This window comes from Pseudomonas sp. DWRC2-2 (assembly GCF_049897885.1).
GTDB lineage: Bacteria > Pseudomonadota > Gammaproteobacteria > Pseudomonadales > Pseudomonadaceae > Aquipseudomonas > Aquipseudomonas azotoformans_A.
Genome location: NZ_JAFCXD010000006.1, coordinates 173,015 through 228,218 on the forward strand (window position 1 = coordinate 173,015; position 55,204 = coordinate 228,218).

At 61.8% G+C, this 55,204-nt stretch carries 53 protein-coding genes and 2 pseudogenes (2 of these 55 cut by a window edge); 20 read left to right on the forward strand and 35 right to left on the reverse strand.

Annotated features, from left to right (window positions below):
- The 3 genes in view from ACP7EW_RS24610 to ACP7EW_RS24620 are tightly spaced (at most 37 nt apart) and all read right to left on the reverse strand, a layout consistent with a single transcriptional unit that may run on beyond the window.
- On the reverse strand, positions 1 to 359 hold the beginning of the coding sequence (locus tag ACP7EW_RS24610) for a FecR family protein (RefSeq protein ID WP_426220493.1). The gene continues 568 nt to the left of window position 1, outside the view; the window shows 359 of its 927 coding nt (coding positions 1-359); its start codon is at positions 357 to 359; its stop codon lies off the left edge, out of view.
- A 37-nt stretch (positions 360 to 396) separates the two neighbouring features.
- A complete protein-coding gene (locus ACP7EW_RS24615; protein WP_038841783.1) occupies positions 397 to 942 on the reverse strand; it encodes an RNA polymerase sigma factor in 546 nt (181 codons plus the stop codon).
- A complete protein-coding gene (locus ACP7EW_RS24620; RefSeq protein WP_426220495.1) occupies positions 939 to 1,598 on the reverse strand; it encodes a TonB family protein in 660 nt (219 codons plus the stop codon). Before ACP7EW_RS24620 ends, ACP7EW_RS24615 begins: the two co-directional genes overlap by 4 nt.
- 201 nt (positions 1,599 to 1,799) lie before the next feature.
- Here ACP7EW_RS24620 and ACP7EW_RS24625 point away from each other — a divergent pair, with 201 nt between their 5' ends.
- The 3 genes from ACP7EW_RS24625 to ACP7EW_RS24635 all read left to right on the forward strand — a co-directional run bounded on the left by ACP7EW_RS24625 (position 1,800) and on the right by ACP7EW_RS24635 (position 3,811).
- Entirely contained in the window at positions 1,800 to 2,111 is a 312-nt protein-coding gene (locus tag ACP7EW_RS24625; protein ID WP_426220497.1) for a hypothetical protein, read from the forward strand.
- Positions 2,112 to 2,332: 221 nt separating this feature from the next.
- Entirely contained in the window at positions 2,333 to 2,896 is a 564-nt protein-coding gene (gene mntP / locus ACP7EW_RS24630; protein WP_426220499.1) for a manganese efflux pump MntP, read from the forward strand.
- A gap of 96 nt (positions 2,897 to 2,992) precedes the next feature.
- Positions 2,993 to 3,811, forward strand: coding sequence for an alpha/beta fold hydrolase (locus tag ACP7EW_RS24635; protein WP_426220501.1), 819 nt, complete (start codon positions 2,993 to 2,995; stop codon positions 3,809 to 3,811).
- Between the two features lie 54 nt (positions 3,812 to 3,865).
- Here the strand turns inward: ACP7EW_RS24635 and ACP7EW_RS24640 are convergent, their stop codons facing one another.
- Together ACP7EW_RS24640 and ACP7EW_RS24645 are read right to left on the reverse strand one after the other, a co-directional pair.
- Positions 3,866 to 4,252 carry a DoxX family protein gene (locus ACP7EW_RS24640; RefSeq protein WP_426220504.1) on the reverse strand — a complete coding sequence of 129 codons (387 nt, stop codon included), beginning with the start codon at positions 4,250 to 4,252 and terminating at the stop codon, positions 3,866 to 3,868.
- A gap of 77 nt (positions 4,253 to 4,329) precedes the next feature.
- A complete protein-coding gene (locus ACP7EW_RS24645) occupies positions 4,330 to 5,205 on the reverse strand; it encodes a LysR family transcriptional regulator (RefSeq protein ID WP_426220506.1) in 876 nt (291 codons plus the stop codon).
- A gap of 186 nt (positions 5,206 to 5,391) precedes the next feature.
- Here ACP7EW_RS24645 and ACP7EW_RS24650 point away from each other — a divergent pair, with 186 nt between their 5' ends.
- Positions 5,392 to 6,378, forward strand: a complete 987-nt coding sequence (locus ACP7EW_RS24650; RefSeq protein WP_426220508.1) for an NAD(P)H-quinone oxidoreductase — start codon at positions 5,392 to 5,394, stop codon at positions 6,376 to 6,378.
- On the opposite strand, the gene ACP7EW_RS24655 is transcribed toward ACP7EW_RS24650, so the two are convergent.
- From ACP7EW_RS24655 to ACP7EW_RS24665, 3 genes are all read right to left on the reverse strand, one after another.
- Complete coding sequence (locus tag ACP7EW_RS24655) at positions 6,379 to 7,503, reverse strand: alkene reductase (RefSeq protein WP_426220510.1); 1,125 nt, start codon at positions 7,501 to 7,503, stop codon at positions 6,379 to 6,381.
- Between the two features lie 79 nt (positions 7,504 to 7,582).
- Positions 7,583 to 8,260, reverse strand: a complete 678-nt coding sequence (locus ACP7EW_RS24660) for a type 1 glutamine amidotransferase domain-containing protein (RefSeq protein WP_016980125.1) — start codon at positions 8,258 to 8,260, stop codon at positions 7,583 to 7,585.
- Positions 8,257 to 8,886 (reverse strand): TetR/AcrR family transcriptional regulator, encoded by a 630-nt coding sequence (locus tag ACP7EW_RS24665; protein WP_426220512.1) that lies wholly within the window; start codon positions 8,884 to 8,886, stop codon positions 8,257 to 8,259. The genes ACP7EW_RS24660 and ACP7EW_RS24665 overlap by 4 nt, the downstream gene beginning before the upstream one ends.
- Positions 8,887 to 9,045: 159 nt before the next feature.
- Here ACP7EW_RS24665 and ACP7EW_RS24670 point away from each other — a divergent pair, with 159 nt between their 5' ends.
- Positions 9,046 to 9,990: a GlxA family transcriptional regulator gene (locus ACP7EW_RS24670; protein ID WP_426220514.1), complete on the forward strand. Its 945-nt coding sequence runs from the start codon at positions 9,046 to 9,048 to the stop codon at positions 9,988 to 9,990.
- On the opposite strand, the gene ACP7EW_RS24675 is transcribed toward ACP7EW_RS24670, so the two are convergent.
- Complete coding sequence (locus tag ACP7EW_RS24675) at positions 9,968 to 10,474, reverse strand: GNAT family N-acetyltransferase (RefSeq protein WP_426220516.1); 507 nt, start codon at positions 10,472 to 10,474, stop codon at positions 9,968 to 9,970. The genes ACP7EW_RS24670 and ACP7EW_RS24675 overlap by 23 nt on opposite strands.
- 179 nt (positions 10,475 to 10,653) lie before the next feature.
- Here ACP7EW_RS24675 and ACP7EW_RS24680 point away from each other — a divergent pair, with 179 nt between their 5' ends.
- Positions 10,654 to 11,526, forward strand: a complete 873-nt coding sequence (locus ACP7EW_RS24680) for an undecaprenyl-diphosphate phosphatase (protein ID WP_426220518.1) — start codon at positions 10,654 to 10,656, stop codon at positions 11,524 to 11,526.
- Here ACP7EW_RS24680 and ACP7EW_RS24685 read toward each other — a convergent pair whose 3' ends face one another.
- From ACP7EW_RS24685 to ACP7EW_RS24700, 4 genes are read right to left on the reverse strand one after another with little or no spacing between them, the layout of a single operon-like run.
- Positions 11,527 to 12,345, reverse strand: a complete 819-nt coding sequence (locus ACP7EW_RS24685; RefSeq protein WP_426220520.1) for a sugar phosphate isomerase/epimerase family protein — start codon at positions 12,343 to 12,345, stop codon at positions 11,527 to 11,529.
- Position 12,346: 1 nt separating this feature from the next.
- Positions 12,347 to 13,546 carry an NAD(P)/FAD-dependent oxidoreductase gene (locus ACP7EW_RS24690; RefSeq protein WP_426220898.1) on the reverse strand — a complete coding sequence of 400 codons (1,200 nt, stop codon included), beginning with the start codon at positions 13,544 to 13,546 and terminating at the stop codon, positions 12,347 to 12,349.
- A 2-nt stretch (positions 13,547 to 13,548) separates the two neighbouring features.
- On the reverse strand, positions 13,549 to 13,869 hold the full coding sequence (locus tag ACP7EW_RS24695; RefSeq protein ID WP_028619741.1) for a MocE family 2Fe-2S type ferredoxin: 321 nt from the start codon (positions 13,867 to 13,869) through the stop codon (positions 13,549 to 13,551).
- A gap of 28 nt (positions 13,870 to 13,897) precedes the next feature.
- A complete protein-coding gene (locus tag ACP7EW_RS24700) occupies positions 13,898 to 14,992 on the reverse strand; it encodes a fatty acid desaturase family protein (RefSeq protein ID WP_426220522.1) in 1,095 nt (364 codons plus the stop codon).
- A 162-nt stretch (positions 14,993 to 15,154) separates the two neighbouring features.
- On the opposite strand from ACP7EW_RS24700, the gene ACP7EW_RS24705 reads away from it, so the two are divergent.
- Complete coding sequence (locus tag ACP7EW_RS24705) at positions 15,155 to 16,204, forward strand: LacI family DNA-binding transcriptional regulator (RefSeq protein WP_426220524.1); 1,050 nt, start codon at positions 15,155 to 15,157, stop codon at positions 16,202 to 16,204.
- A gap of 51 nt (positions 16,205 to 16,255) precedes the next feature.
- Here the strand turns inward: ACP7EW_RS24705 and ACP7EW_RS24710 are convergent, their stop codons facing one another.
- Complete coding sequence (locus tag ACP7EW_RS24710; RefSeq protein ID WP_426220526.1) at positions 16,256 to 18,217, reverse strand: sigma-54 interaction domain-containing protein; 1,962 nt, start codon at positions 18,215 to 18,217, stop codon at positions 16,256 to 16,258.
- 185 nt (positions 18,218 to 18,402) lie between these two features.
- On the opposite strand from ACP7EW_RS24710, the gene ACP7EW_RS24715 reads away from it, so the two are divergent.
- The 3 genes from ACP7EW_RS24715 to ACP7EW_RS24725 are packed head-to-tail and all read left to right on the forward strand — an operon-like array spanning position 18,403 to position 21,129.
- Complete coding sequence (locus ACP7EW_RS24715) at positions 18,403 to 19,407, forward strand: Gfo/Idh/MocA family oxidoreductase (RefSeq protein WP_426220528.1); 1,005 nt, start codon at positions 18,403 to 18,405, stop codon at positions 19,405 to 19,407.
- The gene (locus ACP7EW_RS24720) at positions 19,404 to 20,183 is read left to right on the forward strand and encodes a TIM barrel protein (protein ID WP_426220530.1); all 780 of its coding nucleotides are present in this window, start codon (positions 19,404 to 19,406) and stop codon (positions 20,181 to 20,183) included. The genes ACP7EW_RS24715 and ACP7EW_RS24720 overlap by 4 nt, the downstream gene beginning before the upstream one ends.
- Positions 20,184 to 20,202: 19 nt before the next feature.
- Positions 20,203 to 21,129, forward strand: coding sequence for a sugar ABC transporter substrate-binding protein (locus tag ACP7EW_RS24725; RefSeq protein ID WP_033903167.1), 927 nt, complete (start codon positions 20,203 to 20,205; stop codon positions 21,127 to 21,129).
- Positions 21,130 to 21,198: 69 nt separating this feature from the next.
- Here the strand turns inward: ACP7EW_RS24725 and yghU are convergent, their stop codons facing one another.
- The 5 genes from yghU to ACP7EW_RS24750 all read right to left on the reverse strand — a co-directional run bounded on the left by yghU (position 21,199) and on the right by ACP7EW_RS24750 (position 26,340).
- Positions 21,199 to 22,032, reverse strand: coding sequence for a glutathione-dependent disulfide-bond oxidoreductase (yghU, locus tag ACP7EW_RS24730; protein ID WP_426220533.1), 834 nt, complete (start codon positions 22,030 to 22,032; stop codon positions 21,199 to 21,201).
- Between the two features lie 44 nt (positions 22,033 to 22,076).
- Positions 22,077 to 23,177 (reverse strand): agmatine deiminase family protein, encoded by a 1,101-nt coding sequence (locus ACP7EW_RS24735; protein ID WP_426220535.1) that lies wholly within the window; start codon positions 23,175 to 23,177, stop codon positions 22,077 to 22,079.
- 165 nt (positions 23,178 to 23,342) lie between these two features.
- Positions 23,343 to 24,416 carry an extracellular solute-binding protein gene (locus ACP7EW_RS24740; protein WP_426220537.1) on the reverse strand — a complete coding sequence of 358 codons (1,074 nt, stop codon included), beginning with the start codon at positions 24,414 to 24,416 and terminating at the stop codon, positions 23,343 to 23,345.
- The gene (gene aguB / locus ACP7EW_RS24745; protein ID WP_426220539.1) at positions 24,413 to 25,294 is read right to left on the reverse strand and encodes an N-carbamoylputrescine amidase; all 882 of its coding nucleotides are present in this window, start codon (positions 25,292 to 25,294) and stop codon (positions 24,413 to 24,415) included. The genes ACP7EW_RS24740 and aguB overlap by 4 nt, the downstream gene beginning before the upstream one ends.
- Positions 25,291 to 26,340 carry an agmatine deiminase family protein gene (locus tag ACP7EW_RS24750; RefSeq protein ID WP_426220541.1) on the reverse strand — a complete coding sequence of 350 codons (1,050 nt, stop codon included), beginning with the start codon at positions 26,338 to 26,340 and terminating at the stop codon, positions 25,291 to 25,293. Before ACP7EW_RS24750 ends, aguB begins: the two co-directional genes overlap by 4 nt.
- A 134-nt stretch (positions 26,341 to 26,474) precedes the next feature.
- Between ACP7EW_RS24750 and ACP7EW_RS24755 the strand changes: the two genes are divergently transcribed.
- Entirely contained in the window at positions 26,475 to 27,332 is an 858-nt protein-coding gene (locus tag ACP7EW_RS24755) for a LysR substrate-binding domain-containing protein (protein WP_426220543.1), read from the forward strand.
- 1 nt (position 27,333) lies between these two features.
- Here ACP7EW_RS24755 and ACP7EW_RS24760 read toward each other — a convergent pair whose 3' ends face one another.
- Complete coding sequence (locus ACP7EW_RS24760; RefSeq protein WP_426220545.1) at positions 27,334 to 28,560, reverse strand: MFS transporter; 1,227 nt, start codon at positions 28,558 to 28,560, stop codon at positions 27,334 to 27,336.
- A gap of 65 nt (positions 28,561 to 28,625) precedes the next feature.
- On the opposite strand from ACP7EW_RS24760, the gene ACP7EW_RS24765 reads away from it, so the two are divergent.
- Both ACP7EW_RS24765 and ACP7EW_RS24770 read left to right on the forward strand, forming a co-directional pair.
- Positions 28,626 to 29,627 (forward strand): cupin domain-containing protein, encoded by a 1,002-nt coding sequence (locus ACP7EW_RS24765; protein WP_426220900.1) that lies wholly within the window; start codon positions 28,626 to 28,628, stop codon positions 29,625 to 29,627.
- A 130-nt stretch (positions 29,628 to 29,757) separates the two neighbouring features.
- Entirely contained in the window at positions 29,758 to 30,354 is a 597-nt protein-coding gene (locus tag ACP7EW_RS24770; RefSeq protein ID WP_426220547.1) for a glutathione S-transferase, read from the forward strand.
- Between the two features lie 6 nt (positions 30,355 to 30,360).
- Here the strand turns inward: ACP7EW_RS24770 and ACP7EW_RS24775 are convergent, their stop codons facing one another.
- Positions 30,361 to 31,128 (reverse strand): SDR family NAD(P)-dependent oxidoreductase, encoded by a 768-nt coding sequence (locus tag ACP7EW_RS24775; RefSeq protein ID WP_426220548.1) that lies wholly within the window; start codon positions 31,126 to 31,128, stop codon positions 30,361 to 30,363.
- Between the two features lie 137 nt (positions 31,129 to 31,265).
- Here ACP7EW_RS24775 and ACP7EW_RS24780 point away from each other — a divergent pair, with 137 nt between their 5' ends.
- Positions 31,266 to 32,414: an aldose epimerase family protein gene (locus ACP7EW_RS24780; RefSeq protein ID WP_426220550.1), complete on the forward strand. Its 1,149-nt coding sequence runs from the start codon at positions 31,266 to 31,268 to the stop codon at positions 32,412 to 32,414.
- 249 nt (positions 32,415 to 32,663) lie between these two features.
- Here the strand turns inward: ACP7EW_RS24780 and araH are convergent, their stop codons facing one another.
- The 7 genes from araH to ACP7EW_RS24815 are packed head-to-tail and all read right to left on the reverse strand — an operon-like array spanning position 32,664 to position 40,998.
- The gene (araH, locus tag ACP7EW_RS24785; protein WP_033903156.1) at positions 32,664 to 33,632 is read right to left on the reverse strand and encodes an L-arabinose ABC transporter permease AraH; all 969 of its coding nucleotides are present in this window, start codon (positions 33,630 to 33,632) and stop codon (positions 32,664 to 32,666) included.
- A 9-nt stretch (positions 33,633 to 33,641) separates the two neighbouring features.
- Positions 33,642 to 35,144, reverse strand: coding sequence for an L-arabinose ABC transporter ATP-binding protein AraG (gene araG / locus ACP7EW_RS24790; protein ID WP_426220553.1), 1,503 nt, complete (start codon positions 35,142 to 35,144; stop codon positions 33,642 to 33,644).
- Complete coding sequence (locus ACP7EW_RS24795; protein WP_426220555.1) at positions 35,141 to 36,145, reverse strand: substrate-binding domain-containing protein; 1,005 nt, start codon at positions 36,143 to 36,145, stop codon at positions 35,141 to 35,143. Before ACP7EW_RS24795 ends, araG begins: the two co-directional genes overlap by 4 nt.
- Before the next feature lie 34 nt (positions 36,146 to 36,179).
- A complete protein-coding gene (locus ACP7EW_RS24800) occupies positions 36,180 to 37,043 on the reverse strand; it encodes an SMP-30/gluconolactonase/LRE family protein (RefSeq protein ID WP_426220557.1) in 864 nt (287 codons plus the stop codon).
- Positions 37,044 to 37,079: 36 nt separating this feature from the next.
- Complete coding sequence (locus ACP7EW_RS24805) at positions 37,080 to 38,660, reverse strand: aldehyde dehydrogenase (NADP(+)) (protein WP_426220559.1); 1,581 nt, start codon at positions 38,658 to 38,660, stop codon at positions 37,080 to 37,082.
- A 10-nt stretch (positions 38,661 to 38,670) separates the two neighbouring features.
- Positions 38,671 to 39,660: an AraD1 family protein gene (gene araD1 / locus ACP7EW_RS24810; protein WP_426220561.1), complete on the reverse strand. Its 990-nt coding sequence runs from the start codon at positions 39,658 to 39,660 to the stop codon at positions 38,671 to 38,673.
- A 15-nt stretch (positions 39,661 to 39,675) separates the two neighbouring features.
- Positions 39,676 to 40,998, reverse strand: a complete 1,323-nt coding sequence (locus tag ACP7EW_RS24815) for an MFS transporter (RefSeq protein ID WP_426220563.1) — start codon at positions 40,996 to 40,998, stop codon at positions 39,676 to 39,678.
- Between the two features lie 192 nt (positions 40,999 to 41,190).
- On the opposite strand from ACP7EW_RS24815, the gene ACP7EW_RS24820 reads away from it, so the two are divergent.
- On the forward strand, positions 41,191 to 42,927 hold the full coding sequence (locus ACP7EW_RS24820) for an IlvD/Edd family dehydratase (RefSeq protein WP_426220565.1): 1,737 nt from the start codon (positions 41,191 to 41,193) through the stop codon (positions 42,925 to 42,927).
- 48 nt (positions 42,928 to 42,975) lie between these two features.
- The gene (locus ACP7EW_RS24825) at positions 42,976 to 43,698 is read left to right on the forward strand and encodes a FadR/GntR family transcriptional regulator (protein ID WP_016978830.1); all 723 of its coding nucleotides are present in this window, start codon (positions 42,976 to 42,978) and stop codon (positions 43,696 to 43,698) included.
- 110 nt (positions 43,699 to 43,808) lie between these two features.
- On the opposite strand, the gene ACP7EW_RS24830 is transcribed toward ACP7EW_RS24825, so the two are convergent.
- Both ACP7EW_RS24830 and ACP7EW_RS24835 read right to left on the reverse strand, forming a co-directional pair.
- Positions 43,809 to 45,932 (reverse strand): TonB-dependent siderophore receptor, encoded by a 2,124-nt coding sequence (locus ACP7EW_RS24830; protein ID WP_426220568.1) that lies wholly within the window; start codon positions 45,930 to 45,932, stop codon positions 43,809 to 43,811.
- A gap of 200 nt (positions 45,933 to 46,132) precedes the next feature.
- Positions 46,133 to 47,224, reverse strand: a complete 1,092-nt coding sequence (locus ACP7EW_RS24835; RefSeq protein ID WP_033903141.1) for an NADH:flavin oxidoreductase/NADH oxidase — start codon at positions 47,222 to 47,224, stop codon at positions 46,133 to 46,135.
- Between the two features lie 78 nt (positions 47,225 to 47,302).
- On the opposite strand from ACP7EW_RS24835, the gene ACP7EW_RS24840 reads away from it, so the two are divergent.
- Positions 47,303 to 47,614, forward strand: a complete 312-nt coding sequence (locus ACP7EW_RS24840) for an ArsR/SmtB family transcription factor (protein WP_061436242.1) — start codon at positions 47,303 to 47,305, stop codon at positions 47,612 to 47,614.
- Positions 47,615 to 47,621: 7 nt separating this feature from the next.
- On the opposite strand, the gene ACP7EW_RS24845 is transcribed toward ACP7EW_RS24840, so the two are convergent.
- The 3 genes from ACP7EW_RS24845 to ACP7EW_RS24855 are packed head-to-tail and all read right to left on the reverse strand — an operon-like array spanning position 47,622 to position 49,757.
- Positions 47,622 to 47,816, reverse strand: coding sequence for a hypothetical protein (locus ACP7EW_RS24845; RefSeq protein ID WP_426220571.1), 195 nt, complete (start codon positions 47,814 to 47,816; stop codon positions 47,622 to 47,624).
- A 10-nt stretch (positions 47,817 to 47,826) separates the two neighbouring features.
- Complete coding sequence (locus ACP7EW_RS24850; RefSeq protein ID WP_426220573.1) at positions 47,827 to 48,867, reverse strand: GGDEF domain-containing protein; 1,041 nt, start codon at positions 48,865 to 48,867, stop codon at positions 47,827 to 47,829.
- A gap of 26 nt (positions 48,868 to 48,893) precedes the next feature.
- Positions 48,894 to 49,757 carry a hypothetical protein gene (locus ACP7EW_RS24855; RefSeq protein ID WP_426220575.1) on the reverse strand — a complete coding sequence of 288 codons (864 nt, stop codon included), beginning with the start codon at positions 49,755 to 49,757 and terminating at the stop codon, positions 48,894 to 48,896.
- 370 nt (positions 49,758 to 50,127) lie between these two features.
- On the opposite strand from ACP7EW_RS24855, the gene ACP7EW_RS24860 reads away from it, so the two are divergent.
- The 3 genes and pseudogenes from ACP7EW_RS24860 to ACP7EW_RS24870 all read left to right on the forward strand — a co-directional run.
- On the forward strand, positions 50,128 to 51,018 hold the full coding sequence (locus tag ACP7EW_RS24860; protein ID WP_016978827.1) for a bestrophin family protein: 891 nt from the start codon (positions 50,128 to 50,130) through the stop codon (positions 51,016 to 51,018).
- 146 nt (positions 51,019 to 51,164) lie between these two features.
- Positions 51,165 to 52,247 (forward strand): annotated as a pseudogene (locus ACP7EW_RS24865) (cache domain-containing protein); the annotation flags it as partial.
- A gap of 324 nt (positions 52,248 to 52,571) precedes the next feature.
- Positions 52,572 to 53,108 (forward strand): annotated as a pseudogene (locus ACP7EW_RS24870) (methyl-accepting chemotaxis protein); the annotation flags it as partial.
- Here the strand turns inward: ACP7EW_RS24870 and ACP7EW_RS24875 are convergent.
- Together ACP7EW_RS24875 and ACP7EW_RS24880 are read right to left on the reverse strand one after the other, a co-directional pair.
- Positions 53,046 to 54,377 (reverse strand): dicarboxylate/amino acid:cation symporter, encoded by a 1,332-nt coding sequence (locus tag ACP7EW_RS24875; protein ID WP_426220577.1) that lies wholly within the window; start codon positions 54,375 to 54,377, stop codon positions 53,046 to 53,048. The pseudogene ACP7EW_RS24870 and the gene ACP7EW_RS24875 sit on opposite strands and share 63 nt — an antisense overlap.
- Before the next feature lie 87 nt (positions 54,378 to 54,464).
- A protein-coding gene (locus tag ACP7EW_RS24880) for a tartrate dehydrogenase (protein ID WP_426220579.1) crosses the window boundary here: on the reverse strand, positions 54,465 to 55,204 show its 3' portion. 316 nt of this gene lie beyond the right edge of the window; only the last 740 of its 1,056 coding nucleotides appear in the window; its start codon lies off the right edge, out of view; its stop codon occupies positions 54,465 to 54,467.

Here is a 55,204-nt window from a genome sequence, read left to right on the forward strand (position 1 = left end):
CGTTGCTCACCGACTTCGGTGCGATAGTCCGCCGTGAGTCCGGCAAAGCCGCCCGGCACGCCGACGCGCACCATCACCACGGCTGCCGAAGCGGCAATCGCGCCGCCCAAAAACGCGCGCCGACCAAAGCTGCGCGGTTGCGCCACCTGGTCGAGGGCCGGTGTGAGTTGCTGCCACAGCACCTTGGCCTGCTCGAATGCCTGCGCATGTTCCGGGCTCTGCGCGCACCAGGCTTTGAGCGCCTTGGCATCGGCCACGGTGGCGCGGCCCGAGGTCAGCAGGAGCAGCCAGTCGCGGGCTTCAGCGTGCAGGGGGCTGGCGGCGGATGGCCGGGCGGTGGGGAAGCTGAAAATATTCAAGCGCGCACGTACTCACGGATTTATCAGGGACTCGACACTAAGACGGTTTTCCGGCCCCGGGACCGAACCGCTGAATCACTTTTCTTTCGAGGCGCTTGGCACAGTGGCCCAGGGCGGCCTTGATTTCCTTCTCGACCATGCGCGTGGAGATGCCGAACCGCTGGGATATTTCCAGGTGCGGCGCCTCTTCCAGGCGGGCGGCGATGAGGATTTTGCGGCGACGGGCCGGCAGTTCGTAGAGCGCTTTGACCAGGGACTGGATTTCTTTCTGGCCGCCCACCACCCGCGACGGGTCCTGGGCTTCGTCGGCGCTTTGCAGCAGTTCTTCCACTTCGCTGCCGGTGAGCAGGCGCGCGTCGGCCTGGCGGCGGTCGGCGGCGATGTTCAGGGCCATGCGGTAGAGGTAGGCGTTGGGTTGTTGCAGGTTGGGCGGCACGTCCATGCGGTCGACCCGCAAGTAGGTTTCGTGCAGCACGTCGTTGGCCAGGTCTTCCGAGCCCAGGCGCTTGCGCAAACGCACCTTGAAGTCTTCGTAGGAGGCCAGGAACAAGCTGACCATCGCACTGTGCCCGGTATTTTTCATCCGCCCCAGGCTCCTTTCGCTGCTGTGCATTCCATGCGCATTCCTGTTGTGTCAGGCATCAAAAGTAAAGTCACCGGTTGGCGCAGTGAGCTCGGTGCCGGGCGTTGGACCCGGGCCGCGCTCAGGCTGCGTACCAGTGCTTCATCGCGTTGTTCATCGCCGGTGGAGCTGACCAACCGACTGTGTTCAATCACTCCGTCCGGGTTGACCCACACCTGCACCAAGGCCCGGAAGCTGCCGGGCCGGGTCAGCGGCGAGCGGCACAGGCTGGTCTCGATGGCTTGCTGCAGTGCCGTCGCGTAGCTGTTGTTGATCCGCGCGGCGCTGCGTGCCGCCGCCCCCTTTGTGGGCGGTGGTTGGCTGACCTGCGGGGTCTGCAAGGTAAACGCATCGCTGCGTGCATAACGTGCCATCAGGCCACTCCCTGTCAGCAACATTGCCAGTGCCTCTTGCGCCGTAAAGCGCCCGCGTACCCCGATGGAGCGCCGGCCCCGCGTCAACTCGCGGTCCACCAGCACCGCCATCCCGGTGGCGCGGCTGTAGGCTTGCAGTGCGTGTTCAAGGTCTTGCGCCGGCAGGTTCAACGACAGCAGCGGTGACTCTGTCTGCGCCATACAACCGCCGGCCAGCAGCAACAGCAAGACCAGGGCGCACATGACGCGCCTCCAGACTCCCTGTTCACCCCCTGCTCTGCATCGCTGCACGGCCGACGCGCCCTAGAAAACCGTCATCCTGAGGCCAGTTTATGAACCTGATGTTACGGTGATAGCAAAAAAAACATCACGGTGACGAGAAGCCCGCTGCACTACACTTTCAAGCCTAACCGGCCCACTCCTCAGGGCCTGCCAGGAGGCCCGATGAAACTGTTACCGACCCTCGCCAGCCTGTTGCTGTGCGCTGCCCTGCCCGTACTCGCCCACGCCGAAAACGCCGCCGGCACGTGCGCCGAAGTCAGCGTGGATGGCTACAAGGCGCCCGACTATGGCTGCCTCAGCCAGCAGATGGGCAACGATACCCATGCGACCAAGGCGGCGAAGAAAAACCGCGAAGCCCAAAACATCCCCGTGAAAAAACGGCCGCCGAATGCAGTGGGGTTGTCCACCCCGGCTGCGACCAGCGTGCGCATGGGCAATACCTTTGGCACGTCGGTCAAGCCGCAGCGGCCTTGAAGGCTTTGACGGAATTTTCATATCTGCCCGCCTATGATCGCCCTCCTCGTTGGGGAGTAACCGGCTTCTGACCCTGTTGGAAGCGTTCGTATCAACATATTCGGCAACCTGCCGTGGTGCGAACACCGTCTTTTCGGTTGGTGAGACCAGCGACATCCCATGCCTGAAGTCGGGCGCATGGCGGTGTCGTTGTGTCCCATAGCCCGACTGGAAGCCTGACCGTGAACCCCATTTCCCTGATCCTCCTGGCCCTGGCCATGTCGACCGACGCCTTTGCAGCGGCCATCGGCAAAGGCTCCAGCCTGCACAAACCCCGTCTTACCGAAGCCCTGCGCGCCGGCCTGATCTTTGGTGTGATCGAAGCCATCACGCCGATGATCGGCTGGGCCATCGGCCACGCCGCCACCCGCTGGGTGGAAAACTGGGATCACTGGATCGCCTTCACCCTGCTGGTCGGGCTGGGGTTGCATATGATCTGGAACGGGTTGAAAGCCGATGATGAAGAGGCCGAGAAGCGGACCCAGCATTCCTTCATGATCCTCGCCGTGACGGCGTTCGCCACCAGCATCGATGCACTGGCGGTAGGCGTGGGCCTGGCGTTTGTCGACGTGAATATTCTGGTGGCAGCGGCGGCGATCGGCCTGGCGACCATGACCATGGTGACCCTCGGCATGATGCTTGGGCGAGTGCTGGGCACCGTGGTGGGCAAACGGGCAGAGATGGTCGGGGGTGTGGTGCTGATGCTGGTAGGTGCGATGATTCTGTACGAGCACCTCTCGGCCTGAGCTCTGGACCCAAACCGAGCACAGGCGTACAAGCCCTTCGTCCGGTTTAACGCAATAGTGAACTAGCATTCTCTTTCCCCCTCCCAGGAGTTTTCCATGAGCACATTCGTTGCCAAAGACGGTACCCAGATCTACTTCAAGGACTGGGGCAGCGGTAAGCCCGTGTTGTTCAGCCATGGCTGGCCGCTGGATGCCGACATGTGGGAGTACCAGATGGAATACCTGAGCAGTCGTGGCTTTCGCACCCTCGCGTTCGACCGCCGTGGCTTCGGGCGTTCGGACCAGCCGTGGACTGGCAACGACTACGACACCTTCGCCGACGATATCGCCCAACTGATCGAGCACCTGGACCTCAATGACGTGACCCTGGTGGGCTTTTCCATGGGTGGCGGCGACGTCGCGCGCTATATCGCACGCTATGGCAGCGCACGCGTGGCCGGCCTGGTGTTGCTGGGCGCGGTGACGCCGCTGTTTGGTCAGAAGCCAGACTACCCGCAAGGTGTGCCCAGCGACGTGTTCGACGGCATCAAGGCAGGCCTGCTGAAAGACCGCGCGCAATTCATCAGCGATTTCAACGCGCCGTTCTACGGTACCAACAAAGGCCAGGTAGTCTCCGAAGGTGTGCTGACCCAGACCTTGCAAGTGGCGCTGCTGGCGTCGCTCAAGTCGACGGTGGATTGCGTCACTGTGTTCTCCGAAACCGACTTCCGCCCCGACATGAGCAAGATCGACGTGCCGACCCTGGTCATCCATGGTGACGGCGACCAGATCGTACCGTTCGAGACCACCGGCAAAGTGGCCGCTGCCTCGATCAAGGGTGCCGAGTTGAAAGTCTACAAGGACGCCCCCCACGGGTTTGCCGTGACCCATGCGCAGCAGTTGAATGAAGACCTGCTGGCGTTCCTGAACCGCTGAAACACCCCAACCCTCCTCTCCTTATTTGGCCGGGCTTGCCCGGCCCTTTTTTGCTCAAGAGAAACGCTGAGTCAGTACCAGACGCCCTGGCCCGCTGATCAGCACCGTGGTGAAAATGATCAACAGCAGCCAGCCGAACTGCGCCTCGAACAGCGTCCACTCCGGGTGCACCACCAGCAAGGCAATCAGCAGCGCAGACAGGATCGGCAGGCACGCCAGACGCACCAGCACGCCGGCAATGATCAGCAGCGGGCACAGCACTTCAGCAAATATCGCCAGCATCAGCGTGGCCGAAGCGCCCAGATGAAACGGATCTTCGATCAGCTTCAACTGCTCGTTGTAACTCAGCAGCTTGGGCAAACCATGTACCCACAACAGGAACAGCGCTCCGCTGACCCGTAGAAACAGCAGCCCCAAGTCCTGACATTTTGATTCGTTCATGCGTACTCTCGGTCGGTCGACATAAACGTCGATTGTGTCGTCCGAGGCGCCCTCACGCTTGCAAGTCTGTGCTGACCTCACGCTCCGACGCCGGCAAACGCCGCGACGATTTCATCAATCACCACCCGCACCCGTGCGGTGTGGCGCAGGTCGGCGTGGGTCACCAGCCACACGTCGTACGGCAGTGGCCGGGAGCGCTCGGGCCACAGGCGCACCAGCCCGTCACGCTCACCCGTGCACACCGGGATTTCGCCTATGCCGATGCCGGCAGCGATCGAGCGGCGCACCAGCAAACTGGAACTCAAGGCAGCAACAATGCGCCCTCGGCCCAGAGGCTCGGAAACCAGGGTCAGCTCTTTCTTGCTTTGCAGATGCGGCTGGTAGACCACCAAGTCATGTCCCTCGAACAGGTTGCCCGGTTCGGGCACGCCGTGGCGGTCAATGTAATCCTGGGAGGCAAACAGCCCCACCGGCCAACGGGCGATGCGACGGGCGATCAGGTCGGGGTTATCCGGACGCTGGTTGCGCACAGCGATGTCGGCCTCGCGCTTGGCCAGGCTGAGCATTTGGGTGGAAGCGTCCAGTTGCACGCGCACGTCGGGGTGTTTGTCGTGCAGGCGAGCGATGGACGGAATCAGGAAGTCGATGGCCAGGGAATCGGTGGTGCTGACGCGCACGGTGCCGGTTAAACGTTCATCCAGGCCTTGAACCTGGCGCTCAAGGTCAAGGGCTGAACGCTCCATTTTCTCCACCGACAGCAACGCAGCCTCGCCCACGGCCGTCAGCGCGTAGCCCTCGGACGTGCGCAGGAACAAGGTGGCGCCCAAGGACTTTTCCAGGGCATTGACCCGTCGGCCTACGGTGGCCTGATCCACGCCCAATATCCGTGCGGCGCCGCGCAATGTGGACTCCCGGCACACCGCCAGGAACACCCGTGCATCGTCCCAGTTCATTGCGTCCTCCACTGCTGCATATATGCATTTATGTGCTGCTGAATCGCAGCATTATTGCATCATGCGACGTTGCTATCCTGTCGACCATGGAAATATCCAAGATGACCCTGCTGCACGGTTTCATTTGAATCAACCGTCGCGCACCGTGGTCCCACTTCATACGCTCACCGCCACAGGACCCGCAAAATGCCCCTGCCTACCGAAATGACCCTGATTGAAATCACCACCCCTGGCGGCCCCGAGGTGCTCAAGCCGCGCCAGGTGCCGTTGCCCTCCCCGGCAACTGGTGAAATCCTGATCCGCGTGCATGCCGCCGGCGTCAACCGCCCGGACGCCTTGCAGCGCGCCGGCAAGTACCCGATGAAACCCGGCATGAGCCCGATCCCCGGCCTGGAAGTGGCAGGTGAAGTGGTGGCTCTAGGCGATGACGTGACCGAGTACGCCGTCGGTGACAAGGTGTGCGCCCTCACCAATGGCGGTGGCTACGCCCAATACTGCGCAGTGCCCGCCAGCCAGGCGTTGCCGGTTCCCGAAGGCATGGACTGGATTCAAGCGGCGGCCATCCCGGAAACCTTTTTTACCGTATGGGCCAACCTGTTCGGCATCGGCGGCGCCCACAAGGGCCAGCGTGTGCTGATCCACGGCGGCACCAGTGGTATCGGCACTACCGCGCTGATGCTGTGCCGCGAGTTCGGCATCCAGGCATTTGCCACTGCCGGCAGCGAAGAAAAATGTGCGGCCATCCGTGCGCTTGGCGCAGAAGCGATCAATTATCGCGAACAGGATTTCGCCCAGGTGATCGGTGATCAAGGCGTGAATGTGATCCTCGACATCATGGGTGCCTCCTACCTCAACAACAACCTCAAGGCGTTGGCGATGGACGGCCGCCTGGTGATGCTGGGGTTCCTCGGCGGTGCCAAGGCCAATGAGGTGGACTTGCTGACCATTCTTGGCAAACGCGCAATCGTCACCGGTTCGCTGCTGCGCGCACGGACCAAGGACGAAAAAGCCGCAATCACCGACCAACTGCGCGAGCATGTATGGCCAGTGCTGTCAGCCGGGCGCTGCCTGCCGATGATCGACCAGGTGTTCGATTACACCCAGGCCGATCAGGCGCATGCGCGGATGGAAGGTGGGGATCATATTGGCAAGATTGTATTGCGGGTTGCCTGATTATTCGGCGTAAACCGGGTAATCGATATAGCCCTCAGCACCACCGCCGTACATCCCTTCAACCCGCAGCGGATTCAACGGCCACCCATTGAACAAACGCTGCGGCAGATCCGGGTTGGCGATGAACGGCCGCCCGAACGCGATCAAGTCCGCCAGCCCGGCCTCTACCCACCGCGCACCGCGCTCAGCGGTGTAGCGGCCGGCGTAGATGATCCGCCCGCTGAACGTCTCGCGCACGGCACGGCGGAACGTTTCAGGCAGGTCGGGCGCGTTGTCCCAGTCGGCTTCGGCGATGGAGACGTAGGCGATGCCCGACGCTTCGAGCACCTTGATGGCTTCGATGTAGGTGTGGTGCGGGTCGTCTTCCACCAGGCCGATGTACACACGGTCCTGATCGGTGCCGCTGAACAACGGCGAGAAGCGCACGCCCAGGCGTTCCGGCCCGACCACCGCGCTCACTGCTTCGACGATCTCGCGCAGAAAACGCAGGCGGTTTTCCAACGAACCACCGTACTCATCGTCACGCTGATTGGCGTGGGCCGAGATGAACTGGTTCACCAGGTAGCCATTGGCCGAATGGATTTCCACCCCGTCAAACCCCGCATCCAGCGCATTGCGTGCCGCCTGGGCATAATGCCCAACCAAGTCCTTGACCTCTTGCGTGACCAACGCACGTGGCACCGGCGGCTGTTTCAACTCACCCTCGCCCGGCGCGGTTTCGATAAAGGCTTTGGCTTGCAGGGCCCGCAGGGCCGACGGTGCAACCGGCGCCGCCCCTTCAGGCTGCAAAGCGTTATGGGACACCCGGCCGACATGCCACAACTGGGCAAAGATCACCCCGCCCTCGGCATGCACCGCGTCGGTGACCTTGCGCCAGCCATCGATCTGCGCCGGGGTGTAGATGCCCGGTGTCCAGGCATAGCCTTGGCCACGCGGCTCGATCTGCGTGCCTTCGCTGACCATGAAACCGGCACTGGCCCGCTGGCGGTAATACTCGGCCATCAAGTCGGTCGCAATATCACCTGGTTGGGCGCTGCGCTGGCGCGTCAACGGTGGCAAGACAACACGGTTGTTCAGCATATGGTGACCCAGTTTTACTGGGGTACTTAAAACATTGTCAGTCATTTAAGGATTTCCAAATTCTGGACGTGCTAAAGCATTGGCGACTTATAAAAGTCGCCAATGAATTCAGCGGTTTATTTAATTAAGCGGTCAGTTTCAGCAGGGCTTTAGCGACATCACTGGAACTGCCAGGATTTTGCCCGGTAACCAATAAGCCATCGGTAATGACAAAGGATTGCCAGTCAGCGCCTTTTTCATAAAGGCCGCCCAGCTTCTTGAATTCATCTTCCACCAGAAACGGCACCACATCGGTCAACTCCACCGCCGCCTCTTCCGAGTTGGAGAACCCGGTGACGCGACGGCCCTTGACCAGCGGCTCCCCATTGACCGCCTTGACGTGACGCAAAGCGCCCGGTGCGTGGCAGACAAAGCCGATCGGTTTGCCAGCACGCTCGAAGGACTCGATCAGGGCGATCGACACCGGCGATTCGGCCAGGTCCCACAGCGGGCCGTGGCCGCCGGGGTAGAACACGGTGTCGAAATCGTCGGCGTTGACCGAATCCAGTTTCACCGTGGTCGCCAGGGCTTGCTGGGCGGCAGGATCGGCGGCAAAGCGCTGAGTCTGTTCGGTCTGGAAGTCCGGCTGGTCACTCACCGGGTCCAGCGGCGGCTGGCCGCCGGCCGGTGAAGCCAGTACGATCTCGGCGCCGGCGTCCTTGAACGCGTAATAGGGTGCGGCAAACTCTTCGAGCCAGAAGCCGGTCTTGCGGCCGGTATCGCCAAGCTGGTCGTGAGAGGTCAGTACCATTAATACTTTCATTTTCCAGTGCCTCGATAGGTGTGAATGTCAGTTTCTTCCGACTGACCCAACAACTGCCGGGTCAACCCCAACGCCTCATCAAAAGGCGCCGTAGTACGGGTGATCTTGCTCATGACGCTGGTCCCCAACCACAACGCATACAGGCGCTGGGCCAGGCTGTCCGGGTGCTGCGTAATCACTACCGAGCCGTCTACGACGCCCTGCTGCAAGGCCTCGGCCAGCAACCCGATGGTGCGTGCAGTGCCACGTTGCAGGGCCAGGCGCATCGGCTCTGAAAGGTCTGACACCTCCGCACCGAGTTTGACGGCAAGGCATTTGCCCGCGTCGGTGCAGCCGGTCTGGTTATCAATCCAGCACTGCCAGTAACGCATCAACTTGGCGTGCTGGGTTAAACCCGGCTGCTCGAACAGTTGCTGCATGCCGTGCACGTAGTTGTCGAAGTAGTGGTCGAGCAATACAACGCCAAACGCATCTTTGGAGGTGAAGTAGTGATAAAACGAACCTTTGGGTACTTCGGCGGTTTGCAGTATTTCGTTCAGGCCCACCGCAGAAAAACCTTTGCGGCCAACAATCAATTGCGCCGTGTCAAGAATGCTCTGGCGTACTGTTTTAGTTTCGCTGCTCATCGGATTAGACCAGTCGTCTAGTTCGTTGAGTGAATGTTAGGAGCCTGGGCAAACCCGCACAATGTCAGATCCGCAAGGATTTCGGACATGCGCCAAAGTCGGTTGCCGTTTTCCCGGCAGCCGCCGACAATCCCTGCTCCCCCCACCCGGAGACATGCGATGCACAGCGTTGCGCTGATGGTTTACCCGAACTTCCAGTCCTTGAGTCTCAGCCTGGGCTCGGTATTCGAGTGCGCGAACCTGTTGCGTGGCGAGCCGGCCTATGAGTTTCACCTGGTGTCCGAGAGCGGCGGCGCGGTGATGACGTCCCAGGGCTTTTCGGTGAACACCACGCCGATCCGGCCGGAGGGCTACGACACCCTTATCGTCAGCGGCTACCTGGAATTCCGCCTGCCGGAGGCCAACCTGCTGGAACTGGTCAAGGCCGCCTCCGCCCAGTCGCGGCGTGTCGCCTCTTTGTGCATGGACATCTTCGTGCTGGCCGAAGCAGGCTTGCTGGAAGGCAAGCGCACCACCACCCACTGGATTCACGCGCCAGCCTTTCGCAAGCGCTATCCGCACATTCACTTGGAAGAAGACAAGCTGTTCGTGGTGGACGGCCAGGTGTGGACCGGCGCCGGCATGAGTGCCGGGGTGGACCTGGCGTTGGCCATGGTGGAAAACGACCTGGGCAGCGACCTGGCCCGGCGCATAGCGCGCAAACTGGTGATAGCCCAACGCCGGGGCAGTGAACAATCGCAGTTGTCGGCGCTGTTGGAGCTGGACCCCAAGTCGGACCGCGTGCAACTGGCCCTGGCCTATGCCCGTGAGAACCTGACCCACGACTTGTCGGTAGATGCGCTGGCCGATGTCGCCCGCCTCAGCCCGCGCCAGTTCAGCCGGGTATTCCGCGAAGAGACCGGGCAAACACCGGCCAAGGCCATCGAGTCGCTGCGGGTAGAGGCGGCGCGGGCGATGATGGAAACCAGTCGCCACCCGGTCGAGGTGGTCGCCCGCGAAACCGGTTTTGGTGATCGCGAGCGCATGCGCCAGGCGTTCTTAAGGGCGTTCGGGCAGCCGCCGCAGGTGATGCAGCAGGCGTTTAATGCAGCGCCGCCCGCGTAATCAGGTAACTCAGCAGCTGCGGGTCATCCTCCAGCTCAATCGTCTGCACCGGACGCGGCAGGTTATCCAGCACCGTGCGCCAGAACGCTTGGGACACTTCGTCCTGATCATAGAAGCGCACCAGCCAATCAGCCTCGCCACTGCACAGCACCTGGCTGGCGATGGCGCGGCCGATGCCTTTGCGGCGGTAACGTTTGAGGACGAACAAGTCGGCCAGCTCCAAGGCGTGGATGCCCGGCAGCTCGCTGCCTTCGATCAACAGAAAGCCCGCGATATAACCATCCACCAACAGCAGGTTGGCGCTCCATTGCGGGTCCTCCCAGTAACGGACCAGGTGTTCGTCATGGATGTAGAAACGGCCATCGGCCTCGACATCTTCCTGTTCCCAGTCAGAGGATTCATAGGCGTAGTACTGGTAAAGATTGCGGATCAGCTCGGCGTGCTCCGGGCCGGTCTGGATCAATTCGACGGTGACTTCGGGCATGAGACTCTCGGTGAAAAAACACAGGGCGCCATTGTTCACAAAACCGGTGGGCAGGCCAAGAGAGCGGCCAACCTTTCTACTTGCTGAACCGATTGCAAATAGGTGTTGCCTCGGCCGAAACCCTGAAACATTTCGAATAAACTCCGCGAAATTGCCGCTCTCTTTCAAGGACACGTATTTTGACAAACGCCTGTACCGCCGGCCTGGACATGGGTTTTGCCTCCCTGGATTACCTGCAGATCTTCATCCTGGGCGTTATCCAGGGCATTACCGAGCTGCTGCCGGTGTCATCCACCGCCCATATGCGTGTAGTCCCCGCCCTGCTCGGCTGGCAGGACCCCGGCTCGGCATTCTCGGCGGCCATGCAGTTGGCGGCGCTGGCGGCGGTGGTCAGTTACTTCTGGCGGGATGTGCGCCAGGTGACCACCGGCAGCATTGGTGCGGTGCGCCGGGGTGACTACAACGACCGCTGGTTCAAGCTGGCGGTGGCGATTGTGCTGGCGACCCTCCCCATCGGCATCGCCGGCCTGGCGCTGTCTTCGACCCTGAACGCCTGCAACTCGCCATTGCGCGGGTTGATGGTGATCGGTATTTCCTGCGTGGTCATGGCCGTGCTGCTGGCGGTGGCCGAAGTGCGCGCACGCCACACCCGCGAAGTGAGCGAGATGCGCCTGCGGGATGCGCTGATCGTGGGCATTGCGCAGATCGGTGCGCTGATTCCAGGGGTTTCGCGGTCCGGTTCTACGCTGACCGCCGCGCTGTTCCTCAACTTCAAGCGTGAGGAAGCCGCGCGGTTCTCCTTCCTGCTCGGCTTGCCCGCCATCGCCCTCGCCGGCCTGAAGGAACTGTGGGTGCTGCTGCACGCCGACATGCCGGCCCATGCCTGGCCGCATTTGCTGTTCGGCCTGGTGGTCGCGAGCCTCTCGGCGTTTTTTGCGATCTGGGGCCTGATGAAGTTCCTGGAGCGGTTCTCCACCTGGCCGTTCGTGATCTATCGCGCGTTGCTGGGGATCTTCCTGATTGTGGCGGTCAGCACCGGGCTGTTGAGCTGATCATGCCTGACTGCTGCGCCATACCTCGCGAATCAACGCCTGCATTTTCAGCGCTTCGGCCCAGCGATTACTGATCTCACGCCCGTCCGCGCCGGTGATCGCATAGGGCGGCGGGCCCAGTTCGCAGGTGAAGGACAGGCTCTGCGGCGTGTCGGGCCGGGCCAGCCAGTCCTCAATCCCGTAGCGCCACCACTGGGTAAAACGCTGTACCCAGGCTTGGTGCTGGGGAAAGTCCAGGGAGACTTGCACCTGCTCGCTGCTGGCGACACGACCGTGAAACCCCCAGCTGTGGCGCAAAATCGTGCGGATATGTTTGTCGTCTTCCGGCGCGCCCGGTTCGGGCAGTTCACGCCCGACCACGTAGTGGGACAGGTCGGCCAGCAGCTTCAAATCCGGCATTTGCGCCAGCAGGTCGAGGGTGAACAGCAGGTCGTTGGTGAGGCGATAACGGTGGGTTTCCAGCAACACCGGAAAGTCCACCTGCTCGGCCAGGCGTTGCCAGCCTTCGATCAACCGGGCCGCCTCGGCTTGGGTGCGCGGGCGTACGTCGGCTTGCAGGGTGAGGTGGTGGCAGCCGTAGCGACTGATCACATCCAGTGCGGCGGCCAGGTCATCCACCGATTGCGGAAACAACTGGCCCTCGATCTGCAAGCCTCTTGAGCTAGCCGCCGCGTGCAAACGGGCGACATCGGCAGGTTGCCAGTAATGATCGGTAATGCCGTCAAAACCGGCGGCCTGGATGCGGTCGAGCTGGGTGTCGAGACAGCCGGGTTCGGTCTGCATCGCCCACAGGGATTGGAACACCAGAAATTGGCGCATATCAGCCTCGCAGCAGGAGTTTGAGGGACAGCTCGGGGTTGGCCAGGCTGGCGGTATCGAGCGCAATCCGCGCGCTGATCAGGCGCTCGCAAAGCTTGATGTCTTTGGCCACGCTGTTGCCCGGCGCCCAGCCACACGCGCCTTGCAAGTGCTGATCGGCATTGAGGTAGAACTGCAACAGGCCGCCGCTCGGTAATGGGCGGTTGACCACTGTCGGTGTGATCACGCCGACAGTCTGCAAGCCCCAGTCGAACTGATCGGACCAGAAACCGGGCAGCGCCTCGAACGGCACTTCGCGCCCCAGCAGGTTCAGCGCGGCATGCCGGCCCTGGGCTTCGGCATTGCGCCAGGTTTCCTGGCGCTGATAGAGACCGTCAAGGTGGAACTCACACACATCACCGGCGGCATAGATGTTCGGCGCGCTGGTGCGTAGGTACGCGTCAACACGAATGCCCTGCCCCACCTCCAGCCCTGCTGCCGCCGCCAGTTCGAGATTGGGTTGCATGCCGATGCCGACCACAATCAGGTCACAGGGCAAGCGGTGCCCATCCACCAACAGCACGGCGTCGGCCTGGATGGATTCCAGCGCCACATTCAAACGCACCTGCACACCGTGCTCGCGATGCAGATCCAGCAGCGCCTGGGAGATCACCGGCGGCAGCACACGCCCCGCCAGGCGCGGCCCGGCTTCCAGCACCGTCACTTCACAGCCCAGGCCACGTGCGGTCGCCGCGACTTCCAGGCCGATAAAACCACCGCCCACCACTACCAGCCGTGTGCCGGGGCGTAAGGCGCTGCGCAACGCTAGCGCTTCATCGTGGGTACGCAGGTAAAGCACGTTGGCTTGCGCGTGGGGCAAACGCCGCGCCCGGCCGCCCGTGGCCAACAGCAGACCGGCGTAGGGCAACCATTGGCCATCGGCGAGTTGCAGGCGATGTGTCTGCGGCTCCAGTCGAGTCACCGGGTTACCGGCAATGTGCTCGATGTCCAGCTCGGCCATTCGCGCACTGTCGCACAAGCTGTAGCCGGCCAGCACTGCCGTGCCCTGTAACAGGCCTTTGGACAACGGCGGCCGCTCATAGGGCAAGTGCAGTTCATCGCCTATCAGAATCAAGCGCCCGGTATAACCTTCTTCGCGCAAGGTCAGCGCCGCCCGGCCACCGGCATGACCGGCCCCGACGATAATCAACGGAGCGTTCATCATCAGGCCGTGACCGCGAGCAACACCCGCCCCGCTTCGACCCGCACCGGGTAGGTCTTGAGGTTGACGCACACCGGCGCGCCGAGGGCCTTGCCGGTGCGGTAGTCGAAGCGCCCGTTGTGCTTGGGGCATTCGATCACGTGGTCCATCACCAGGCCGTCGGCGAGGTGGATTTTCTCGTGGGTGCACAGGCCGGCGGTGGCGAAGAATTCATTCTCGGCGGAGCGGTACAGCGCGTAGGTGTGCGGGCCGTGGTCGAAGCGCAGCACGTCTTCTTCGTCGATTTCGCCCACGGCGCAGACGTCGATCCATTGATCGTTCATGGTGTTTTCTCTTGTTCTTGGGTGGGGATCAGCCAGCAGCGGTTTCTGCATGCACCGGTGCAGAGGCAGCCGGGTGAGTGTTCAGGTGAATCGGGCGCTGGATGAAATAGGTCGGATCGCTACGCTGCCTCCAGATCGTCGGCAGGATTTCCTTGTACGCCTCGAACAGGTTGGCGTACGGCGGCGGACAGTCGCTGCGGATCTCTTCGTGCAGTTGCGCAAGGGCGTGGTACGGCACCATCGGGTACATGTGGTGTTCGAGGTGGTAGTTCATGTCCATGTAGATAAAGCGCAGCACGCGGTTCATGTAGATGGTGCGGCAGTTGCTACGGTGGTCCAGCACGTCTTCGGCCAGGCCCACATGCTGGGTAAGGCCGAAGATATAGCCGAGCCAGGCACCGTAGAGGCTCGGCAGGCCAACCAGCATCAGCGGCAACCAGCTGTGCAGGTACAACGCGGTGCCAATCACCACGGCATAAATGCCGACCCAGATCCGCGCCGCACGAAACACCTTGGGCCATTCGGACTCGGGGATGAAATCCGCCTCCTGGGCACTCATCTTGCCGATGGCATGCCGCGCCACACCGCTGAAGGTTTTCCAGGCCAGGGGCAGGTTGAACAGGCTCAGAAACATCATCAACAGGCTCGGCGGACGCGGCTCGACGATCTCCGGGTCGCGGCCGACCACGATGGTGTCGGTGTGGTGACGGGCATGGCTCCAGCGCCACACGTGGGGTTCGAAGATGCACATGAAGCTGGCGACCTGATACAACCCATCGTTCATCCAGCGCGTCTTGAACGCGGTGCCGTGGCCGGTTTCGTGCCAACGTGGGTTGGACGCAGTGCCGTACAGCACGCCGTAGGCGATGAAGAACGGCACACAGGCCCAGGTGCCCCAGAACCAGTAGCCGCCGAAACCGCTGGCCAATAGCGCGATCAGCCAGATGGCGGTGTCGAGCAAAGCCGGGCCGTCGCGGCGCTGCATCAGTTCTTTCATGCGTTTGCGCGAGATCGGCGACTGGTACCAACTGGCCGAGACCAGGCCCCTTTCAGCCGCGCGGGCGGCTTCGGGGCCGGTGAGGCTGTAGTCGCGTCGGGCGGTGTGAGCGGTGTGTTCAGGCATTGTTATTGTTCTCCGCAAGCGGGTGGTTTCAGGTGCTGTGTGAAACCCACGATAGAGAACGCCTAAATCACCCTCAAGGCCTTGAATCCATTCCCTATCAAGCTATCATGCAGGCCCAGCGGGGCTTGATAGTTTTCTATCAAGACGCTCAAGGGGCCTGTCATGAACAACAATAAACGCCCGACCATCGCCACCGTTGCCGCCCAGGCGGGGCTCAGTGTGGCCACCGTCGACCGTGTGTTGAATGCACGTGCGCCGGTCAATCCCGAGACCGCCGAGCAGGTGTTCCAGGCGGCCGAAGCCGTGGGGTATTTTGCGGCGCGGTTGATCGGCCAGCGCATTCGCGAACGCCGGCCGACCTATCGTTTCGGCATCCTGTTGCTGGCCACCGCCCAGGCGTTCTATGCCAGCCTGGCGCAGGCCATCAGCGCCGCCGCCGAGCAGCATGCCGGCGCCAACCTGACGTGCCAGTTCGAGTACATCGTCGATCGCACGCCCAGCGCTATCGTCGCGCAGATTGAACAACTGGCCGTGCAATGCGATGGCCTTGCGGTGGTGAGCTTTGCCCATCCGCTGATCAACGCCTGCCTCAAGCAGATCCGCGAAGCCGGTGTGCCCGTGGTGGCCCTGCTTTCGGATATCCACGAACAGGCCGAAGAACCCTACGTCGGCCAGGACAACCATGTGGTCGGCCGCACCATGGGCTGGCTGCTCGCCCGCACCTGCGGCGCCCGCAAAGGCAGCGTGGGCATCCTGCTCGGTGGCCATCGTTTCCTCGGCCACCAGGCACGGGTCGAAGGCTTGCACAGCTACCTGGCCGAACACGCGCCGGGGCTCAAGCCATTGGAGCCGCTGATCAACCTGGACAACTGCGACATCACCGAAGAAGCCACCCTCGACCTGATCAGCCGCCACAGTGACCTGCGCGGATTGTGCGTGGTGGGCGGCGGCGGCGACGGCATCATCAGCGCCTTGGCGCAGTTGCCCAAGCGGCCGGCGCTGTGTTGCATCCTGCAGGAGTCGACCGAGCTGTCACGCCAGGCGTTGGGCCAGGGCTTGATCGATGTGGTGATGGATTCGCAGCCGAGGCAGACGGCGACGGCGTTGGTGCGCTTGATGGTGGAGTTGCAGGGTGCTGAAGGGTTCGATCCGGTGCGGCAGCGGGTGTATGTACCGCCGCAGATTGTGACATCCGAAAATAGGGGCAACTGAACGTGCTGGTTTTTTGTGGCGAGCCTGCTCGCCACAGGGGGTTCTTGGCTCTCAGTTGCGACGGAAATCCCCGGCATTCAGGCCAAACCGACTCATCTTGTTGTACAGCCCACCCCGCGACACGTTGAGTTGCTGCGCGGCCAGGCGGATGTTGCCGCCGGTGCTGTTGAGCGCGGCGACGATGGCGTGCATTTCGTGGCTGCCCAGGTCCTGGGCGGGAGGCGCTTCGTGGATGCGCAGCGGCGTGCGTTGGCGGCTTTCCAAAGGCAGATCCACCGGTTCGATCAGCGCTCCCATCGCCAGGTTGGTCGCCCGCTCGATGCTGTTCTCCAGCTCGCGCACGTTGCCCGGCCAGCCGTAGGCCAAGAGCAGGGCCATGGCGTCTGGTGAAAACCCCTGCACCGATTTACGCAGTGAACGAGCACACCGGGCGAGAAAATGCCGCGCCAGCAGCGGAATATCTTCGCGGCGCATGCGCAGCGGCGGCACGGTCAGGTTCAGCACGTTGAGGCGGTAGTAGAGGTCTTCGCGAAACGCGCCTTCCGCGACCGCCTGGCTGAGGTTGCGGTGGGTGGCGGCGATGATGCGCACGTTCACTTGCCGCGAGCTCTTCGCACCCACCCGAGTGATTTCACCTTCCTGTAATACCCGTAGCAGACTGACTTGGGCATCGAAGGACATGTCGCCAATCTCATCGAGAAAAATGGTGCCGCCATCCGCCAGTTCGAACTTGCCCGCCGAGCCGCCACGGGTGGCGCCGGTGAACGCGCCTTCGACGTGGCCGAACAGCTCGCTTTGCACCAGGTCCCGTGGAATCGCACCGCAGTTGACTGCCACAAATGGGCCGTTGCAGCGCTCGCTGCCATTGTGGATGGCCTGGGCGAACAGTTCCTTACCGGTGCCGCTTTCACCGAGGATCAGGGTGGTGGAATCACTGCGACTGGCGATGCGTCCCAAGTGCAGCGCGTCCTGGATCGCCCGCGAGCTGCCCTGGATGGTGTCGAAGGTGTAGCTGGCCTGGGTGCCGATGAGGCGCCGGGTGATTTCGCGAATGCGGCGGTTCTCTCGCAGTGACACGATCACCCCGCCCTGCTCCAGCGGGCACACCGAGACCAGGCAGGCGAGTTGACTGCGGTTGTGCAGGTGGAAGGTGCAGTCAAGGTCGCGCACGGGCTCGCCAAGGGCGTCACTCAATTCACTACGGCCCAGTTCCTGGAACGGCCGCCCGATCAGCTCCAGCCCGGTGCCAAACAGCTGCCGGGCATAGCGGTTGAGCGCCTTGATGCAACCGCGTTCGTCCAGCACCACCAGGCCTTCGTTAAGCACTTCGAGGACGGCCTGCTGTTCTTCCAATAGACCTTGCAGGGCCATCTGCCGCGATACCGCGTCGGCCGCAGCCTGCACCGTGCCGAGGGTATGGAAGTGAAACCAGCCGGGCTCGGCAGTCAGCGTCAGCATGGCCACGGTCTGGCCCTGCGCATTCTTGATCGGCGCGGCGGCGCAATGCATGCGGCGCTGGCGCAGGCCGACGCCGAAGTTTTCCTCGGCCAGCACGTACACCAGGCGATCCTCGGCCAGCGCCAGGCCGGTGCAGTTGGTGCCTTGCACCGATTCCAGCAGGCGACTGCCCACGGGGGTGATGTCCAGCCCACAGAAATACAGGGTGGTGCCATCGGCATCGGTAAGGTTGATATGACCGCGCGGGTTGTAGGCCAGCAAACCATGCATGACTTGCGCGGCGGCCTCGATCAGCACCCGGTGTGCCGCCTGGGCGGCGGCCAGCGTATCGGCGGCAACGAAGCGGTACGCATTGTCGGCCGGGTCGATACCGGCCTGGACACTGCGCCGCCACGAATCCCAGATCACTTGGCGCACGTGCGCCGGGCGTTCGACCTGGCCGGCCAGGCAGTCGCGCCAGGCCTGTTCCAGTAAGGCGACCGGGCCATCGTTCAGCGCGGCAGGCCCCAGGGCCGTCAGGTAGTCGAGGTCTTGCACGCTGAACGCCAGGCTCATTGGGCGGTATCCATGTTCATGTTTTTGACATGTCAGTATAGGCATGTCATCAAAATGAACACTTTTTGTTTATAAATAATTATTAATCGTTATTTATCAACATGTTACAAAATGGCACAGCTCTTGCTCTGACCCCTTTGCCATCAGGACTGTCCTTGAGGCCAATAACAACAAGGGGTTATTTCATGAGTACACAGAACATCCGCCTGGGCTTGATCGGTGCCGGACGCATGGGCAGCTTCCACGGCCTGACCGCCGCGCGGCATATCCCCGGCGCCAGCCTGGCAGCGATTGCCGACCCCACACCGGGTCAGGCCGCCCGCCTCGCCGCTGAACTGGGGGTGAGCAAGGTGTACACCGACCCGCAGCAGTTGCTCGACGACCCGGACATCGATGGCGTGCTGATCGCCGCCCCCGCCCGCAGCCACGCCGAGCTGGTGATCAGCGCCGCCCGCGCCGGCAAGGGCATCTTCTGCGAAAAACCCATGGCCATCACCCTCGATGAAGCCGACCGCGCCATCGCCGCTGCGGCCGATGCGCGGGTGCCGCTGCAAGTCGGGTTCAACCGGCGCTTCGCCAAGAGCTTTCGCACCGCGCACCTCGACGTCGCCGCTGGCCGCATCGGCACCCCGCAGTTGCTGCGCTCGCTGACCCGCGACCCGGCGCTGAACAACCCGGCCAAGTCGCCGCAATGGGTGATATTCCTGGAAACCCTGATCCACGACTTCGACACCCTGCGCTACCTCAACCCCGGCGCCGAGGCGGTGCAGGTCTACGTGATGGCCGACGCTTTGATCGCCCCGGAATACAAAAGCAAAGGCTTCCTCGACACTGCCGTGGTCGCGATCCGCTTCGACAACGGCGCCATCGCCACTGCCGAGGCAAACTTCCAGGCCGTGTATGGCTACGACGTGCGCGGCGAAGTGTTTGGCAGCGCCGGCATGCTGAGCATGGGCAGCCTCAACGATTGCGACTTGGTGCGCTACCTGGCCCAGGGCATCCAGGCCGACACCCAACGCCTGGACACCGACCTGTTGCGCGACGCCTACATCGCCGAACTCAACCACTTCGTCGACTGCCTGCGCAGCGGCGCAAAACCCTTGGCCAGCGGTGAAGACGCGCGCGCGGCATTGGCGATTGCCCGCGCCTGCATCGAGTCGTTCGAAGCCGGCAAGGCGGTGGCCGTATGAGCCCATTCAAGCTGGCTGTCAGCGCGGAAATGGTGTTTCTCGACCTGCCCTTCATCGAACGCGTGAAGCGTATTCATGCGCTGGGCTTCAGTGCCGAAATCTGGAACTGGACAAACAAGGACATCGCCGCCCTGGCGGCTACCGGCGCCGACTTCACCTCCATGACCGGCTACATCAGCGGCACCCTCACCGACCCCGACGGTATCCGCCAGTTGCTCGACAGCGCCCGCGAATCCTTAGGGGTGGCCGAGCAATTGAATTGCCCCAGCCTCAACCTGCACGGCACCGGCCTGGGTGACGGCGGCCTGCCCGTGCAACCCATGAGCCAGACCACCGGCCGCATGTGGCTGAGCGCCTGCAAGACCCTGGAAAAAATCGCCCGTTTGGGGGAAGACGCCGGCCGGGTGTTCCTGCTGGAAAACCTCAACACGGACGTTGACCACCCCGGCACACCCTTCGCCCGCGCCGACGATACCCTGGCGCTGATCGAGGCCGTGGGCAGCCCGCACCTGAAGATGAACCTGGACCTGTACCACGCGCAGATCGGCGAAGGAAACCTGATCGAACTGATCCAGCGCGCCGGCACACATATCGGTGAAATCCAGGTGGCCGACGTGCCGGGACGCAAGGAGCCCGGCACCGGTGAAATTCACTACCCGGCCATCGCCAGGGCCTTGCACGCCATGGGCTACAGCGGCGTGGTCGGTCTGGAAGGCTGGGCCAGCGGCGACAGCGAGTTGGCTTTGGCGCGTTTCCGCCAGGCGTTCACCCTATAACAATAAAAGGATCACCCTTATGAATCGCTATTCGTTGTTTGCTGCCACCCTGTTGCTGCTGTTCAGCCAATGGACGTTCGCGGCTTATCGCATCGGCGTGAGCATTGCCCGCGTCGACGATAACTTCATGACCTACGTGCGCACCGGCCTGGAAGCGGCCGCCAAGCAGCAGGATGTGCAGATCCAGTTCGAAGATGCCCAGGGCGATGTGGTGCGCCAGCTCAATCAGGTCGAAGGCTTTCTCAACCAGAAGGTCGACGCGGTGATCGTGCTGCCGGTGGACACCGCCGCCACCGCCAACATGACCCGCGCCGCCGTCGCGGCCAAGACGCCGCTGGTGTACGTCAACCGCCATCCGGACGAGCGCACCTTGCCCAAAGGCGTGGTCACCGTGGCTTCCAACGACATCGAGGCCGGGCAATTGCAGATGCGCTACCTGGCGGAAAAACTCGGCGGCAAGGGCAATGTGGCGATCATCATGGGCGACCTTGCACAGAACGCCACCCATGACCGCACCGAGGGCGCGAAACAGGTGCTCAAGGACTTTCCCGGTATCAAGGTGGTCGAGCAGCAAAGCGCCGAATGGCAACGCAGCAAGGGCATGGACCTGACCAGCAACTGGCTGCTGGCGGGCACGCAGTTCGATGCGATCGTGGCCAATAACGACGAAATGGCGATTGGCGCGGCCATGGCGTTACAGCAGGCAGGGAAAGCCAAGGGTGACGTGGCGATTGTGGGCATCGATGGCTTGCCCGATGGGCTGGCGGCGATCAAGCGGGGGTTGCTGACGGCGTCGGTGTTCCAGGACCCGAAAGCCCAGGCAACCCAAGCGGTGCAGGCGGCCGTGCGGATGATCAAGGGCGAGGCGATCGAGCCGGAGGTGTGGGTGCCGTTTGAATTGATCAAGCCGGAGCAGGTGGCGGTGTTTGAGCAGCGCTACAAATAGAGTGAAATACAACAATCCAAATGTGGGAGCGGGCTTGCTCGCTCCCACATTTCTTACAGCGTCAGGCCTTTAGTCCAGGTCGCTGGCGTTATGGCGCTCGGCCAACTGCTCATGGGGCTCACCGGACACCCGATTCACCCGCCGCCCGCGCTGCACCGCTGGCCGCGCTTCGATGGCGTCTGCCCAGCGCAACACGTGCTTGTACTCATGCACCGACAAAAACTCCGCCGCGCCATACAGGCGGCCTTTGACCAACCCGCCATACCACGGCCAGATCGCGATATCGGCGATGGTGTATTCATCACCCGCTATGTATTCGCTCACCGCCAGGCGTTGGTCGAGTACGTCCAACTGACGCTTGGTTTCCATGGCAAAGCGGTTGATCGCGTACTCCATCTTGCTCGGCGCATAGGCATAAAAATGCCCGAAACCACCGCCCAGGTAGGGCGCGCTGCCCATCTGCCAGAACAGCCACGACAGGCATTCGGCACGGGCCGCAGGCTCGGTGGGGAAGAACGCGCCGAACTTCTCGGCCAAGTACTGCAAAATCGCGCCCGACTCGAATACGCGAATGGGCGTGGCGTCGCTGCGATCCAGCAGAGCCGGGATCTTGGAGTTCGGGTTCACCCCCACAAAACCGCTGCCGAACTGGTCGCCGTCGCCGATCTTGATCAGCCAGGCGTCGTATTCCGCAGCGCTGTGACCCAGCGCCAGCAGCTCCTCCAGCAGAATCGTGACCTTCTGGCCATTAGGCGTGGCCAGGGAATACAACTGCAGCGGGTGCTTGCCTACCGGCAGTTCCTTGTCATGGGTCGCGCCGGCAATCGGGCGATTGATGCTGGCGAAGGTGCCGCCATTTTCGGTGTCCCAGGTCCACACTTTCGGGGGTACGTAATCGGTCATGCTGACGGCTCCAGAGGCGTTTGCGATCGGCGAAGCGCTCCAGACTAAACCAAAGGTTGATGGCTCGTCACACAGTGAATGCCACCGCCACCCGCCGCAATGGCATCGATATTCAGCGCCACCACCTTGCGGTCCGGGTAGAGCCGGGCCAGCAGGTCCAGCGCCTTGCGGTCCGCCACCGGGTCGCCAAACTCCGGGGCGATCACCGCACCGTTTATCACGAAGTAATTGATGTAGCCCGCCGCAAAGTCCGGCTTGCCCTTGCTGAACTTGCTTTTACGCGGGTTGAGCGGCGGCGACACCGTGTGCACCTGCAAAGGCCGGCCATCGGCGTCGGTGGCCTTCTTGAGGATTTCCAAGTGCGCCAGGGTAACCTTGTGATCATAGGATTCAGGGTCGGTATCGAGGTTGGCCAGCACCACGCCGGGGGAGACGAAGCGTGCGTAGAAATCGACATGGGCGTCGGTGATGTCCTTGCCCTTGATGCCCGGCAGCCAGATGATCTTGCGCAGGCCCAGGCGCTCCTTCAGCTCCGCCTCGACCTCGGCCTTGCTCCAGTCCGGGTTGCGATTGCGGTTGATCCAGCTGCTTTCGGTCATGATGCCGGTGCCGAGGCCATCGACTTCAATCCCGCCACCCTCGCCCACCAATTCGCTGCGGATAGGCCGGGCGCCGGTTGCTTCGGCGATCTGGGCCGCCAGCCGCGCGTCATCGTCGTGCTGCTGCTTGTTGCCCCAGCCATTGAAGTTGAAGTCCACCGCGCCCAGGCCGCCGCTGCCGTCGATGACGAAGTTGGCGCCGGTGTCGCGCATCCAGATGTCATCCAGCTCGGTTTCCACGAAGGTGATGTTGCGGGTGCCGCAGTGTTTTTCCGCAAGATAGCGTTCGTCTTCGCGGCAGAACACGGTGACCGGCTCGTACTGCGCAATCGCCCTGGCGATACGGCCGAGGGCGGCTTGTACATCGGCGGTGAAGTCTTCCCAGATGGCGTCCTGGGCACCAAAGGCAATAAAGGCCTGACGGTGTTTTTCGCCCTCGTCGGGCATGTAGAAGCGACCGCTCGCGACGGCGCGCAGGTGCGGGGCGATCAAGGTCATGGCGCAGACCACACTGGCTTGTTTGATGAAGGTGCGACGGGTTGGCATGGGGTTCTCTTGCCTAAGGTTCGGATTGAATGGAGTTCATTGTGATGAAGAGCGTTTTGTGGCGAGGGGGCTTGTCCCCCGTTGGGCTGCGCAGCGGCCCCAAAAAAGCGGGAGCGCTACGCACTCCAACGGGGGACAAGCCCCCTCGCCACAAAAGCCCCTCAGCTACATGGTTTTGAATTTAGTCCATACACGCATCCGTGCGCGCATATCGGCCTGGGGGATGTCCTTGCCGGCGATCAACCGTTCGAAGGTGGCCGCGTCCGGGTAGATGTCCGGGTTATCGCGCATGCTTGCCTCCACGTCCGGCCGCGCCTTGGCGTTCGCCGTGGGGTAGCCGGTGAGGTTGGTGATGGCGGCCATGTTTTGCGGGCGCATCACGAAGTTGATGAAGGCGTAAGCGTATTCCGGGTGCTGGGCGTCGACCGGGATGGCCATGGTGTCCATCCACACCGTAGTGCCTTCGCGGGGGATGTGATAACCGAAGGTCACCGCTTTGCCCGCGGCATCGGCGGCGCGCTGGGCCTGGGTCATGTCGCCGCTGTAGCCGAGGGACAGGCACAGGTTGCCATTGACCAGGTCGGTCACCGGTTGCGACTGGAACTTGCGGATGTACGGCCGCACCTTGAGCAGCAGCTCACTGGCCGCCGCCAGGTCTTCGCGCTTGGCGCTGCGCGGGTCGCGGCCCAGGTAGTTGAGCACCACGGCGAGTACTTCGTCCGGTGAGTCGATCAGCGAGATGCCGCAATCGGCGAATTTGGCCGCGTTCTCCGGCTTGAACAACAGGTCGAGGCTGTTGACCGGCGCATTCGGCATACGCTGCTGGATCTGCTGGGTGTTGTAGGTCAGGCCGATCGTGCCCCAAGTGTAGGGCACCGTGGCTTTGTTCGAATTGACGTAGTGGGTGCGCAGTTTCTGCAGGCCCGGCTCGATGTCGCCCATGGCGTCGAGCTTGGCGGGGTCCAGTGCTTGCAGGCTGCCAGCGCGCATCAGGCGTTCGGCCACGGTATCGCCGGGGAAGATCAGGTCGTAGCCGCTGCCGCCGGCCATCAACTTGGCTTCCAGGGTTTCGCTGCCATCCATCACGTCGTAGATCACCCGGATACCGGTCTCGGCGGTGAATTTGGACAGGGTGTCTGCAGCGAAATAATCGGCCCAGTTGTAGAGCTTGAGGGTTTTATCCTCAGCCGAGGCGCAGACACTCGTCATGATCAGCGCACAACTCAATAGCCGCTTCATGATGGACGCCCATCCAGGGTCAGTAGGCCGCCGTACATCTCCGGGCGACGGTCGCGATAGATACCCCAGGTCAGGCGGTCTTCGCGCATGGCGGACAGGTCGAGACGGTGCAGCAGCACGCCGATGGAATCGCGATCCGCTTCGGCCAACAGCTTGCCCTTGTGGTTGCAGATGAACGATGAGCCGTAGAAGTCCATTTGCAGGTCCGGATCAGTGGTCGCCACTTCACGCCCGACGCGATTGGCCGCCACCACCGGCAACAGGTTTGCTGCCGCGTGGCCGCGCATGGTCATCTGCCAATGGTCCCGCGAATCGAGCGTGGCGCAGCCGGGCTCCGAGCCGATGGCGGTGGGAAACAGCAGCACTTCGGCGCCTTGCAACGCCAGGCAGCGCGCGGTCTCCGGGAACCACTGGTCCCAGCAGATGCCCACGCCCAGGCGCCCGAAGGCCGTGTCCCAGACGCGAAAACCTGTGCCGCCGGGGCTGAAATATTCCTTCTCCTGATAGCCGATGGCGTTCGGGATATGGGTCTTGCGGTACACGCCGAGCAAGCGCCCGTCGGCATCCGCCACGCTGAGGGAATTGAAGAATGCGTTGCCGGCCTTTTCAAACCAACTCAGCGGCAATACCACGCCCAACTCCTTGGCCAAAGCGGCGAAACGCTTAAGCACGTGGCTGTGCTGATATTCCTCGGCCAGCGCCAAGTGCTTGTGGTGCTGCTCGATGCAGAAATACGGCGTGGCGAACAGTTCCTGCAACAGGATCACCTGCGCACCCTGCGCCGCCGCGTCTCGCACCAGTTGCTCGGCACGGTCGAGGTTGCCCGGCAGGTCCCAGGTGCAGGGCATTTGGGTAGTGGCAATGGTCAGAATACTCATGGCTTCACCCAGGCTGGCTGTTGCTGGGTGATGCAGTGCACGCCGCCGCCGCCATGGGCCAGGTGGTTGATCTGCACCGGTACGATCTCGCGACCAGGAAACGCCTGGGCCAGGACTTCTGCCGCGACCTGATCGGCTGCAATGCCATAGGCCGGCATGATGATTGCGCCGTTGGCGATGTAGAAGTTGGTGTAGGAGGCGCAGAACACCTCGGCGTCGGTGTCGACCGCATCAGTGGCTTCATACAGCTCGATCAGCTCGAAATGGCGCCCTCGGGCGTCGGTGGCGAGTTCCAGGGCGCGACGGTTTTCGCGCACCACTTCGGCGTATACAGAGCGTTGATCGTGAGTTGCGTCGACCAGCAACACGCCGGGGCGGGCAAATGCGCAGACACCATCAACATGCCCGTCAGTCATGTCGCCCGTGACGTAGTCCGGGTCGCCGGGCAACCAAATGGTCTTCTTGATGCCCAGCAGGCGCGTGAAGATGGCTTCCATCTCGGCCTTGCTCACGCCGGGGTTGCGGTTGGGGTTTAGCAGCACCGATTCGGTGGTGATCAGCGTGCCCTCGCCGTCCACATGGATCGCGCCGCCTTCATTGCTCAGGGGCGTGCCGAAACATTCCAGCCCCAGATGATTGAGCACCCGACGTGCCAGGCTTTCGTCCAAATCATGGGCCGACTTGCCACCCCAGGCATTGAAGCGCCAGCTCACACCGGCCGTGCCCAGCTGCGGATGGCAGACAAAGGTCGGGCCGGAATCGCGGCACCAGCTGTCGTTGACGGCCTGTTCGATCAGCTCGATGCCCGGCCCGCACAGCGTCTTGGCGCCCGCCACGGCAGACGGATCAACCAGCATTTTCACCGGTTCGAAGCGTGCGATCGCATTGGCTACCCGCGCAAAATCCTGCTGCACGTGCGCCAGGGTCACGCCCCACGTGGTTTCCCACAAGGCCCGATTGTGCGGCCAGACCATCCACGTCGCCGCATGCCGGGCCCACTCCGCAGGCATCCACCAACCATTGCTTTGCATTGCATTCTGCTGCATGACAAGTACCCTTCAGTTAAGTCATTGTGTTCAGTGAAAACTGCCCACGGAGTCTTGGCACACATGCTATGGCGGCTTGCAAAGCCGGACAAACGATGGATTTTGTAGAAAACTAATTAGAGGAACTTATCAGCATGCTCAACCACTGGCCGCCCCTCGGCACCCTGCGCGGCTTTGAAGCTGCGGCGCGACTGGGCAGTTTCCACAAGGCCGCCGAAGAACTGCACCTGACCCAATCGGCGATCAGCCAGCAGATCCGCAGCCTGGAGGCGTACCTGGAACAGCCGCTGTTTTTCCGCAGCGGACGCAGCGTGAGCCTGACCGACGCCGGCCATGATTTCCTCAGCACCACCCAGGCGTTGCTGCAGCAATTGGCGGTGGGCGTGCGGCGCCTGGGGCAGTACCGCAAGCCCAATCAACTGGTGCTCAACACCACGCCGACCTTTGCCCGGCACTGGCTGTTGCCACGGCTCGCGGATTTCCGCCAGCAGCACCCGGAAGTCGACCTGTGGATCTTCAGCACCGACGAAGTGCCCGACATGGCCAGCCAGACCATCGACCTGGCCGTGCGCGACGACATCAGCTCCCAGGCCGAATGCAGCTTCAAGGTGCTGCACGCCGACCGGCTGTTTCCCGCCTGCCACCCACGGCTGTTGAAGCTGCCCCTGGCACAACGCACCACCCTGCACGGCGAACGGGAAATGGACTGGAGCCATTGGGCGGTGGAAGCCGGAATCGATGTGGGGCAGCAGGACCAGGGCCTGAATTTCTCCGACCCCGGCCTGTTGCTCGATGCCGTATGTACCGGCCTGGGAATCGGCTTAGTCAGCCAGTTGCTGAGCCGTCAGGCGCAAACCGACGGGTTGCTCACGCCACTGGTCGACGCGACGATTCGCGGGCCGAGCTGGGCGCTGCTGACCCATCGCGACAGCGAGCAGGATCCGCTGGCGCGCAGTTTCACGGCGTGGTTGCTGAGCCACCTGGAGGCCTAGTTCAAAGGTGCAGCGCCGCGCCCATACCTGCCTCGGTGCGCGGCACCTGCACCCGCAACGCAATCAACAACGCCGCTAGCAACATCAACACACCGGCGCCGAGAAACACGCCGTCGATGCCACTGAGACTGAACATCGCGCCCCCACCGGCCGCACCCGCCGCAATGGCCGACTGCACCGACGCCACGACCATGCCGCCGGCACTCTCAGCCTGGTCCGGCACGGCTCTGGCCACCCAGTTCGACCACGCCACGGGTACCCCGCCAAAGGCCATGCCCCACAGCGCCAGCAGCAATGCCTGGCCTGGCAGAGAGGCCGGCAGCAACACCAGGGCCAGCGCCGCAACGCCCACTAATACAGGCATCAACACCAAGGTGCCGCGCGGATAACGCACCAGCATCCAACCGGCCAGCAGCGTGCCGACAAAGTTGGCTGCGCCGAACCCTAGCAGCATCAACGCCAGCCCTTCTGTCCCCACCCCCGTGGTGCTTTCCAGGAAAGGCCGGATGTAAGTGAACAGCGCAAAGTGCCCGGTGTGTACCAGCACACAGCCAAACATGCCGATGGCGATGCCCGGACGCAGCAACACGTCCAGTACCGTGCGCAGACGTGCGGTGCCCGTGGGCGCCAGGCGTGGCAGCGTGAACAGTTGGAACGCCAGCGTCACGCCACCAACAGCGGCGGCGGCAATGAACGCACTGCGCCAGCCATACAGACCACCGAGGTAGCTGCCCAGCGGCACGGCGACCACCGTGCCCACCGCAATACCACTGAAGATGATCGACAGCGCTGGGGGCAGCAGCGCCGCCGGCACCAGGCGCATCGCCACGGCGGCTGCCATGCTCCAGAAACCGCCCAGGGCGACGCCCAGCAGGATGCGCATCAGCAGCAGCACCGCCAGGCTTGAAGAGAACGCCACCAACAGGTTTGAGGCAATCATGAGCAGGGAGAAACCCAGCAGCACCACGCGTCGGTCGATCCCACGCGTGAGGCCGGGCACCAGCAGCCCGGCGAACAACGCCACCACTGCCGTCACCGTCACGGCCTGGCCAGCGAGCGCCTCGGACACGCCCAGGTCCAGCGCCATTGGCGTCAACAAGCTGGCCGGCAGGTACTCCGCCGTCAACAAGCCAAATACCCCCATGGCCAGGGAAAACACCGCCATCCAGGCGGGCGCGTCGGGCGCCACTTGGGCAGGGTGAGCGGTTTGGACTACATAATCATTCATCACACAACATCCTCGGGAAATTAGCGCGACGGCCAGTCTAGGTTCGCCCATTCGGATGATCTATGATGCAGACCCTTGAGTTTTTGACCAAAACCCCGAACATGACTGCAATGGCCCCTTTCAATCAGTCCTCCGACCTCATCGACGAACTGCTGCGCGGCATGCGCCTGAGTGGGGTGCAGTACCGGCGCATCCAGGCCGGACCGAGCTTCGGCATGGGCTTTGCGGCCAAACCCGGACATGCCTACTTCCACTTCCTGGCCGCAGGCACGGCCACCCTGAAAACTGACGACGGCAGCTTGTTTGAGTTGTCGGCCGGCAATGCCGTGTTCATCTCCCACGGCGGTGCCCATGCGCTGTCCTCCGATGCGGACAGGCCTGTGCAGGACATCGACGGCTTTGCCGCGACCGCGCTGGGCGATACCGTCTGCGCCGTGGATGCGTCGCCTGATACGCCCCCCAGCACCTTGCTGTTCAGCGCCTGCATGGCGTTCGAACTCGGCAGTCTCCAGGGGCTCGGTAGCCTGATGCCGGCCTTGATGCTGATCGATGCCCAGGGCCAGCGTTACCCCGGCCTGATGCCGATCCTGGCGGTGATGGAACGTGAAGTGTCCGCTGCACGCATCGGCTACTGCGGCATCCTCGCGCGCCTGGCCGATGTGGTCGCCGCCATGATCGTGCGGGGCTGGGTGGAATGTGCCTGCGGGAATGCATCGGGATTGGTGGCGGCGCTGCGCGACACGCGATTGGCCGGTGCCCTGCTCGTCTTGCACCAGCAGCCTGGCCGCGATTGGAGCGTGGCCGAATTGGCGGCGCATTGTCATGCTTCCCGTTCAGTGTTCGCCGAGCGCTTCCAGGCCACCCTGGGCATCCCGCCCCTGCGCTACGTGACGCAATTGCGCATGCGCCTGGCCAGCCAATGGCTGACCCTGGAGCGTTTGCCTATCGAGGAAGTGGCGCTGCGCCTGGGCTATACCTCCCAGGCAGCGTTCAGCCGTGCGTTCAAGCGTATTACCGGCCAACCACCGGGGGCCAGCCGTCAGCGCCGGAGAGCTGGCCCGGCATAAGTTCACGGACGCCGCCACGGCGCTTGAACAGAAGATCCGAAGCTATCAGCAATTACGGCGGGCCATTGCGCAGGCCGATGCTGAGCCCTTACTCTCTTGAGCCCATCACGTGGTAAGCAATGGAGGCTTCATGAAACTGATCGGCATGCTGGACTCGCCTTACGTAAGACGCGTGGCGATTTCCCTGGACCTGTACGGGGTGGATTTTGTGCATGAACCGCTGTCGGTATTCCGCAGCTTCGACGCGTTCGCCCAGATCAACCCGGTGGTGAAGGCTCCGACCCTGGTGCTGGACGATGGCACGGTGCTGATGGACTCCAGCCTGATCCTGGACTACCTGGAAACCCTGGCCCCGGCGAACAAAAAGCTGCTCGCGCAGCAATCCGCCGCACGCGCACGGGACCTGCACATCCTTGGCCTGGCCTTGGCAGCCTGTGAGAAAAGCGTGCAGATTGTCTACGAGCACAACCTGCGCCCGGCCGAAAAGCTGCATGCGCCTTGGCTGGACCGGGTCAGCGGGCAGCTGCTCGCTGCTTATTCGCTGCTGGAAAAACAACTGCCTGACAGTGAGGCGCTGACCCAGGCGTCGATTACAGCGACGGTGGCCTGGTCGTTCAGCCAATTCACTGTGGCGTCGGTGGTCAAGGCGGATGCATTTCCCAACCTGAGACGCCATGCCGAGCGGCTGGAACAGCATCCTGCCTTCAAGAAATACCCGATCGAGTAAGCGGACCTACACCCAGCCGCCATCCACAATAAAGTTCTGCGCCGAACACATCGCCGAGGCATCGGAGGCAAGAAACAACGCCATATTGGCGATGTGTTCCGGCAGCACACTGCCCGGCAGGCACTGGCTGCGGCTGATCAGCTCTTTAGCCGCATCGTCGACCCACATCGCCAATTGTTTTTCGGTCATGACCCAACCCGGCACCAGCGTATTCACGCGGATCCGGCTTGGCCCCAGCTCCCGAGCCAGGGCGCGAGTCATGCCGTGGGCGGCGGCCTTGCTGGCGGCGTACACCGGGTAGCCGGCGGAAGCCATCATCCAGCCGACGGAGCCGAGGTTGATGATCGCGCCGCCGCCCGCGCTTTTCATCATCGGCACCACGGCCTTGGCGGCAAAAAAGGCGTGCTTGAGGTTGACGGAAATCAGCCGATCGAACATTTCCGAGTCGACTTCTTCCAAGCGGTGGCGCACGTCATTGGCGGCGTTGTTCACCAGCACGGTGATCGGTCCCAGGGAGTGTTCGAAACGCGTGATGGCGGCCTTGTAGGCGATCTCGTCGGTGATGTCGCAGTTCACGAACTCCACCGTGTGCCCGCGCGAACTCAGCAACGCTGCCAGGCGTTCGCCCTGGCTTTGCGCGCGGTCGACAAAGCCGACCTTGGCACCTTGCGCGGCAAAGGCGCGCACCATGAATTCGCCAATGCCCGAAGCGCCTCCGGAGATCAGGACCGTCTTGCCTTCGAGGTCGGGGTAAACAGCGTGCTGGGTCGTCATGAAAGCTTGCCTCGCTTAATTAGTCTTATTTTATTTTGCAAAAATGGCGTTAAAGGCTATAAATTCGCTGCTCTATCGACAAAATATCGCACATTAGTAGAACTATTCCACTCAAAACAACAAAAGGAAGTTCGATCATGAAGCACCCTCGATACCTGCTGTCGGGCCTGGCGATGTCCATGCTGATCGCCAGCGGCGGCACCCAGGCCGCAGGCCTCGCCAGCGAACACAAACCCTTCGGTAAAACCAATGACGGCACCGCCGTCGAACAGTACATCCTGCGCAACAGCCACGGCATGCAAGCCACGGTCATTACCTACGGCGGCGTGTTGCAGTCGCTCAAGGTGCCGGACAAACACGGCAAGGTCGAGGACGTGGTGCTGGGCTTTGACGACGTGCAGGGCTATCAAAGCGGCACCGCGTTTTTCGGCGCGACCATCGGGCGTTTCGGCAATCGCCTGGCCGGCGGTGCCTTTGAACTCGACGGTAAACGCTACCAAGTGCCGCTCAACGACGGCCCCAACTCGCTGCACGGCGGCGCCCAGGGCTTCGACAAGCACGTATGGAAAGCCACGCCCGTCAAGTCCAAGGACTCGGTGGGCGTGACCCTCACCTACCTGTCCAAGGACGGTGAAATGGGCTTCCCCGGCAACCTGAAGACCGAGGTCACCTACCGCCTCAACGACAACAACGAACTGCACATCGACTACAAAGCCACCACCGACAAACCCACGGTGCTCAACCTCACCAACCACAGCTACTTCAACCTCGCCGGTGCGGGCAATGGCGACATCCTCAAGCAGGTTGCCACGTTGCACGCCAGCCATTACACGCCGGTGAATGCCACCTTGATCCCTACCGGCGAACTGGCGCCCGTCAAGGGCACGCCGATGGACTTCCTGAAACCGACGCCCATCGGCCAGCACATCAAGGAGGATCACCCGCAGCTCAAGTTTGCCGAGCCGAAACAGGGTGGGTTTGACTTCAACTGGGCGCTGGATAACAAGGGTGATGTGAAGCAGCTTGCGGCCGAGGTGCATGATCCTGAGTCGGGGCGGCGCTTGCAGCTGTTTACCACGGAGCCTGGGGTGCAGTTTTATACCAGCAACTTCCTGGATGGGTCGGTGAAGGGCAAGGCTGGGAAGACCTATCAGCACTGGAGCGGGTTTACGCTGGAGACCCAGCATTTCCCGGATGCGCCTAACCAGCCGACGTTTGCCTCAACTCGCTTGAATCCGGGGCAGACCTACACCCAGAACACAATCTTCAAATTCACCACCGACTGATCTGACCTAAACCCGCTTCGGTTAACGAGGCGGGCCGGTTGTTTGTGGCTAGAGGGCTTGTTGTGGCGAGCGGGCTTGCCCCGCGTTGGGGCGCGAAGCAGCCCCAATACAGTCACTGCATTCTTCCAGTCCGAACCCCGTTGCAGGTTTTAGGGCCGCTTCGCGCCCCAACGCGGGGCAAGCCCGCTCGCCACAACAAGCTCGGCTGCCACAACAAGCCCGCTCGCCACATAAACCCAGTCTTCACAATCAGCGTTGTTTCATGCGGTCGATGACCACGGCCAGCAGCAGGATCGAGCCTCGGATCACGTACTGATAAAACGTGTCGATGTTCTTCAGGTTCATCGCATTCTCAATGATCGCCAGAATCAGCACCCCGGCGATCACATGGCGAATCATGCCTACCCCACCGCTTAGCGACACCCCGCCCAACACGCAGGCCGAGATCACCGTCAGCTCAAACCCCTGGCCAATCATCGGCTGGCCGGAGGTCATGCGCGACGCCAAGATCACCCCGGCCAACGCCCCGATCACCCCATGCACGGCAAAGATCAGGATCTTGGTGCGGTCCACGTTCACGCCTGCCAACAACGCCGCTTCCGGGTTGCCGCCGATGGCCATGGTGTTGCGCCCGTAGGTGGTGTAGTTGAGCAGCCAGCCGAAGAACAGGAAGCACAAAATGGTGATCAGGATCGGCACCGGCACGCCAAACAACTGGCCGTTACCGAAGACAAAGAACTGATCCTGGGACACGCCCACCGCCTTGCCGTTAGCAAAAATGTAGGCGAGCCCACGCACGATCTGCATGGTCGCCAGCGTGGTAATCAGCGCATTGACCCGCAGCTTGGCGATGACGATGCCGTTGATCAGCCCCACCATCAGGCCCATCAGCAGCGCCGCGCCAATGCCAAGCATGACGCTGTCGGTGTCGCGCATCACAATCGCCGCCACCACCCCGGCGCAGGCGATGACCGAGCCCACCGACAGGTCAAAATGCCCCGACGCCAGGCAGAACAGCATGGTGCACGCGGCGATGCCCACGGTGGAAATCGCCAGGCCCAAGCCGCGCATGTTCAACGGCGAAAGGAAGTTGTCGATGAGCAAGGCGCACAGCAAAAAGATACTCACGGCGGCCAGCAGCATCGCCCAGTTGTCCAGCAGCGCACGCAGGTCAAGCGGCTTGCGTGCGGTGGGCAGCACGTTGTGTTGAGGGGTCATAATCGTCTCTCAGTTCGCCAGGCTGCGCGGCAGGGCCAATTGCAGCAGGTTGGATTCAGTCGCGTGCTCGCGGGTTTGCTCGCCGCGCAGCGCGCCTTCGCACAGCACCAGGATGCGGTCGGAGATGCCCATCACCTCCATGAGGTCGCTGGACACCACGATCACCGCAATACCTTGGGCGGCGAGGTTATGGATGATCTGGTAGATCTCAGCCTTGGCGCCGATATCGATGCCACGGGTGGGTTCGTCGAGCAGCAAGACTTTCATCGGCATCGACAGCCAGCGGCCAAGAATGGCTTTTTGCTGGTTGCCGCCGGAGAGGTACATGATCTTTTGCGCGGCGTTGGGCGTCTTGACCTTCATGGCCTTGATCTGCCGGTCGGCGTTGCCCTTCTCCCAGCCGTCGCGCAGCAGCCAGCCAAACGTGGAATGGGCGCCTCGCGCACTGATATTGATGTTCTCGGCGACGCTGGACAGCGGAATGATGCCCTCCTTCTTGCGGTCTTCCGGACACAGCAGCACGCCGGCGGCGATGGCATCCCGGGGTGACTGCAAATGCAGCGGCTCACCACAGAGTTGCAGTTGCCCGGCGCTGGCACGCTCCAGGCCGCTGAGCAGGCGGAAAAGCTCCGTGCGCCCTGCCCCGACCAGCCCGAACAGGCCAAGAATCTCGCCCTTACGCACGTTGAAGCTGACCGGCTCACGCAGGCCGGGCCCCAAGAGACCATCGACCTTGAGCGCCACTTCGCCGTGCTCACGCGGGCGGTAGTCGTAGATGTCCTGGATATCGCGGCCGACCATGCAGGTCACCAACTGGTCATGGGTCAGCGTGCTCATGTCCTCGAAGGTGCGCACGTAGCGGCCGTCCTTGAACACGGTCACTGCATTGCAGATGCGGAACACTTCCTCCATGCGGTGCGACACGTAGAGCACCACTTTGCCCTCATCCCGCAGGCGCGCGATGATCGCCATCAAGCGGTCGATCTCCCGTGCGGAAAGGCTGCTGGTGGGCTCATCAAACGCAATCACATGCGCGCCACGGGACAGCGCCTTGGCGATTTCCACCAGTTGGCGCTGCCCGAGAGAAAGGCGCCCGAGCTTCTCAGCCGGGTCGATTTCATCCGCCAGGCCCTTGAGGCAAGCGAGGGCCTGCTCTCGCAGCAGCCCCCGGTTGACCACGCCGAGCCGCGATGGCAAATGCCCGAGAAACAGGTTCTCGGCCACGCTCATTTCCGGCACCAGGTGCAGTTCCTGATGGATCACCGCCACGCCGCTGGCAATACTGTCGGCGGCGTTCTTGAAGGCCATGACCTGCTCGCCGATCTGCAGCGTGCCGCTGTTGGGAATGTAGGCGCCGCCAAGGATCTTCAGCAGCGTCGACTTGCCCGCACCGTTCTCGCCCATCAACGCGTGCACCTGCCCTGGGTGGGCGCTGAAGCTGATGCCATCCAGCGCCTTGACCCCCGGAAAAGTTTTACCGATGCCGTCAAATCGCAAGGCGGCAGCGGTCATTGCCACAGCCCGATCTTGGTCAGTTCGGCCTGGAAGTTTTCACGGGTGATCAGGGTCACTTCGTCCATGGCCGTGTACTTCGCCGGTTCGGTGCCTTTAGTGACCCACTCGTACATCATCAACGCGGTGTTGTAGCCCTCGATGTGCGGGCTTGGCAGCATCGAGCCGAAGAAGCCGCTGCTCGGTTTTTTCAGTTCGCCGATAGCGTCGGTGCCATTGATGCCGATGCCGATCACGTTGGCCGCCTTGAAGCCGGCGCTTTCAGTGGCGCGTACGCCGCCGAGCACGGTGTTGTCGTTCATGCCGCCGATGATCAGGTTTTTCGCGCCGCTGGGCAGTTTCACCAGGGCCGAATTGGTGGCGTCCATACTGCCCGGAACATCCAGGGTCTTGGCGGCCGTAAACAGGATGTGATCCTTGGGAATGCCGGCCTCTTCCAGGGATTTGACCGAGCCGTCGGTACGCTTCTTACCGGTGTCGAGCTCGTTGAAGGTGTTGATCACGGCGTAGGTTTCTTTCCAGTCCCAGCCGCGTTTTTTCGCTTCGGCGGCCATGGCAGCGCCTTGTTTCTGGCCAACTTCGAAGGCCGCCATGCCCAGGTACGGCACGTCTTCCATGAAATTGCCTTTGGCGTCGACGAAGCGGTCATCCACTGCGATGACTTTCAAGCCGTTGGCCTTGGCCTTGGCGACGATGGCCGGGCCGAGGGACACGTCCGGCGGGCAGATCACAAAGCCTTTGGCACCGTTGGCAGCGAGGCTGTCGATGGCTGAGAGGGTTTTCTCGCCGTCAGGCACGGCGATCTTGATCACGGTGAAGCCATGTTCCTTGCCGGCTTTCTCGGCAAAGGCCCACTCGGTCTGGAACCACGGCTCCTCGGCCTGCTTGACCAGGAATCCGATCTTCACTTCTTCAGCGGCCAGCAGCAGCCCGCTCAAGCTCATGGCCGAGACCGCCACAGCGGCGCAGCACAGGGAACGCAAACCACGACGACGATTCATACGGGTGACTCCTTGTTGTTTTTAAGTCTTGGGTTTATCCGGCAAAGCGGTGACAGGGTTTTCCAGGCACATCAACCTCGATGGCCAATACCGCACCATCCAGGGGGTGATCCAAGGGGCTGGCGGCACTGGTGATATAGAGGGTGGCAAGGTTCGGGCCACCAAACACGCAACTGGTCGGGCGGCTGACGGGCAGTTCGATGATGCGGTCCACTTCGCCATCGGGCGTGAGGCGCAACAGGCAACTGCCGTCCCAGCGGGCGTTCCAGATGTAGCCGTCAACGTCCATGGCCGAGCCATCCGGCCCGCCACGTTCGTGGGGGCCGAACCAGACTTGCGCGGGATCGAGTTGGCCGTCGGCTTGAATTTCATACCTGTACAGCGTGCCGTCCAGGCTGTCGCCAAAGTGCACATGGCGACCGTCATCGCTCCACAGCAAGGTATTCGGAATACCCAAGCCACTGAGCAACGGCGTGACCTGCGCATCAGCATCGATACGAAACAGGCCGCCGGAGCGTCGGGTGATGGGCAGATCTTCGCCCTGCTCGCCGATGTTGTTCTGCATGGTGCCTAGCCACAGGCGGCCCTGGGCATCGCAGCGCGCTTCATTGCCACGGTTGCCCGGTTGCGGGTCCGCGACGCACAGCAGGGTCAGGGCTTCGGTGGCCAGGTCGAGGCGATACACGCCGCTGCTCAAGGTCACCAGGGCATCGCCGCTTTCACACGGAATGAAGGCTGAGACATGCTCGGGCAATTGCCAGATCTTCAACTGGCCGTCCATCAGGCGCAGCGCCTGTTTACCGGCGATATTCACCCAGTACAGCGCCTGGGTCGGCGCGTCCCAGAACGGACCTTCGCCCAACTGCGCACGGTGCGGGGTAACGGCGATACACGACATGATGCCTCCTGGATTGTTGTTGTTCTCAGGTGCGCGTTACAGCGGGTCGCGAGATGGCGTGCCATCCACCAGCCGCTGGATACGCAACGGGTTGGCGTTTTTCAACGCGTCGGGCAGCAGGCTATCAGGGTAATTCTGGAAGCACACGGGGCGCAGGAAACGGTCGATTGCCAAGGTGCCGACCGACGTGCCACGGGCATCCGACGTGGCCGGGTACGGCCCGCCGTGCACCATCGAATCGCAGACCTCCACACCGGTCGGGTAACCGTTGAGCAGGATGCGGCCGACCTTCTGTTCCAGCAGGGGCGTGAGTTCGGCGAACTGTTGCAGATCAGCCGGCTCGCCAATGATCGTGGCGGTGAGTTGGCCGTGTAGCCCCTGCAAGGCGGCGCTGAGCTGGGCCTGGTCGGCCACTTCGACAAACACCGTGGTGGGGCCGAAGACTTCTTCCTGCAGCACTTCATCGCCGTCGATCAACAGGCTCGCTTCGGCCTTGAACAACTGCGGTTGCGCTTGGCTGCCGGCCTGTTGGCGGCCCGCCAGGTGCTGGATGCCCGGATGTGTCAGGAGTTTTTCCAGGCCCTTGCCATAGCTGCCCAGGGTGCCGGCGTTGAGCATGGTCTGCGCCGGTTGGTCGCCGATCAATTGCGCGACTTGTTGGGTGAACGCGGTGAACTCAGGCGATGCGATGCCAATCACCAGGCCTGGGTTAGTGCAGAACTGGCCGCAACCCTGGACCACCGAGGCGGTCAGGTCACGCGCGACGCTTTCGGCACGCGCTTTCAATGCCAGGGGCAGCACGATCACCGGGTTGATGCTCGACATTTCGGCAAACACCGGGATCGGCTGCGGGCGCGCTGCCGCCATGTCGCACAACGCACGGCCACCCTTGAGCGAGCCGGTAAAGCCCACCGCCTGGATCGCTGGGTGCTTGACCAGCGCCTCACCGACACCGCCACCGAAGATCATATTGAACACACCGGCGGGCATCTCGGTGGTTTCGGCCGCGCGGATGATTGCATCGGCAACCCGCTCGGCCGTCGCCATGTGCCCGCTGTGGGCCTTGAACACCACCGGGCAACCTGCCGCCAGCGCGGCGGCGGTGTCGCCGCCCGCAGTAGAAAACGCCAGGGGGAAGTTGCTTGCACCAAACACCGCCACCGGCCCCAGGCCGATGCGGTATTGCCGCAGATCCGGACGTGGCAAGGGTTGGCGATCAGGCAGCGCTTTATCGATGCGTGCACCGTAGAAATCACCGCGACGCAATACGCTGGCGAACAGGCGCATCTGGCCGCTGGTACGCCCGCGCTCGCCCTTGATGCGTGCGGCGGGCAAAGCGGTTTCGCGGCAGACCAGCTCGACAAAGTCATCCCCCAACGCATCCAGTTCATCGGCAATCGCATCGAGGAACTGCGCACGGCGCGCCGCGCTCAACGCGCGGTACGCAGGATAAGCTTGCGCGGCAGCCTTGGCGGCGGCATCGACTTCCTGCGACGTGGCCTGGTAGAACACCTGGGGCAAGGCTTCGCCGGTGGTGGCGTCGACGCTTTGCAAGGTGACGCTGCCGTTGGCGCTGCGTTGGCCGCCGATGTAGTTGTGGCCGATGAACGAGGTCATGGTTTTCTCCTTAAAGGGTGATGACGTTGCCGGGTGCGAACGCTGCTTCGCTGCTGCCGACACGGTTGACCAGCGGCGCGCCGAACTCGGCCTGGCTGATCTCGAACACATCGCCCGGCTGGGTACGTATACCATCAGCGAATGACAGGGTCGCGGTGCCGAAGAAGTGGACGTGCACATCGCCCGGCGTGAGGAACTGACGGTACTTGAAGTGGTGGTACTCGAGGTTTTCCAGGCTGTGGCACATATTGGCCTCGCCGCTGAGGAATTCGTTCTGCCAGATCACTACGCCGTCGCGCAGAATGCGGCTGGTGCCCGCCAGGTGTTGGGGCAACTCGCCCACGCGCAACTCGGGGCCATAGCTGCAACTGCGCAGTTTGGAATGGGCCAGGTACAGGTAGTTCTTGCGCTCCATAACGTGGTCGGAGAACTCGTTGCCCACCGCGAAACCAACGCGATAGGGCTGGCTGTCCGGGCCGATGACGTAGAGGCCGCCGATCTCGGGCTCTTCCCCCGCATCCTCCGCGAAAGGCGGCGACGGGAAGGCAGCGCCGGGGCGCACCACAATGCTGCCGTCGCCCTTGTAGAACCACTCCGGTTGCACGCCTGCCTGACCGGATTCCGGCTTGCCGCCCTCCACGCCCCATTTGAAGATGCGCATGGTGTCGGTCAGTGCGGTGTCATCACCGGCCTGATGCATCTTGTCCCGCGCCGAGGCGCTGCCCAGGTGGGTCAGGCCGGTACCGCTGATCAGCATGTGGGCCGGGTCCGGGTGGTCCAACGGCGGCAGGATTTTCAGGTCGGCCAGCAAAGTGGCGTAATCGTAGCTGTCGCCCAAGCCCAGGCTGTCCACCTGTTGCGCCAGGCCGACACCGGCGTCTATCGCAGCCAGGGCCAGTTCGCGCACTGTGCGGGCGCTGTTGACCTCACGCACTTTACTGCCTTCCACCACGCCAACCCGGCGGTCCCCGTTACGTAATTCAAACTGAACCAAACGCATGTCATTTCTCCTGAATCAAGTACGTGTAGCGCCACGGGCACTGGCGGCGAATTGGTCGGCAGGCAGCACGTGCTTGCGTTCGAGCAGGCGATAGACCACCCCCGTCAGCAGCAAGCCAAACACCATCACTGCGGACAAAAAGTACAAGCCCGACGCCAGGTTGCCGGTGTATTCCTTGAGCGCGCCGATCACGAACGGGCCGATATAGCCGCCGAGGTTGCCCACCGAGTTGATCAACGCAATGCCCGCCGCCGCACTGGCGCCGGCAAAGAACCGTCCCGGCAAGGTCCAGAACACCGCCGTGCAAGAAAACATCGCGAACGCCGCCAGGCACAACGCGGCCATTTGCAGCACCGGCATGCTGAGCCAGGCGCTGCAGAACAGGCCGATGGCGCCCAGCACGTAAAGCACGGCGAGATGGCCGTAGCGATCATTCAAACGGTCGGAACTGCGCGGGATGATCAGCAGGCCGATGATGCCGAAGATGTACGGCACGGCAGAGATGAAACCGGTGGTGAGGTCACTGCCGCCGAATTGCTTGATCAAGGTCGGCAGCCACAGGCCCAGGCCATAAATGCTCAGGGTCACCGGCAGGTAGAACAGCGCCAGCAACAGCACGCGCTTGTCTTTCAAGGCATGCAGCGGGTTGCCGTGGCGGGTCTGGCCGTAGGCTTGCAGGTCTTTGGCGAGTTCGCCGGTCAGCCAGGCTTTTTCATCCTCGCTCATCCAGTTGACCTGCTTGGGGCCGTCCGGCAGGTAGCGCAGTACCGGCCAGGTCAGCAGGATCGCCGGCGTGCCGATGACGATAAACAGCCACTGCCAGCCATGCAGGCCAAGGATGCCGTCCATGCCCAACAAACCACCGGACACCGGCCCGGTGATCATCATCGCGATGGGCTGGGACAGGATAAACAGCCCGAGGATCTTGCCGCGATGGCGCACCGGGAACCACTGGGTGATGTAGTACAGAACGCCCGGAAAGAACCCCGCCTCCGCCGCGCCGAGCAAAAAGCGCATCACATAAAAGCTGTGCGGCCCCTGCACGAAGGCCATGCCGATGGTGATGGCGCCCCAGGTGATCATGATCCGCGCAAACCAGCGCCGCGCGCCGAAGCGATCAAGCATCAGGTTGCTGGGGATCTCAAAGAGGAAATAGCCGATGAAGAACAACCCTGCGCCCAAGCCGTAGGCGGCGTCGCCAATGCCGACGTCGGCGCCCATGTGCAACTTGGCGAAGCCCACGGCGGAGCGGTCCACATAGGCGATCAGGTACAGCAGGATCAGGAAGGGAATCAGTTTCAGCGTGATGCGCCGAATAAGCCGCAGTTCCTGGCTCATGGGGTCGATCTCCGATTGTTGTTTTTATAGAAGCTCGGGGGACGCCTCTCGCGAAAATCCGCCAGGGCCATACCTCAGTTGAAGCCGACTATATAGTATGACTATTTGCAAAACAACTCTTCCAAAGCAAGGTTTTTGCGCTTATGTTTAAGCACGCATAGAACATATAGTCATACAATAAGAGAATCGATCATGTCTGATAAAAAGCCCGGCCTACGCTCTGCCCAGTGGTTTGGTACTGCCGACAAAAACGGCTTCATGTACCGCAGCTGGATGAAGAACCAGGGCATCGCCGACCATCAGTTCCATGGCAAACCGATCATCGGCATTTGCAATACCTGGTCGGAGCTAACCCCGTGCAATGCGCATTTCCGCCAGATTGCCGAGCACGTCAAACGCGGCGTGATCGAGGCCGGTGGTTTCCCGGTGGAATTCCCGGTGTTCTCCAATGGCGAATCGAACCTGCGTCCCACCGCCATGCTCACGCGCAACCTGGCGAGCATGGACGTGGAAGAAGCCATTCGCGGCAACCCGATTGACGGCGTGGTGCTGCTGACCGGCTGCGACAAGACCACCCCCGCCCTGCTGATGGGCGCCGCCAGTTGCGACGTGCCGGCCATCGTGGTCACCGGCGGGCCGATGCTCAACGGCAAGCACAAGGGCCAGGACATCGGCTCGGGCACCGTTGTGTGGCAGCTCAGCGAACAAGTGAAAGCTGGCACGATTACCCTGGATGATTTCCTGGCGGCTGAAGGCGGCATGTCGCGTTCGGCGGGCACCTGCAACACCATGGGCACCGCGTCGACCATGGCCTGCATGGCCGAGGCACTGGGCACCTCGCTGCCGCACAACGCAGCGATTCCGGCGGTGGATGCACGGCGTTATGTGCTGGCGCATATGTCCGGCATGCGCGCGGTGGAGATGGTGCGCGAAGATTTGAAGCTGTCGAAGATCCTCACTAAAGAAGCGTTTGAAAACGCGATCCGCGTGAATGCCGCCATTGGTGGCTCGACCAACGCGGTGATCCATTTGAAAGCCATTGCCGGACGCATTGGCGTGGAGCTGGACCTGGATGACTGGACCCGCATGGGCCGTGGCATGCCAACCATCGTCGACTTGCAGCCGTCGGGACGCTTCCTGATGGAAGAGTTCTACTATGCCGGGGGCCTGCCCGCCGTGTTGCGTCGCCTCGGTGAAGCCAACCTGATTCCCCATCCGAATGCCTTGACAGTGAACGGCAAATCCCTCGGCGAGAACACCAAGGACTCGCCGATCTACGGCCAGGACCAAGTGATCCGCACCCTCGACAACCCGATCCGCGCCGACGGCGGTATCTGCGTGCTGCGCGGCAACCTGGCGCCTCTCGGTGCAGTCCTCAAGCCGTCCGCCGCCAGCCCTGAACTGATGCAGCACCGAGGCCGCGCCGTGGTGTTCGAGAACTTCGACATGTACAAGGCACGTATCAACGACCCGGAGCTGGACGTCGACGCCAACTCGATCCTGGTCATGAAAAACTGCGGGCCCAAGGGTTACCCTGGCATGGCCGAAGTCGGCAACATGGGCTTGCCCGCCAAGCTGCTGGCCCAAGGCGTGACCGACATGGTGCGGATCTCCGACGCGCGCATGAGCGGCACGGCCTACGGCACGGTGGTGTTGCACGTGGCGCCGGAGGCGGCGGCCGGCGGTCCGTTGGCCACGGTCAAGGAAGGTGACTGGATCGAACTCGACTGCGCCAACGGCCGCCTGCACCTGGACATCCCCGACGCAGAGCTGGCGGCACGCATGGCCGACCTGGCGCCACCTGAGAAGCTGATCGTCGGCGGCTATCGCCAGCTGTATGTCGACCATGTGCTGCAGGCCGACCAAGGCTGCGACTTTGACTTCCTGGTGGGTTGCCGCGGGGCGGAAGTCCCACGGCATTCCCACTAATTGGGATGCTATGATGCCGCGTCTTTAAGCCAGAGCCGTCCTGTAGTCATGGATCACCAGCCGCCCAAGCCGCGCAAGAGCCAGCATGCCCAGATCGTTCAGGATTTGGGCATGCACATCGTTTCCGGTCGCTTCAAGCCCGAAGAACGCTTGCCCATGGAGGCCACGCTCTGCGAGGAGTACAAGGTCAGCCGCTCGGTGTTGCGTGAAGCGACCCGCGTGCTCAGCGCCAAGGGCCTGGTGTATTCCAAGCCCCGGGTGGGCGCGGTGGTGCGGCCACGCTTGAAATGGCACCTGCTCGACCCGGACGTGCTGTCCTGGTTGATGCAATCCACGCCCCACAGCGAGTTCTTCAACACCCTGGCCGGCGTGCGGCGCATCCTCGAACCGGAAATCGCCGCCATGGCCGCGACCACCGCCACCGACGAAGACATCGCCACCATCGAGCAAGCCTACCTGGGCATGGAAACCGCGCAGACCCACGAACAGCTGCTGCAGGCTGACCTGGACTTCCACCGCGCGATTGCCGACGCCACCCGCAACGACCTGCTGGCCTACATGTGCAACATGCTGTCGCTGCCGTTGCGCGAGTCGATCAACATCACCAACCGCCGCCCGGACATCCAGGGCCTGAGCCTGCCCCGGCACAAGGCGATCCTCACTGCCATTCAGAACCGCGATGCCCTGGGCGCGCGGCATGCCTCGCTGGTGCAACTGGATGACACGCGGGTGGCGTTGGATACGGTGATGAATGTGCTCACGCCGCTGTAATGGGCAAGCCATCAGCCACGCTTTATCAGGCTTAAATCAATCCAAATGTGGCAGCGGGCAAGCCCGCTCCCACAGGGATATGCGGTGTGCCTGGCCATCGTGTTATTGATTCACAGGGTGTAAGCGATGCCCACCTGAACTGTGCGTGGCGCGCCTGGGTAGGCGTAGAAGTTACCGAACGCGCCCTCTTCAAAGTCGCGATTGAACAGGTTCTTCACATCCAGGTTGAGCCGCACTTTGTCGTTGACCTTGTAGTAGCCAAGCAGATCGACCACGGTGTAGGCGTCCATCGTGAACGGGGTATTGGAGGTCTGGCCGACACGCTCATCAACGTATTTCGCGCCCGCGCCCAGCCCCAGCCCTTTAAGGCTTCCGTCCTGGAATTCGTAGACGTTCAGCAGACTGAAGCTGTTGCGCGGGATGTTGGCCAGGTGCGTACCGACACGGAGTGTGTTGTCCTTGGTCACTTCGGCGTCCACGTAGGCATAACCACCGATCACGCGCCACTCTGGCGTAAGGTTGCCGGCGACGTTCAAGTCAAAACCACGGCTGCGCACCTGGCCCGCTGCGACCTTGAAGGTGGCGGTGGGGTCCGCAGGATCAGTGGTCAGCACGTTCTTTTTGTCGATCTGATAAATCGCAGCGTCGACACTCAGCTGGTGATCCAGCGCTTCCCACTTGATGCCCATTTCATAAGATTTGCCTTTCTCCGGCTCAAAGCCTTCGCCGGTGCGGGCGGCGCCCGTATTGGGCTTGAATGAACGCGCAGCATCGGCGTACACGGCAAGTGAGTCGGTCAGGTCGTAGATCACACCCACCCGTGGTGTTACAGCGTTATCGCTGGCTTCCCAGTTCTTTGTGCCCGGCACGTAGCTCTCGTACTGGTGCTCAAAACGCTCGAAACGAGCGCCAGCGAGGACTTTTAAACGTTCAGTCAGGGCGACCTGATCCTGAACGAAGGCTGCGTAGGTCTTGAGGTTTTCCTTGTCATGAGTAGGCGTGTTGGTGAGTGCAGGCCGTGGCTTGCCATAGACCGGGTTGAAAATATCACTGGTGTAGGCAGCGGACGAACGCTGGATGATTGACTTGTAGTCGTAATCCTCAAACTCGACGCCGGTGAGCAAGGTGTGATCGAACCCACCCGTGGAAAAATGCCCGGTGAGGTTGAGCTGGGTGTCCTTGTCGGTCCACTCCAGCTTGCGGTAGTTGAAGTTGCGGTTGAGCGTGTGCCCGTCAGCAGCCAAGCTATTGGCTTCAATCGCGTTGCCTTGCAACGTACCGTCGAGCCACTGGAAACCACCGCCCAAGGTCCAGTTATCATTGAGTACATGCTCGAAACGCAGCTGGGCCATGCTGTTGTCGTTGTGCAATTTCCCGACATCTTTATCGCCCCAGAACGTATCGCGCGACGCCGTGCCTTTCTGCGTGGCAAAGCGCGTCAAGCCACGGTCCAACGGGTGATTGTTACGCATGAAGTCGCCTTCGAAGATCACCTTGGTGTCGTCGGTGGCTTGCCAGGTGATGACCGGGCTCACGCCATAGCGCTCGGTTTCTACGTGATCACGGAAGGTGTCGCCGCCCTCGCCTACCACGTTCAGGCGATAAGCCAGACGTCCATCTTCATCCAACGGGCCGGAAGCATCCAGTGTGCCGCGCTTCATACCTTGGTCGTTCAACTGGCTGCCAAGGGTCACGGTGCGTTCGGCCTGCGGTTGCTTGGTCACCACGTTGAAGGTGCCGCCAGGATCGCCACGGCCGTAGAGCATGGTCGCCGGGCCGCGCAGCACTTCCAGGCGTTCGATGGTGTTGGCGTCGGGCATGTTCGGGTAGCCGCGATTGATCGGGAAACCATTGCGGTAGAACTCGCCGGTGGTAAAGCCGCGCACGGTGAAGGTGGTGAGCCCCTGCCCGCCGAAGTTGTTGGCCCGGCCGACGCCACCGGCGTAGTCCAGCGCGTCCTGCAAGCGGGTGGCGCCAATGTCCTCGACCACCGCCTTGGACACCACGCTGATGGACTGCGGGGTTTCGTGGATCGAGGTATCAGTGCGCGTCGCACTTGCCGAGCGGGTGGCATGGTAGCCCTGCACCGGACCCTGGGCGGTTTCGTAGTCGGCCGCGCCCGTAATGCTGGTGGTTTGCAGCTCGATCGCGGCTTTTTCAAGCGGTTCGACCTCCGCCCAGCTCAACGGGGAAAACGCCTGAAGCACACACACGGAAAGCAGGGTACGACGCATGAAGGATAAACCTAGTGAAAGAGCCAGATGGGGCGGCATATCTGCCAATTATTGTGGGCGCATAATAGGTTAAATCATTGTCGATTGACATCTATTCTCATTAACGATTTTTTGCGTAACAGCTTGGTATCAGCGCTCGGCAAAAAAACGAGCAAAAAAAAGCCACTCTTGCGAGTGGCTTTTGTGACGCCTTCACCGCTTCAGCGATAACGCTCAAGCCAATGGGCGTAAGGCGCTGGCAACGTCCAAGAGGACTTCTCAACACCCAGCTCCTTGGCCGCGAAATACGCCCAATGCGGATCAGCCAAGTGCGCACGCCCCACCGAGACCAGGTCCAGATGTCCGGCCTGCAACGCACCTTCCGCCAGTTGCGGCGTGCCGAAACCCCAAGCCGATGTCACCGGGATACCGGCCTCACGACGCACGCGCTCAGCGATCGGGCCCATGAATGCCGGGCCCCATGGGATGTTGGTGTCGGGAATGGTGAAGCCAACACTGACACTCAGCAGGTCCAGGCCACCGGCCTTGAAACGACGGGCCAGTTCGATGGATTCGGTGAGGGTCTGCTCGTCGCGACCGTCGTATTCGATCACACCGAAACGCGCGGTGAGCGGCAAGTTTTCCGGCCACACTTCGCGCACGGCGGCCAGGGTTTCCAGGAGGAAACGGCTGCGGTTGTCGAAGCTGCCGCCGTAGGCGTCGGTGCGTTGGTTGGAGTGCTCGGAGAAGAAGCTCTGGCCCAGGTAGCCGTGGGCGAAGTGCAGTTCGATCCATTCAAAACCAGCGTCGCGGGCACGGCGGGCGGCATCGACGAAGTCCTGGCGCACACGGGCGATGTCGTCCAGGGTCATGGCGCGTGGCACTTGCGGCAGGTTGGCGCCGAAGGCGATGGCCGACGGTGCGATGGTTTCCCAGCGGCGCGCATCGGATGCGGCCATATGGTCGTCACCTTCCCACGGGCGGTTGGCGCTGGCCTTGCGACCGGCATGGCCGATCTGGATGCCCGGCACCGAACCGGCGGCCTTGATGGCCTGCACCATCGGCACGAAGGCCTCGGCGTGGGCGTCGCTCCAGAGCCCGGCACAGCCAGGCGTGATACGCCCTTCCGGCGCGACGGCGGTGGCTTCGACCACCACCAGGCCAGCCCCGCCACGGGCCATGCTGGCCAGGTGCACAAGGTGCCAATCGTTGACGATTCCGTCATCGGCCATGTACTGACACATCGGCGGAATGGCAATGCGATTGCGCAGGGTGACGTCTTTGAGTGTGAACGGTTCGAACAATGCGGACATGTTGACTCCAGCCAGTGGTTGGTTGATTCGATAGTTCGATGGTAATCGAACTATGGTATTCAACGATAGCCCCCTGTTATGATTCGTTTCATGCGAGCCTTCAAACACCCTCCCCTTCAAGACCTGACCCTCGAACGCGTGCTGTACGCCCTGAGCGATCCGGTGCGTCTGGAAATCGTGCGCTGCCTGGCCGGCGTGCCAGAAGCCACCTGCGGCGAGCTGGACGGCGGGCGGCCCAAATCGAGCATGTCCCATCACTTTCGCGTATTGCGTGATGCCGGGCTGGTGCAAACCCGCAGCGTGGGGACCACGCACATGAATTCATTGCGCGGCGATTTGCTTGAGGAACGCTTTCCCGGTTTGCTCGGGTGCATCCTCGCCCAGCACTGAACCAGGATCAGGCCAGCGGATCGCCTTCGCCCTGTTCGACGCCTCGGTCTGGCGCACTGCCAAACTTCATTGCGCCAATACGCCCTTGCAGTTGGTCGACAAATTGCTGCGCCTCCAAACGCGTGTTGAACATCATGCTCAAGTCACCCAGCCGCAGCAGGCAACCTTCGGGTGAGTCCACGTCTTCCAATTCGATTTTCATACGTCCTCGCTTATTCAATTGCCGCGGGCAAACGCGGTCGCACAGGGTTGCCATCCAGATGCACGCAATCCTTGCCGTTGCGCTTGGATGCATAGAGATTGCGATCGGCACACTTGAGTACCGCAGACAGCTCAGCGCCCGCCGTAAAGCACGTCATGCCCGCACTGCAGGTGTAGTCATGGGGCGGCGCGACACTGCAGCGAATGGCATGCAGCAGGCGTAGCGCATAATCGGTCGCCGTGTAGGGATCATCACAGACCAGTAATACGCCGAACTCCTCGCCGCCGATCCTGCCGAAACTATGGCTGCCTGGAGTGGATCTCAGGCACGCGGCCATCGCGCAGAGAATCCTGTCACCGACGTCATGCCCGAATTGGTCGTTCTTCAACTTGAAACTGTCGATATCCAACATTATGAAATAGCCGGTATGACCGGCTGCAATCAGTCTGGCGAAACTTTCCATAAAGGCGCGCCGGTTCAATAGGGACGTCAGGTGGTCAGTGTGTGCCAGTTCGCGGAACTCACTTTCAACCAGCAGCACGGAGCGCAAGTTCTTCAAGTAAGAGAAATTCAGGATGAAGCCAATAGACACTGATGACAGACAAAATATGAACAGGTAAACCTCGATGCCAGCGTAAACACCAATCTGGATATTTGGCCACATCACGCACCAGACCAACGCTGCACACATCAGGAAATCCCGGGGCGTGATAAAAAGTACTGCGCTGCTGAGCACCAACGTCAACGCCAGCGGCAAGGCAAATACTTGCAGTTCGAGGTTGGCGTGCAACACGTAGGCGAATCCAACAGCCAGCAACACCATGTAGGCAACGCCAAGCAGTCGCCACACGTAGTAGTGGGTCACCGTGCGGTGAAGTTGGCAGACCACCAGCAGGCACAGCGTGACCATCAGTTTGTCCAGCCCAAACGTCATCAAGGGATCAACCAGCAACACGCCCAACCAGGCGATAATCCCGATGACTTCAGCCTGCAAGATCGCCGGTGACAATAGCCTTTGCATCCGTGGCCGAAGCTTCAAGTTCGCCGGCATTCGTTCATTCCCTGTACATGAGTCGCCTACTGACCGTCGCTATGACCCAATTGGAGACTGTGCAGGCTGATCGCAAATGAATAGGCCATGAAGCGTCTGACCAACATCACAAACGGCGGTAGCACCTCCAGCTGCGTCTTGGAATGAATTTTGAAATATCCCCTGTCCACCCCTTCCCGAACCAAGCGAATAACGTGCGTCTTGGAGACCGATAATTGTTCGGCAAGTGAAAGATAAGAGGAAGACCGGAAACTGGCGCCGGTGTTATCCAACGCACACGCGTCGTTATAAATAGCCAACATCAACAAGTGACCGGCATCACGATTGACCAGCCAATAACAATCCGGCAGCAACTGATCAATGGTCGAATTACACTCAAGGATCGTCTTAAAGCCTTTGAAATAAACGGCCAGAAAAGCACGGTCATCTACCCCACCCAACTGCCGAATCACTGTATTTTCCGGATAGAGCGTGCCCAGCGGCTCCACGACCGAAGTGAGCATCGCCCTGACCTCCCGGCACGCCTGGGACGACGGGCTGAAAACGCGAAAACGGCTATCCTCAGGGTGTTCCGCCACTTTCATGAACCCCAAGGCCCTGAACAGCAGGAAGATCGACTCCAGGCCGTTCCTCGAGCAAAACCCGCGCGCCAGACACAATGCTTTCACGTCGGACAGTAACGGCAACGACCGAGAAAAATACGCACTCAATAACGCAAAAGACACCATCAAACGATTGAGCTTCAACGCCGTCTTGTAAAAAAACGGCCTTTTTGAATAAGGCTCCAGCAGCAGTGTGTAATGCGTGCGGATGCACGCCTCAAATTCCACATTGCATTCGACTACACGTGCCGAATGCTCCAGCGCCAACTTCAACGAACGACCACACATGAGAAAGAGCCCTGATCAAACAACCTGAATTCATTGATATCAATTGCATTCTTTATGCAACCAGGTCTCACAACAACTCACGTCAGAATAAAAGCCACTAATGGCGTTTTGCCTCGAAGCGCAATCTATCGTGATTACAGTACGGGACCCCATCGCTACCAAAATTGTTCCAATGGCCCGTAGCAACTGGGTGAGCAGCAAAACTCTTGTGACATTTACTTACATATCGCCCGCACACTTGAAAGCCAAGCGGTGTAAGCCAAATCCAGCCAAGTCGACTTAAACGTTTCAGTCTGCGGGGCGAACCTTACCCACCAGACGGCGTCCGAGCTTAAGCACTGTTGCTTACCGCTCGCCGCGAGGTCTTCGTTTGAAAGCTGCCATCCTCAAAAAGTACCGCCTGATCATCAAGACCATGGGTTACGTGGGCTGGGCGCTGTTCTGGCTGTTGCTGTGGGACGTCGCCGTCACTGTGGACTTCATGCTGTTTCTCACCGCCAAGATCAATTTGCCGCTGATGCCCCTGACCCTGCTGGGTTCGGCGCTGGTGGTGCTGATCAGTTTCCGTAACAGCAGCGCCTACAATCGGTGGTGGGAAGCCCGCACGCTGTGGGGCGCGATGGTCAATAACTCGCGCAGCTTTGCGCGCCAGGTGTTGACCTTGCTGGACGACCCCGACGGCGAAGTGAACCCGGTCAAGGCCACCCTGTTGCGCCGTCATGTAGCGTACGTGAACTGCCTGGCCGCGCATCTCAAGGGCCAGCCATGCCCTGAAGAAGTCCGCGCGTTCATTCCCAGCGAAGAGTTCGCGCGCAATGGCGCCACCAACAACTTCGCCAATGACATCCTCACCGGGTCGGCCGCGCTGCTGGCCAAAGAATATAAAGCCGGTCATCTGGACAGCATCCGCCTGGCGCGACTGGAGTCGACCCTGGTGGACTTGTCCAACGCCCAGGGCGGCATGGAACGGATTGCCAATACCCCGCTGCCCTACCCCTACGTGTATTTCCCGCGCCTGTTTATCTCGTTGTTCTGCCTGATCGTGCCAGTGGGCCTGGTGGAATCCCTGGGTTGGTTCACCCCGCTGGCCTCGACGGTGGTGGGTTTCATGCTGCTGGCCATCGAGCGCATCGGCACCGACCTGCAAAGCCCGTTCAACTCCAGCGAACACCAGATCCAGATGGAAACCATCTGCGAAACCATCGAGAAAAACCTGCAGTCGATGCAGCGTGATGCGCTGGGTGGCGAGCGCATCGGTTAAACCCTCCTTTGGCCCTCAAGTGCGTGCTCCCGCAGTCGATACACAGGGAGTACGCATGGGCCACACCTACCTCAAAACAACACATGCGACGCTCGACGCTACTGTTTTCTCCTTGCCAAAAATTATAAATACCCGCGGGTGAAGTCATGAATATCAAGCAAAAGCTGACCTGGGCGTTTGCCGCCATCGCGTGCGTCCCGGTTATTTTGGTCGCTGTATTGGTTGTGCTGAATCTGCGCGAGGGGGCCCAGGCCAATTTCCTCGACAGCAGCGGCCGTGAGATCCGCCAGATCGACAATGGCATGAAGCAGTTCTTCGACGGCATCAGCCAGAACGTCGACTATGTGGCCAAGGACCCGCGCGTTGTCGCGGCCAAGGACCTCAAGAGCTACGCCGGCGCCGACGCCGCACAAATCCCCCTCACCCCCACCAATAAAGAACTGCTGGAGATTTTCGACCAGTTCGCCAAGAGCCATCCGAGCACCGCTTACCTGTCCCTGGGTTTGAAAGACGGCGGCTACGCCAGTTGGCCCGACGACACCAAACTCAACAACTACGACCCGCGCGTACGCCCCTGGTATCAGGCGGCCATCGCCGCACCGGGCAAAACCGTGCGCACTGGCGCCTATTATTGGGCGCCGGACGATGTGACGCTGATCGGCACCGTGCACACCGTGGCCGATGCCAGCGGCAATATCCTTGGCGTGGTCGGCCTGGACGTGTCGCTCAAGCAGCTCACCGAACTGGTGCGTAACATCAAGCTCGGTGACAGCGGCTACCTGATGCTGGTGGAAGGCAACGGCAACGTGCTGGTCGACCCCAGCGATGCCAAGCACAACTTCAAGCCCCTGGCCGATCTGGGCCCGAACTACGCCGAACTGGCCAAGCGCGGCGACGGCGTGACCCAGATCGAGATCGATGGCGTGGCCTACATGGCCAATATGGTCAGCTCCAAAGACCTGGGCTGGCGTTTTATCGGCCTGATCAAGCGCGACGAAGTCATGGCTGGCGCCACCCGCCTCACGTGGTTGATCGCCGCCATCGCCGCCGTATTAGCGTTGGTGTTCGCGGTGGTCGGCGCCAGCTTTGCCAGCGTGATCGTGCGGCCGATTCGCGGCGTGGCCGACGGCCTGCAAGAGATCGCCGAAGGTGAAGGCGACCTGACCCGTCAGCTCAAGGTGCAAGGCAAGGACGAAACAGCCAGCCTGGCCGGCTGGTTCAACCAGTTCCTGGGCATGATCGCCCAGTTGGTGCGGCGAATCGGCAACGCCTCGTCGGACCTGCAGACCGCCGCCGCCGACACCAGCCAAGTCGCCAACAACATGAACCAGGCCGCCGGCCGCCAGCGCGAAGCCGTGGAACTGGTGAGCACGGCGTTCAACGAAATGGTCGCCACCGCCAACGAAGTCGCGCGCTCCTGCAGCGCCGCCGCCACCAGTGCCGACGAGGGCTACCGTGATGTGCACGACGGCCAGCACCATATCGGTGAAGCCACCGGCAGCGTGCTCAAGCTCAGCGAGGACTTGCAGAAGTCGACCCAGACCATGCAGTTGCTGGAGCAGGACAGCAAGAACATCAACACCATCCTCGACACCATCCGTTCGATTGCCGAACAGACCAACCTGTTGGCGCTGAACGCAGCCATCGAGGCCGCCCGTGCCGGGGATCAAGGCCGAGGTTTCGCGGTGGTCGCTGACGAGGTCCGCGCCCTCGCCCGTCGCACCGCCGACTCCACTGGCGAGATCGACAGCCTGCTCGGCAACCTCGCCCGTCGCACCCAGGAAGTGACGCAGCAGATGCAAGGCAGCCTGCTGGTGTCCCACACCAGCGTGGAACGTATCCAACAGGCCCGCGACAGCTTCGACAAGATCCGCGGTTCGGTGGACTCGATCCGCGACCAGAACACCCAGATCGCTACCGCCGCCGAAGAGCAGCACCAAGTGGCCGAAGAGATCAACCGACACATCGCGCAGATCCATGCCGACGCGCAGCTGGTCGAAGGCTTCGCCCACTCGGCGCAGACCGGGTCAGGTCGGTTGACGGATATTTCGGGTCAGCTCAAGGGCTTGGTGGGTCGGTTCAAGTTCTAGATCCGGCTTGGGGCTCTCGACTTCACCGTCGAGGGCCTTGCGCATTTTCACCACGTCCAATGCCCCCACCCACTTGGCGATGGCCATAGTGCCAACGCCATTGCCGATGGTGTTGGTGATCGCCCGCGCTTCCGACATAAAGCGGTCCACCCCCAATAACAACACCATGCCCGCCACCGGAATCGTGCCCAGGGACGACAACGTCGCCGCCAGGATAATAAAGCCGGAACCGGTCACCCCCGCCGAGCCCTTGGACGTGAACATCAATACCGCCAGCACGATCAACTGATCGGTGAGGGTCAAGGGTGTGTTGGTGGCCTGGGCGATAAAGATCGCGGCGATGGTGTAGTAGATCGCCTGCCCGTCCGGGTTGAAGGTCAGGCCGGACGGGATGATCATCCCGGCCACCGGCTTGGACACCCCAGCCTTCTCCATCTTGGCGATCATCTGCGGCAGTACCGACTCCGACGAACTGGTGCCGAGCACGGTGAACAGCTCTTCCTTGATGAACTTCAGGAACTTCCACAGGCTGAACCCGCTGTAACGGCAGATCGGCCCCAGCACAAAGATCACAAACACAGCGCAGGTCAGGTAGACACAGGCCATCAGCTTGCCGAGGGAAAACAGCGAGCCAAAACCGTATTTGCCGATGGTGAAGGCAATCGCGCCAAACGCGCCGATGGGCGCCAGGCGCATCACCATGTTGACGATGCGAAACATGCCTTGCATCAGGCTGTCGAGCGTGTCGACGAAGGGTTTGCCACGTGGCCCCACCGCCGCCAGCGCGACGCCAAGCAGGATGGAAAACAGCAGGATCTGCAACACGTTGCCCTTGGCAAAGGCATCCACCAGGGTGTCGGGAATGATGTTCATGATGAAGTCCATGAACGACGCATGTTTGACCGCCGTGGTGTAGGTGGCCAGGCTCGACGTGTCGAGGGTCGCCACATCGATGTTCATGCCGGCGCCGGGCTTGAACACATCCACCACCACCAGCCCGACCACCAGGGCCAAGGTAGACACCACTTCAAAGTAGATCAACGCGCGAAAGCCGACGCGCCCCAGTTCTTTCATGTTCTCCATCTTCGCGATGCCGGTGACCACCGTGAGAAAGATCACCGGCGCCAGGAGCATTTTGATCAGCTTGATGAAGGCATCACCCAAGGGCTTGAGCGCGGCACCGGTCTCCGGGACACAGACCCCGACAATCGCGCCGAGGATCACCGCGAGCAGTACTTGTACGTAGAGTTTGCCAAAGATTCTTTTCATGACAGGGCCCTGATTCTTATTGTTGTCAGGAAGTGCCAAGGGGCTGGCGTGCAACCCCTCGGCGTGGTGCCGCCGTACTTCAGTGAATCAGCGGTTGATCAGCGCGATAACCGCATCGGTGATCTGGCGGGTGGTCGCCGTGCCACCCAGGTCCGGCGTGTGCAGGCCGCTTTCGGTAACGGCTTCGATCGCCGACATCAGTTGCCGGGCCGCGGCCAATTCGCCCAGGTGTTCAAGCATCATCGCGGCGGTCCAGAAGGTGGCGATGGGGTTGGCGACGCCCTTGCCGGTGATGTCAAACGCCGAACCGTGGATCGGCTCGAACATCGAGGGGAACTGGCGCGACGGGTTGAGGTTGGCCGTGGGCGCAATGCCCAGGCTGCCGGACAACGCAGCGGCGAGGTCGGAGAGGATGTCGGCGTGCAGGTTGGTGGCGACAATCACGTCCAATGTCGCGGGTTTGAGTACCATGCGCGTGGTTACGGCATCCACCAGTTCCTTGTCGACCTTCACGTCGGGGAAGTCCTTGGCCACTTCATAGAAGATTTCGTCCCACAGCACCATGCCGTGGCGCTGGGCGTTGGACTTGGTGACCATGGTTAAATGCTTGCGCGGACGGCTGCGCGCCAGTTCGAAGGCAAAGCGGTGGATGCGCTCCACACCGGCGCGGGTGAACACCGAGACTTCCGTCGCCACCTCTTCCGGCAAGCCGCGATGCACTCGGCCGCCGTTGCCGGAATATTCACCTTCGGAGTTCTCGCGTACCACCACCCAGTCAATCTGCTCGCCGTTGTGCAGCGGACTTTTCACCCCTGGCAACACCCGCG

Bases quoted from the DNA above. Each gene is read 5' to 3' on its own strand.
- ACP7EW_RS24665 (WP_426220512.1), bottom strand. From the start codon at position 8,886: ATGAGCAGCGAAACTAAAACAGTACGCCAGAGCATTCTTGACACGGCG.
- ACP7EW_RS24740 (WP_426220537.1), bottom strand. From the start codon at position 24,416: ATGAAGCGGCTATTGAGTTGTGCGCTGATCATGACGAGTGTCTGCGCC.
- ACP7EW_RS24655 (WP_426220510.1), bottom strand. From the start codon at position 7,503: ATGACTGACAATGTTTTAAGTACCCCAGTAAAACTGGGTCACCATATG.
- ACP7EW_RS24640 (WP_426220504.1), bottom strand. From the start codon at position 4,252: ATGAACGAATCAAAATGTCAGGACTTGGGGCTGCTGTTTCTACGGGTC.
- ACP7EW_RS24780 (WP_426220550.1), top strand. From the start codon at position 31,266: ATGAAGCACCCTCGATACCTGCTGTCGGGCCTGGCGATGTCCATGCTG.
- ACP7EW_RS24620 (WP_426220495.1), bottom strand. From the start codon at position 1,598: ATGTGCGCCCTGGTCTTGCTGTTGCTGCTGGCCGGCGGTTGTATGGCG.
- ACP7EW_RS24650 (WP_426220508.1), top strand. From the start codon at position 5,392: ATGCCCCTGCCTACCGAAATGACCCTGATTGAAATCACCACCCCTGGC.
- ACP7EW_RS24685 (WP_426220520.1), bottom strand. From the start codon at position 12,345: ATGCGCCAATTTCTGGTGTTCCAATCCCTGTGGGCGATGCAGACCGAA.
- ACP7EW_RS24635 (WP_426220501.1), top strand. From the start codon at position 2,993: ATGAGCACATTCGTTGCCAAAGACGGTACCCAGATCTACTTCAAGGAC.
- ACP7EW_RS24645 (WP_426220506.1), bottom strand. From the start codon at position 5,205: ATGAACTGGGACGATGCACGGGTGTTCCTGGCGGTGTGCCGGGAGTCC.
- ACP7EW_RS24795 (WP_426220555.1), bottom strand. From the start codon at position 36,145: ATGAATCGTCGTCGTGGTTTGCGTTCCCTGTGCTGCGCCGCTGTGGCG.
- araD1 (WP_426220561.1), bottom strand. From the start codon at position 39,660: ATGCGTTTGGTTCAGTTTGAATTACGTAACGGGGACCGCCGGGTTGGC.
- ACP7EW_RS24835 (WP_033903141.1), bottom strand. From the start codon at position 47,224: ATGTCCGCATTGTTCGAACCGTTCACACTCAAAGACGTCACCCTGCGC.
- ACP7EW_RS24660 (WP_016980125.1), bottom strand. From the start codon at position 8,260: ATGAAAGTATTAATGGTACTGACCTCTCACGACCAGCTTGGCGATACC.
- ACP7EW_RS24615 (WP_038841783.1), bottom strand. From the start codon at position 942: ATGAAAAATACCGGGCACAGTGCGATGGTCAGCTTGTTCCTGGCCTCC.
- ACP7EW_RS24690 (WP_426220898.1), bottom strand. From the start codon at position 13,546: ATGAACGCTCCGTTGATTATCGTCGGGGCCGGTCATGCCGGTGGCCGG.
- yghU (WP_426220533.1), bottom strand. From the start codon at position 22,032: ATGACCGATTACGTACCCCCGAAAGTGTGGACCTGGGACACCGAAAAT.
- ACP7EW_RS24815 (WP_426220563.1), bottom strand. From the start codon at position 40,998: ATGAGCCAGGAACTGCGGCTTATTCGGCGCATCACGCTGAAACTGATT.
- ACP7EW_RS24735 (WP_426220535.1), bottom strand. From the start codon at position 23,177: ATGCCAACCCGTCGCACCTTCATCAAACAAGCCAGTGTGGTCTGCGCC.
- ACP7EW_RS24775 (WP_426220548.1), bottom strand. From the start codon at position 31,128: ATGACGACCCAGCACGCTGTTTACCCCGACCTCGAAGGCAAGACGGTC.
- ACP7EW_RS24800 (WP_426220557.1), bottom strand. From the start codon at position 37,043: ATGTCGTGTATCGCCGTTACCCCGCACCGTGCGCAGTTGGGCGAAGGT.
- ACP7EW_RS24710 (WP_426220526.1), bottom strand. From the start codon at position 18,217: ATGAGCCTGGCGTTCAGCGTGCAAGACCTCGACTACCTGACGGCCCTG.
- araH (WP_033903156.1), bottom strand. From the start codon at position 33,632: ATGACCCCTCAACACAACGTGCTGCCCACCGCACGCAAGCCGCTTGAC.
- ACP7EW_RS24840 (WP_061436242.1), top strand. From the start codon at position 47,303: ATGATTCGTTTCATGCGAGCCTTCAAACACCCTCCCCTTCAAGACCTG.
- ACP7EW_RS24675 (WP_426220516.1), bottom strand. From the start codon at position 10,474: ATGCCCGAAGTCACCGTCGAATTGATCCAGACCGGCCCGGAGCACGCC.
- araG (WP_426220553.1), bottom strand. From the start codon at position 35,144: ATGACCGCTGCCGCCTTGCGATTTGACGGCATCGGTAAAACTTTTCCG.
- ACP7EW_RS24855 (WP_426220575.1), bottom strand. From the start codon at position 49,757: ATGTGTGGTCGTTCGTTGAAGTTGGCGCTGGAGCATTCGGCACGTGTA.
- ACP7EW_RS24705 (WP_426220524.1), top strand. From the start codon at position 15,155: ATGAACAACAATAAACGCCCGACCATCGCCACCGTTGCCGCCCAGGCG.
- ACP7EW_RS24695 (WP_028619741.1), bottom strand. From the start codon at position 13,869: ATGAACGATCAATGGATCGACGTCTGCGCCGTGGGCGAAATCGACGAA.
- ACP7EW_RS24875 (WP_426220577.1), bottom strand. From the start codon at position 54,377: ATGAAAAGAATCTTTGGCAAACTCTACGTACAAGTACTGCTCGCGGTG.
- ACP7EW_RS24725 (WP_033903167.1), top strand. From the start codon at position 20,203: ATGAATCGCTATTCGTTGTTTGCTGCCACCCTGTTGCTGCTGTTCAGC.
- ACP7EW_RS24805 (WP_426220559.1), bottom strand. From the start codon at position 38,660: ATGACCTCGTTCATCGGCCACAACTACATCGGCGGCCAACGCAGCGCC.
- ACP7EW_RS24750 (WP_426220541.1), bottom strand. From the start codon at position 26,340: ATGCAGCAGAATGCAATGCAAAGCAATGGTTGGTGGATGCCTGCGGAG.
- ACP7EW_RS24830 (WP_426220568.1), bottom strand. From the start codon at position 45,932: ATGCGTCGTACCCTGCTTTCCGTGTGTGTGCTTCAGGCGTTTTCCCCG.
- ACP7EW_RS24715 (WP_426220528.1), top strand. From the start codon at position 18,403: ATGAGTACACAGAACATCCGCCTGGGCTTGATCGGTGCCGGACGCATG.
- ACP7EW_RS24625 (WP_426220497.1), top strand. From the start codon at position 1,800: ATGAAACTGTTACCGACCCTCGCCAGCCTGTTGCTGTGCGCTGCCCTG.
- ACP7EW_RS24825 (WP_016978830.1), top strand. From the start codon at position 42,976: ATGGATCACCAGCCGCCCAAGCCGCGCAAGAGCCAGCATGCCCAGATC.
- ACP7EW_RS24700 (WP_426220522.1), bottom strand. From the start codon at position 14,992: ATGCCTGAACACACCGCTCACACCGCCCGACGCGACTACAGCCTCACC.
- ACP7EW_RS24760 (WP_426220545.1), bottom strand. From the start codon at position 28,560: ATGAATGATTATGTAGTCCAAACCGCTCACCCTGCCCAAGTGGCGCCC.
- ACP7EW_RS24765 (WP_426220900.1), top strand. From the start codon at position 28,626: ATGCAGACCCTTGAGTTTTTGACCAAAACCCCGAACATGACTGCAATG.
- ACP7EW_RS24670 (WP_426220514.1), top strand. From the start codon at position 9,046: ATGCACAGCGTTGCGCTGATGGTTTACCCGAACTTCCAGTCCTTGAGT.
- ACP7EW_RS24770 (WP_426220547.1), top strand. From the start codon at position 29,758: ATGAAACTGATCGGCATGCTGGACTCGCCTTACGTAAGACGCGTGGCG.
- ACP7EW_RS24850 (WP_426220573.1), bottom strand. From the start codon at position 48,867: ATGCCGGCGAACTTGAAGCTTCGGCCACGGATGCAAAGGCTATTGTCA.
- ACP7EW_RS24845 (WP_426220571.1), bottom strand. From the start codon at position 47,816: ATGAAAATCGAATTGGAAGACGTGGACTCACCCGAAGGTTGCCTGCTG.
- ACP7EW_RS24820 (WP_426220565.1), top strand. From the start codon at position 41,191: ATGTCTGATAAAAAGCCCGGCCTACGCTCTGCCCAGTGGTTTGGTACT.
- aguB (WP_426220539.1), bottom strand. From the start codon at position 25,294: ATGAGTATTCTGACCATTGCCACTACCCAAATGCCCTGCACCTGGGAC.
- ACP7EW_RS24720 (WP_426220530.1), top strand. From the start codon at position 19,404: ATGAGCCCATTCAAGCTGGCTGTCAGCGCGGAAATGGTGTTTCTCGAC.
- ACP7EW_RS24755 (WP_426220543.1), top strand. From the start codon at position 26,475: ATGCTCAACCACTGGCCGCCCCTCGGCACCCTGCGCGGCTTTGAAGCT.